Source organism: Pseudomonas sp. NBRC 111132, assembly GCF_001320565.1.
GTDB classification, from domain to species: domain Bacteria; phylum Pseudomonadota; class Gammaproteobacteria; order Pseudomonadales; family Pseudomonadaceae; genus Aquipseudomonas; species Aquipseudomonas putida_P.
The window spans coordinates 1-57,671 of the sequence record NZ_BCBI01000026.1 but is presented as its reverse complement, the minus strand read 5'-3'; the positions used below and the strand labels follow the sequence as shown (position 1 = coordinate 57,671).

Genomic DNA, 57,671 nt, shown 5'->3' with positions numbered 1-57,671 from the left:
CCTGCGGGTATTCCGGGTCCAGCGGCACGTAGGCGCCACCCGCCTTGAGGATAGCCAGCAAGCCCACGACCATCTCCAGGCTGCGCTGCATGGCAATGCCCACCAGCACATCCGGGCCGACACCCTGCTCGCGCAGCTTGTGCGCCAGTTGATTGGCCCGGCGATTGAGTTCGCCATAGCTCAGCGTCTGCTCGCCAAAAATCAGCGCTGGCGCATCTGGGGCTTTCGTCACTTGTGCTTCGAACAGCTGGTGAATACAGCTGTCATCAGGGTAGCTGGCCAGGGTCGCGTTCCAGCCTTCGACGATCTGCTGATACTCATGATCGTCCAGCAGGGCAAGGTCGGCGATGCGCTGAGCAGGCTGTTCAATGATGACCGTCAGCAGATTCTGCCAATGCCGGGCGAACGTGCGAGCAGTCGAAGCATCGAACAGGTCGGTGGCGTAGATCAGCGCCGCGCCGATACCCTTGTCATGCTCGTAGGTTTCCAGAGTCAGGTCGAACTTGGCGGTATGGTTGTCCCACGCCACGGCTTGCACTTCCAGCCCCGGCAAGCTGTGCTGCTCACCCCGGGCCTGGGTCTGATGGTTGTACATCACCTGGAACAGCGGGCTGTGGTTAAGGCTACGCTCTGGCTGCAGGGCCTCTACCAGCTGTTCGAACGGCAGGTCTTGGTGAGCCTGGGCCTCGACGACCCGCTGTTTGACCTGGCCGAGGAACTCGCTGAAAGACATCTGCACATCGAACTCGGCGCGCAGCACCTGGGTGTTGACGAACAACCCCACCAGGCGCTCGGTTTCCACACGGTTGCGGTTGGCCACCGGCACTCCGACGCGGATATCAGATTGCCCCGAATAACGGTGCAACAGGGTCTGGAAGCTGGCCAGCAGCACCATGAATGGCGTCACGCCCTGTTGCTGGGCGAACTGTTTGAGTGCATGTGCTTGCTGCTCGTGCAGGTCGATCGCCAGCCGCTCGCCCTTAAGGCTGCTGACCGTAGGTCGCGGGCGGTCCGTCGGCAATTCCAGCACGGGGTCCTCGCCCCCCAGTTGGGCGGTCCAGTAAGCCAGCTGCCGCTCCTGCTCACCGGCCTCCATCCAGCTGCGTTGCCAGATAGCATAGTCGGCGTACTGGATCGGCAGGGTAGGCAACTGCACGTCGCCCTCCTGGTTGTATGCTGCATACAGGCGCACCAACTCTTCCACCATCACTGGCATGGACCAGCCGTCAGCAATGATGTGGTGCAGCACCAGCACCAGCACATGCTCTTGAGCATTCAATTGCAGCAGTTTCACCCGCAGCAATGGGCCGTTTTCCAGGTCGAAGGTTTGACGGGCCTCACGCTCCACCTGCTCGCGCAGGGCATGTTCGCCGGCACCGTTCAAGTGCTCGTAGGCCACGGTCAATGGCAGGCTCGGGTGAACCACTTGTACCACCTTCTCGCCCTGTTGGCTGAAGGTTGTACGCAGCGCTTCATGCCGGACCAGCAACGTGTCGAAGGCACGCTGCAGAGCGGCCCGGTCCAGCTCGCCCTTGAAGCGCAAGGCCGAAGAGATGTTGTACACCGCGCTGTTCGGGTCGAGCTTCCACAGGAACCACTGTCGCTGCTGGGCGAAGGAAAGCGGCAGTTGCGCAAATTCCCCACGCACCTGCGGGATGGGCAACTGCGCCAGGCTGCTGCCCTTGGAGGCCAGCTTTTCCAGAAACAGCCTGCGCTGCTCGAGTGGCAGCCGAATGAAGCGGTGAACCAGGTCGGTGTTGCGGGTATCGGTGCTCATCTCAAACTGCCTCAAGCTCATTCATGAAGTCGTGGAACTCGTCCAGGTCAGCCGTGCGGTCAGTGCTTGCAGCGCTGACCGCGGCGGCGTAATCGCGTAGGTTGTCGGTCTGGAAAATCAGGGCCAGTGGTGTCTCGGCCCCCAGTTCCATCTGCAGGCGCGCCACCGCTTGTGTGGCCAACAGCGAATGCCCGCCGAGTTGGAAGAAGTTATCGGTCAGCCCAACCCTTTCCAGTTTCAGCACATCCGCCCAGATCGCCGCGATCTGCTGCTCCAGCTGGCTCTGCGGGGCAACGTATTCACGCTGCAGCAGGCTGGCATCCGGCTGCGGCAGGGCCTTGCGGTCCAGCTTGCCGTTCGGCGTCACCGGCAGCTTGCCGAGCAGCAGCAGGTGCGCCGGCACCATGTAGTCCGGCAGGCCAACCTTGAGGGCCTCGCGCAGGCTGTCGCGCAATGCGCTTTGGTCTTGCGTGCTGTCGACAGGCACCACGTAGCCCACCAGTTGCTTGCCGCTCGGCCCGTCCTGGGCCAGCACCACAGCTTCCTGCACGCTCGGCAGCTCCAGCAGGCGCGCTTCGATCTCGCCCAGCTCGATGCGCAGGCCACGGATCTTCACCTGATGGTCAATACGCCCGGCGTAGTCGATCACCCCGTCGGCGCGGTAGCGCGCCAGGTCACCGGTGCGGTACAGGCGACCACCGTTGTCACTGAACGGGTCCGGCACGAAGCGCTCGGCGGTCAGCGCCGGCCGCTGGTGATAACCACGGGCCAGGCCCACGCCGCCCAGGTACAGCTCGCCGGCACTGCCGCGCACGGCGGGTTGCAGGCTGCCTTCCAGGATGTGGGTTTTCAGGTTGTCGATCGGCTGGCCGATCGGCACGCTGATGCTTTCGTCTGGCTGGCAGGTCCAGTGAGTGACGTCGATGGCCGCTTCGGTCGGGCCGTAGAGGTTGTACAGGCCGGCCGCTGGCAGACGTTGCAAGGTTTGGCGCGCCAGCTCGGCCGGCAGCGCTTCACCGCTGCACACCACGCGCTTGAGGCTGACGCAGCTCTCGACCGCTTCGTGGGTCATGAACGCCTGCAGCATCGACGGCACGAAGTGCAGCGTACTGATGCCATGGTGATTGATGGTTTCCACCAACAATTGCGGGTCGCGATGAGCACCCGGCTGGGCCATGACCAGGCGGGCACCGGTCATCAGCGGCCAGAAGAACTCCCACACCGACACGTCGAAGCTGAACGGGGTCTTCTGCAGCACACTGTCGCTGGCGTCCAGGCCATAGGCCTTCTGCATCCACCACAGGCGGTTGACCAGGGCCTGATGGCTGTTGCCGGCGCCTTTCGGGCGGCCGGTGGAGCCGGAGGTGTAGATCACATAGGCCAGGTTCAGCGGCGCCACGTCGAGGTTCAGGTTGCCATCGCTGTAGCCGCTCAGGTCCTCGGTATCCAGGTCCAGGCTGCGCAGGCCGGCTGGAATCGGCAGGGCCTCGCGCAGGTGCGACTGGGTCAGCAGCAAGGCAATGCCGCTGTCGTCGAACATGTAGCTCAGGCGGTCCTGCGGGTACTCAGGGTCCAGCGGCACGTAAGCGCCGCCGGCTTTCACGATACCCAGCAGGCCAATGACCATCTCCAGGCTGCGCTGCATGGCGATGCCCACCAGCACATCGGGGCCAACGCCCTGTTCGCGCAGCTTGTGCGCCAGCTGGTTGGCACGGCCATTCAGTTCGGCATAGCTCAGGCTCTGCTCGCCAAACACCAGCGCCGGAGCATCCGGGGTGGCGAACACCTGGGCCTCGATCAGCTGATGAATGCTGCGCTCATCCGGGTACGCGGCCTGGGTATCGTTCCAGCCTTCGACCATTCGTTGTTGTTCCGCTTGGCCCAGCATTGGCAGCTCGCCGATAACGGCATCTGGACGCTCGACCAGCGCCTGCAGCAAGTTGGCAAAGTAGCCAGCCAGGCGGCCGATCGTCTCGTCGCTCCACAGCGCACGGTCGTGGCTGTAGTGCATCGACAAGGTGGCGCCCAGTTCCACCACCAGGGTCAGCGGGTAGTTGGTCTGCTCCTGCACCGCGACGTCGCCAAAGCGCAGGCCACCCGGCGCGCCCTGCTGCAACGCTTCGGCCACCGGGTAGTTTTCGAACACCAGGATGCTATCGAACAGCGCTTCGCCGCCCTGCCCCGCCCAACGCTGCACGTCGTACAGCGGCGTGTGCTCGAACTCGCGCACGGCCAGGTTGCCGGCCTGCACCTGGCCGATCCACTCGGCCACGCGCTGCTCGGCACGCGGCGCGCCGATCACCGGCAAGGTGTTGATAAACAGGCCGATCTGCTCTTCCACGCCTGGCAGGTCTGCTGGGCGCCCGGCCACGGTGGCGCCGAAACACACGCTGGCCTGGCCGGTGCAGCGCTGCAGCAACAGCAGCCACGCAGACTGCACCAAGGTGTTGACCGTGACCCGATTGGCCCGGGCGAAGGCTTCGATGCGTGCGGTCTGCACGCGGTCGAAGGCCAGGCGGTAGTCGCCGTAGCCACTACCACCGGCGCCAGCACTGCCGGCAATGGCCTGGGCCAGGCGGGTCGGCTCGTCCAGCGTGGCAAGCTGGGCCTTCCAGAACGCTTCGGCAACGGCTGCGTCCTGGCCTTGCAGCCAGGCGATGTAGTCGCGGTAATGCGTGGCCGGCGCTTGCGGCGCCACACCTGCATAGCGTTGCAGCACTTCACCCAACAGGCGCGAAGTGCTCCAGCCGTCCATGAGGATATGGTGGTTGGTGTAGATCAAGTGGTGGCTGGCATCGCCGGTGCGCACCAGTACCAGACGCAGCAGCGGCGCGGCGGCCAGGTCGAAGCCGCGCTGGCGCTCACCCTCGGCCAGCGTCTGCAGGGCTTGCTCCAGGGCAGGCTGGCCGCGCCAGTCGTGCTCGCTGAAGGGCAGGTCGACGGCTTTGCGCACCACCTGTACGGCCTGCACCAGCTCACCCTGCAGGACAAAACCGCTGCGCATGATGTCGTGGGCGTCCAGCGTGGCCTGCCAGGCTTGCTGAAAGCGTTGCACATCCAGCCCCTGCACTTCCACGCGCAGTTGGTTGATGTAATTGCCGGCCTGCTGGTCGTAAAGGGTGTGGAACAGCATGCCCTGCTGCATGGGCGACAGCGGGTAAACATCGGCGATCTGCGCTGCCGCCAGCGGCAGGCTGTCCAGTTGCGCCTGGGTCAACGCGGCCAGCGGGAAGTCCGACGGGGTCACCCCCTGGTGGCGGGTATCGCAGCAGTGCTCGACCAGCTCGACCAGGGCCAGTTCATAGGCGTTAGCCAAGCCTTCGATGGTTTCCGGGTGGTGCACGTCGGCGCTGTAGGTCCATTCCAGGAACAGCTCGCCGCCATACACCTGACCAGTGATGCTCAGCCAGTTGCCTAGCTGCGCGCCTGCACATTGAGTGCGGCCCGCACTTTCGCCGCTTGGGGTGAACAGTGCGCCAGCCTCACCTGCAAAGCTGGCATCGAACTGGCCCAGGTAGTTGAAGGTGACACGGGCCTGGGCGGCGCGTTGCAGTTGCCCACGCACTTGGGCATCGCCGAGGTAGCGCAGCAGGCCGTAGCCAATGCCTTTGTCCGGTACGGCGCGCAGTTGCTCCTTGATGGCCTTGATCGACTGGCCAAGGTCCACGCCCGGCGTGAGGCGCACCGGGAACAGGCTGGTGAACCAGCCCACGGTGCGGCTTAGGTCGAGGTCGTCGAACAGGTCTTCGCGGCCATGGCCTTCGAGCTGGACCAACACATTGTCTTGCGTGCTCCACTGGCACAGCGTGCGCGCCAGTGCGGTCAGCAGCAGGTCGTTGATCTGCGTGCGGTAGGCTGCCGGAGCCTGCTTCAGCAGCTTGGCAGTGCGCTCGGCATCCAACCGTGTAGCGGCGGTGCGAGCGTGGCTATTGTCCAGGCTGCCCTGTGGGTTATCGCGTGGCAATTCAGCATTGTTGTCGGCCAGCGCTTGCAACCAGTAGTCGCACTGGGCTTGCAGCGTAGGGCTGCCGGCGTGGGCGACCAGGCGTTCGGCCCAGGTTTGTACTGCAGCGGTCTTGGCGGGCAGGTTTACGGCCTGGCCGTTCAGCAATTGCTTGTAGGCTTCTTGCAGGTCTTCCAGCAGCACCCGCCACGACACGCCGTCGACCACAAGATGGTGAACCACCAGCAGCAAACGCTGCTGGCCATCGGCGAAATCGAACAGCTCGGCACGCAGCAATGGCCCCAGTTCCAGGTTCAGGCTGGCTTGTACCTCGTTGCCGGCAGCATCCAGCTCGCCTAGCGCAGCCAACTGGCGCTGGTGCAGCAACGGTGCGCTGCCCAACGGCTGGAAGCGTGCCCGCCACTGGCCATCGCCACGGGTGAAGCGCAAACGCAGGGCATCATGCTGCTCGACCACCGCACGCAAGGCGGCCTCCAGCTGTTGCAACTGTACCGGGCTGGCGGGTTTGAGCAGTACCGACTGGTTCCAGTGCGCCGGTTGCGCCACATCCATCTCGAAGAACCGCGCCTGGGCCGGCAGCAGGGCTACCTCGCCGCTGAGGGCCGTGTCCACGAGCGCCGCCGCTGGCTGCTTGGCCTCGATACGCTTGGCCACCTGCGCCAGTTGGGCGATGGTCTGTTGTTCGAACAACTGCTTGGGGGTGATCTTGATGCCCTGGCGTTTGGCCCGGGCAATGATCTGCAGGCTGAGGATCGAGTCGCCGCCCAGCTCGAAGAAGTTGTCGCTGCTGCCGACCCGCTCCAGCTTGAGCACATCGGCCCATACGGCGGCCAGCTTCTCTTCGATTTCACCTTGCGGCGCCACGAAGCCTCGGCTGACAGCGCCCGGTGCCGGCAGTGCGCGCTTGTCGAGCTTGCCGTTGGCGGTCAGTGGCAGGCGTTCGAGCAGCAGCATCTGTGCCGGCACCATGTACTCAGGCAAGCGTGCTTGCAACTGTGCCAGCAGTTGCTGCTCGGTGACGCCAGCCTCGGCGACCACATAAGCCACCAGTTGCAGGCGCTCGGCATCACTGTCCAGCGGCAGGGCCAGCACCACGGCCTCATGGACTGCGGGCAAGCCCGCCAGTAGGCGAGCCACTTCGCCCGGCTCCACGCGGTAGCCACGAATCTTCACCTGGTCGTCGGCGCGGCCAACGAACTCGATCAGGCCATCGGCAGTCAGCCGCGCACGGTCGCCGGTGCGGTACACGCGGGTACCGTCCTCGGTGGGCACGAAGCGTTCGGCCGTCAGCCCAGGCTGGCCGAGATAACCCTGGGCTACGCCCTGCCCGCCCAGGTACAACTCGCCGGGCACATGCGCCGCCAGCGGGTTGAGATAGCCATCCAGCACCTGCGCGCTAGCGTTGCCCAGTGGGCGGCCGACCGGCACCGTGCGGCAGCCTGGCACGGGCTGGCCGGGCTCGAAGGTGAGCACGCCAACCGTGGTTTCGGTCGGGCCATAGTGGTTGATCACCCGGCAACCAGGGCGCAACTCGCGGATCTTTTCCAACAGGCCCCAACTGCACGCTTCGCCGCCAAGGATCAGCGCTTCGCCAGGCAGCACATCGGCAGCGCGGGCTGCTTGCAGCAAGCCTTGCAGGTGGCTCGGCACCAGTTTCAGCACGCCAACCTGGTGCTGCGCCATGTAACTGGCGAAACCATCCGGGTCGAAAGCCAATTCCTGTGGCAGCAAGTGCAGCAGGCGGCCCGAGGCCAAGGCGCCGAACAGCACGGTATGGCCAAGGTCGGCCGCCGTGGTGGAGACCATTGCCATGCTTGCCTCTGCCGGCAATTGCAGGCGCTCCAGCACCGCCTGGGTATAACTGGCCAGCGCCCCATGGCTGATCACCACGCCTTTCGGCTGCCCGGTCGAGCCCGAGGTGTAGATGAGGTAAGCCGGCTGTCCGGGGGCGACTGCCACGTCGAGCGGGCTGTCGCTGCAGGTTGCCCAGGCGCTGTGGTCGCAGGCAATCACCTGCAGGCCATCCAGGCCCACGAAACGCGAATCACCTGGCTCGTGCAGCAGCACTGTGGCAGCACTGTCGGCAAGCAGTTGTTGCAGGCGCTCCTGCGGTTGCTGGGTGTCCAGTGGCAGGTAGGCCGCACCGGTCTTGAGCACCGCAAGCAAGGCGCTGACCCATTCGATGGAGCGCGGCAGGCACAAGGCAACGACGCTGCCTGCGCCAACACCGCGCTGGCGCAGGTAATTGGCCAGGCGGTTGGACCCTGCCTCCAGCCCGGCCTGGGTCATGAACCGGTCACCCGCACGCACGCCGCCGCGCGCCTGGCCTTGAACCATTGCCTGGCGCCACAGCCCCAGGAAGTCGCCCTGTGGATAGGCCTGTCCGGCCATTGGCAACACTACTGGTACTTCCGGGCAATCGACGATCGCCTGCTGCGGGTCGCGGACCAGTGCCTCCAGTACCTGTCGCAGCGAAACCGCCATGCGCTCGATGGTGGCCTGCTCGAACAGGTCGGTGGCGAAGGTGAAGTAGCCTTCGATACCGTCGGCCTTGTCGGCGAAGTCGAAGGCCAAGTCGAAGCGAGCATCGCCGCCGTCACGGGCAAAGCCTTCCACCTCCAGCGCGCCCAAGCGCTGACGCCCCGCCTCACTGGTGGCCACATGCTGGTTGATCTTGAACTGGAACAGCGGGTTGTGGGCCAGGTTGCGCTCAGGCAACAAGGCGTCGACCAGGTGCTCGAACGGCAACTCCTGGTGCGACTGGGCGCCGCCGATCACCTCTTTCACCTGTTCCAGCAGTGCGGTGAAAGTGGCGCGCTCGTCCACCTGCACGCGCAGCACCTGGGTGTTGATGAAAAAGCCGATCAGGCCTTCCAGTTCCTTGCGGTTACGCCCGGCATTCGGTGCACCGATACGAATGTCGGCCTGGCCGCTGTAGCGCGACAGCACCACCGCCATGGCCGCCAGTACCAGCACGAACAGCGTGTGGCCGCCCTTGCGTGCCAGGCTGCGCAGGGCCTCGGCCCGTTCGCCCGCAATATCCACGCGCACCACCGCACCGCGCTGGCTTGGCGTGGCCGGGCGTTCGAAGTCCAGTGGCAGGCTCAGCACCGGCTGCTCGTCACCCAACTGCGCTTGCCAGTAGGCCAGCTGGCGCTGAGCTTCACCGGCTTCAAGCCAGGCGCGCTGCCAGATGGCGTAGTCGGCGTACTGGATCGGCAAAGCCGGCAAATCGGCCTGCCGCCCCTCGGCCAGGGCGGTGTACAGCTGGATGAACTCCTGCACCAGCACATCGCTGGACCAACCGTCGGAGATGATGTGATGCATGCTCAGCGCCAGTACGTGCTCCTGGTCCGCCACACGCAGCAAGGTCACCCGCAGCAGCGGCCCGCTCAGCAGGTCGAACGGCTGCTTGAGGGCCGCGTCCACGGCCACGCTCAGCGATGCTGCGTCGGGCTCGCCGTCGAACATCACCAGCTCCAGGGGCAGCGGGCACGGGTCGAGGATTTCCTGGTGGAATTCACCCTCCACGCAGGCGAAGCGCGTGCGCAGCGATTCGTGGCGCTGCACCAGCGCGTCCAGCGCCTGTTGCAGCACCGCCTGGTCCAGTGCGCCTTTCAGGCGTACGGCAATGGGCACGTTGTAGGCCGGGCTGTCGGGCTCCAGTTGCCAGAGGAACAACAGGCGCTGCTGGGCGTACGACAGCGGGATGCGCGCCAGGCCCTGGCGTGCCGGCACGATGGGCAGCAGGCGGAAGCTCTGCCCGCTGGCCTGCATCTTGTCCAGGATCTGCTGGCGTTGCTCCACGGGGAGGCCGACGAAACGTTGGGCGATGCGTTGTGCTGCAGTGAGTTCCATGTCAGGCCTCTGTGAATGCGTTCATCATTTTTTCGATATCGCTCAGGCCATCGTCGGTCAGCGACAGGGCCTGTTCATCCAGCGCCAGGGCGAAGGCGCGCAACTCGGGGTGGGTGAAGATCAGCCGCAGTGGGATGTCCAGCCCCAGCTCGACGTTGATCCGCGACACTGCCTGGGCGGCCAGCAAGGAGTGGCCGCCCAGCTCGAAGAAGTTGTCGTTCAAGCCGACCCTGGCGACGCTCAGCAATTGCGCCCAGATATTGGCCAACTGCTGTTGCCGCTCGGTCTGCGGCGCCTCGTAGTCATGCTGCGGCTGGCTCGGGTCAGGCAGCGGCAGGGCCTTGCGGTCGAGCTTGCCGCTTGGGGTCAGCGGCATGCTCGGCAGGGTCACCAGATAAGACGGAATCATGTAGTCCGGCAGGCTGGCCTTGAGGTAGTGCTTCAAGGCCAGGCGCAGGTCGCCGTCATGGCCTTCAACCGGCACGGCATAGGCGCACAGCTGCTTGCCCGCGGGCAGGTCGATGGCCAGTACAGTGGCTTCGCGCACGTCCGGGTGCGCGCGCAGGTACTGCTCGATCTCGCCCAGTTCGATGCGAAAGCCGCGCACTTTCACCTGGTGATCGGCCCGGCCGCGATAGGCCAGCTGGCCGTTTTCGTCATAGCAACCCAGGTCACCGGTGCGGTACAGGCGGCCGCCGCCAACCGGGTCGAACGGGTCAGGGATGAAGCGCTCGGCAGTCAGCGATGGCCGCTGGTGGTAACCGCGTGCCAGGCAACCTGCCCCGCCGATGAACAGCTCGCCTGGCACCCCCACCGGGGTTGGCGCCAGGCCATCGTCAAGGGCATGCAGGCTGCGGCCTGGTATGGCACGGCCAATGGGTACGCCACCCTGGCTGATCTGCTGCGGGGTCATCTGCGAGCAGTCATAGGTGGTGGCGACCACGGTGGCTTCGGTCGGGCCATAGGTGTTCAACAGGCGCACTGCGGTTGGGCCATCGGCCAGCCAGGCACGCAGGGCGTCTTCTGGCACCGCCTCGCCACCGACGTGAATCTGCTTCAGCCGGCCATAGGCTTCCGGTGCGCGGCGCTCCAGTGCCAGTAAACGCCAGTAGGCGGCTGGCAGGTCGGCTACGGTGACATCGTGGCGGTTGATTTCATCCAGCAGAGTCGCGGTGTCCCACAGCCGCAGATCGCGCAGCACGACGCAAGCGCCTTGGGCCAGCGGCGGGAAGAACTGCTCGATGAAGCCGTCGAAACTGAAGGTGGCGAACTGCAACACGCGGTCATTCGGGCTCAGCCGCGAATAGTCACCAGCCACTTGGCAGAACACCGACAAGGCATGGTGATCGATGGCCACGCCCTTGGGCATGCCGGTGGAGCCGGAGGTATAGATCACATAGGCCAGGTTCTCCGGCGCGGCCAGGTTGGCCAGCGGCTCGGCAGGCCAGGCACTCAGCCAGTCGTTACCCGGCTCCAGCACCACGCAGGGCAGCGGTGTGCTCAACTGCAGGCGTTCACGCGAAGGCACGTCGGCCAGCAACAAACCGATGCCGCTGTCCTCGACCATGTAGGCCAGGCGCTCCTGCGGGTAGTCCGGGTCCAGCGGCACATAAGCGCCACCCGCCTTGTGGATGGCAACCAGCGCCAGGGCCATGCCCAGGCCGCGCTCGACAGCCACGCCGACCAGACGGTCCGGGCCCACGCCCAGCGCCCGCAAACGATGCGCCAGCTGGTTGCTGCAGCGGTCGAGCTCGGCGTAGGTCATTTGCTGGTCGTCGAAGATCAACGCCACAGCGTCTGGTCGCAGACTTGCCTGGCGCTCCAGCAACTGGTGTGCGCACAGGCCGCTACAGGCCTGCGGCGCCGGGTTCCAGCCATGGGTCAGTTGCTGGTGTTCGGCACTGCCTAGCAAGCCCAGCTCGCCAATGCAGCGCTGCGGCTCGGCGCAGATAGCTTCCAGCAACGCCTGCCAATGACCGGCCATGCGTTCGATGCGTGCGGCGTCGAACAGGTCGGTGGAGTAGTTGAACGAGGCCGTCACCCCATCGGAACGTTCCAGCGTGTTGAGCGAGATGTCGTACTGCGCACCGGGCTCCAACAGGTCCACTTCCTTGACCTGCAAGCCGTGCAGGGCATCGCTGGATACCTGCTCACCCAGGTCGCGCAAGTGGTTGTACAGCACCTGGAAGAACGGGTTCACACCCTGGTCGCGGTCCGGGTACAGCGCCTCGGCCACTTCAAGGAACGGCACATCTTTGTTGGCCTGAGCCTGCAAGGTGGTTTCCTTGATCGCCGCCAGCAGTTGCGGGAACGGCTGGCTGCCATCGACGCCGATGCGGGCTACCACCACGTTGATGAAGAAGCCGATCAGCCCCTCCAGCTCCAGGCGGTTGCGGTTGGTGACGGGTACCCCGATGTTCAACGTGTCCTTGCGGCTGTAACGCGACAGTACGATGGCATAGGCCGCCAGGAATACATGGAAAAGCGTGGCGTTGGACGCCACTGCCAGGGCCCGCAGGCGCTCGGTCAGGGCCAGCGGCAGGCGCACGTCGAAGCGGCTGCCCTGGTAGCTCTTGACCTGCGGGCGAATGCGGTCGGCGGGCAGTTCGAGCACTTCGAAGTCGTCTTCCAGGCGGGCCTTCCAGTAATCGATCTGCGCCTGCATCTGCCCTTCGGCCAGCCACTTGCGCTGCCACGCGGCGAAGTCGGCGTACTGCACCGGCAAGGGTTCGATGGCCTGCTGCCGGCCTGTGGCCGCCGCGTTGTAGACGGCAGCGAACTCGCGCACCAGCAGGCTCATCGACCAGCCATCGGAGACGATGTGATGCAGGGTCAGCGACAACAGGTGCTCTTGCGCATTCACCTTGAACAGACGGGCACGCAGCAGAGGCCCATGCTCCAGGTCGAACGGGACAAAGGCTTCGGCTTCCAGCTTGCGCAGCTGCGCCGCGTGGTCCTGGCCGCTGAGGTCTTCGAAGCCGATCGGCACCGTGGCGGCTGGCAGGATGCGCTGCCACGGCAAGCCGTCGGCTTCGACGAACACCGTGCGCAGTGACTCGTGGCGGGCCACCAGTGCATCCAGTGCGGCCTGCACCGCCGAACGATCGAGGTTGCCCTGCATGCGCACGGCCATCGGCGTGTTGTAGGCCAGGCTTTGTGGGTTGAGCTTCCAGAACAACCACTGGCGGTTCTGCGAACGGGACACCGGCAGCGGCTGCTGGCGGTCGAGGATTTCGATGTCCAGGCCCGTGCCCTGCTCGCCCTCCGCCACCGCCTGGGCGAAGGCCAGCAGGTCGACGGTGTCGAACAGGGTGCGCAGCGGGATATCTACGCCCAACTGCTTGCGCACGCGAGATACGGCCTGGGTTGCAAGCAGCGAATGGCCACCGAGGGCAAAGAAGTTGTCGGTCAGGCCAACCTGCGGCACTTGCAGGACTTCGGCCCAGATCGTTGCCAACTGCACTTGCAGCGGGCTCTCTGGTGCCTGGTAGGCCTGCAGGGTGGCGACCGGCTCGGGCAGCGCCTTGACGTCGACCTTGCCGTTGGCGGTGACCGGCAGGTGCTCCAGCACCATCAAGTGGGTCGGCACCATATGTTCGGGCAGCCGGCTTTTGAGGGTGGCGCGGGTCGAATCCTGCCAGGCCTGGCAGTCGGCAGGCATTTCACTGGGCACCAGCCAGGCAGCCAGTTGCAATTGCGGCGCCTGGCCCTGCACGCGGACCAGGGCATTGGCCACACCGTCCAGTGCGCGCAGCTGGTTTTCGATTTCGGCCAGCTCGACACGGTAGCCACGGATCTTCACCTGGCCATCCATACGCCCGGCAAATTGCAGGTCGTTGCCCTGGCGTACCCAGTCACCGCTGCGGTACAGGCGCTGGCCGTGGCTGCCGTGCGGGTCGGGCACGAAGCGCTCAGCAGTGAGCGACGGGCGGTTCAGGTAGCCACGGGCAAGGCCTGCACCGCCTATGTACAGCTCGCCCTTGGCCTTGGCCGGCAGTGGCTGCAGGCAGCGGTCAAGCACTGCCACGCGGGTGTTGGCCAACGGCTGGCCGAGGCTGCTTTGTTCGCTCAGTTCGGCAACCAGCACGCCGACGGTGGTTTCGGTCGGGCCGTAGTGGTTGAACACCTTGAGCGCCGGGGCCAGTTGGCGGATCTTGCCCAGCAGGCCTGGGCTGATGGCCTCGCCACCCAATACCAGGCACTGGCTCGGCAGCGCCGCGCGGCCAGCCACCAGCATGGCCTCCAGGTGTGAAGGCACGATCTTCAGGGCATCCACCTGGTGTTCGGCGAGGTACGCGGCGAAACCTTCGGCATCCAGCACCTGTTCGCGCAGCAACAGGTGCAAGGTGTGGCCGCCGCACAGTGCGCCGAACAGCATGGTGTGGCCAAGGTCGGCAGCCGGGGTCGAGACCTGGGCCATGCTGCGGATTCGCTCGACAGGCAGGCGCGCGCTCATGCCATCGACATAGTTGGCCAGGGCGCCGTGGCTGATCGCCACGCCCTTGGGCTGGCCGGTGGTGCCAGAGGTGTAGATCACATAGGCCAGGTTTGCCGCAGCCGGCGCGGTGCGTGCGACGCTGCCGTTGCCCACTTGCGCCCAGTCAAGGTGCTGCACGGCCGCGGGTAACTCGGCCTGCCAGTTACCGGGGGCCAGCACCCGACGGGTGCCGCTGTCGGTCAGCATGTAGGCGAGGCGCTCAGCCGGCTGCTCGGGCTCCAGCGGCAGGTAGGCGCCCCCCGCCTTGAGTACCCCCAGAATGCTGGCGAGCATGCCGACGCTGCGGTCGGCCAGTACGCCAACCAGTGTGTCTGGCCCTACCCCGGCTTTGACCAGGCGGCTGGCAATGGCCTCGGCGCGGGCATCGAGTTCGGCGAAGCTCGCCTGTTCGCCCGCAGCCACTACCGCGATGCGCTCGGGGTGACGACTGGCGGCTGCAGCAAAGCGTTGCTGCACACTGGGCGACTCGGCGGCCTGCGCGGGGGCGCCCAGGGTTGCGGCCAGGCCCGGCAATGCCAGCTCGCCTACAGCACCAGCCGTTTCGGCAGCCAGCGCCTGCACCAGCGCCAGCCACTGCTCGCCAAGGGCTTCGATGGTGGCCGCCTCGAATACATCCGTCGCGTAGGTGAACGCGGCATGCAACTGCCCGGCGCGTTCGTGGGTGTCCAACGCCAGGTCGAAGCGTGCGCTGTGCTTCTCCAGGGCAATGGGCGCCAGGCTCAGGCCGGAGCGAGTCTCGATGGCCTGCACATCCGCCACCTGCGCTTGGTGGTTGAACAGCACACGAAAGAGCGGGCTTTCGCTGCTGCGCGGCAGGTCCAGGGCTTCGACCAACTGCTCGAAGGGCAAGTCCTGGTGGCTTTGTGCACCCACGGCGGTTTCGCGCACGCGCTGCAGCAGGCCGGCGATATCCAGCAGCGGGTCGATCTCGGTGTGCAGCACCTGGGTGTTGATGAAGCAGCCAATCAGCCCTTGGCCTTCTGCACGGTTGCGGTTGGCGATGGGCACGCCGACGCGGATCGCGGCCTGACCGCTGTAGCGCTGCAACAGCAGCTTGAAGGCAGCCAGCAACACCATGAACAGGGTGACGTTGTGCTTGCGCGCCACACCGCGCAGGCGCTCGGCAACGTCTGCGGCGACGGGGAATTCGTGGCGCGCGCCCCGGTAGCTGGGCCGGCCTTGGCGGGCACGATCCAGTGGCAGCTCCAGCGGCGAATGGTCCTCGCCCAGGCGGGCCTGCCAGTAGGCCAGCTGGCGCTCCTGCTCGCCAGCCGCCAGCCAGCTGCGTTGCCACAGGGCGAAGTCGCGATATTGGATTGGCAGCGCGTCGAGTGTGGCCTCGGTGCCGGCCACGGCGGCCTCGTACAGGTGCAGGAATTCATCGATCAGCACGTTCATCGACCAGCCGTCGGCGACGATGTGGTGCAGGGTCAGCAGCAGTACATGCTCCTGTGCGGCCAGTTGCAGCAGGCGTACGCGCAGCAATGGGCCACTGGCCAGGTCGAACGGGGCCAGAGCTTCGGCTTCGGCGATGCGTTCGATCGCGGCCTGGCGGGCGGTTTCGTCCAAGCTGGCCAAGGCGTCCTGGCGCAGCTGCAACGGAGCAGCCACGGCGTCTACTTGCTGGCGCACGTCATCGCCGTCGGCGACAAACCGAGTGCGCAGGGTTTCGTGGCGCGCCACCAGGGCATCGAAAGCCTGCTGTAGAGCGGCCAGGTCAAGCGGACCATGCAGGCGCACGGCCATCGGCAGGTTGTACGCTGCGCCCTGCGGGTCGAGCTGCCAGAGGAACCACATGCGCCGCTGGGCATACGACAGCTGGTCGCGCTCGGCCACCTCCACCCCGGGCGCGATCGGCAGCACGGAAAAATCCATGCCCTCGCCCTGCAGCGCCTTGAGGAACAGGCGGCGCTTGTCGGGGCTGAGTTCGATGAAGCGGCGGGCGAGCTTGAGCGTTTGATCAGCATTCATGTCGAGCGGTGTCCTGGCAGTCGAGCGGTAACTGTCAGACGAAGGCATGGGGGGCTGATTTAGGGGGGGGATTGAAGCAGGGCCACCAGGGGCCCGCCGTTGGGAATTTGGCGCCTGTGAGATCGAGCGCCGCGCGGGCGGCGCTCGATCTCACAGGCGCTGCACCTCCCACGACAAACACCTATCAGCCCAACACCTCGCTGTGCCCCTCGGCCATCGCCACCACCACCTTGCGCTTACCGGTAAACGGCGAGCGGGCGTGGGCCGCGAGCATATTGTCGAGCATCAGCACATCGTTTGTCAGCCAGGGGAAGCTGATGGTGCATTCATCCAGCACCCCGCGCACTTCATCGAGCAACGAATCCTCGATGGTCGTACCGTCGCCGTAATACACGTTACGTGGCAGGTCCTCTTCCTCGACAATGTCCATCAGCGATTCACGCACCTCTGGCTGCAGGTTCGACACATGGAACAGGTGGGCCTGATTGAACCACACGTCATCCCCGGTTACCGGATGGCGCGCCACCACCTGGCAGCGCTGGCGCGTGCGCAGCTCGCCGTCGTCCTTCCATATGCACTCGATGGCATGCGCCCGGCAGTACGCCTCGACCTGGCGCGGGTCTTCGGTGTTGAACACCTGCGACCACTCCACATCCAGGCCGTTGCCATAGTTGCGCACATACATCAGCCCTTTCTCCTCCAAGCGCTGGCGAATGCGCGCCGGCATGCGTCGGTACACCTCGCGGCTATCGGCAATTGGCGTTTCGCCGCCGGTCTCGGCGGGGATGACGCTGTAGAACCAGATCTTCATCGGCCATTCCAGGGTGTAGGCCTGCTCGTTGTGCAGGGGAATGCTCTGGTGCGCCGGGTATTCGGTTGAGGTGTACACGCCCTTGGTCACGTTGCTGCGCGGGGTAGAGCCGAACTCGTAGTTGAGCAGTGGGTGACCAAAGGAGGCGGCAAACTGGCGGAAGGCTTCGGCGCCACCCACCTCGAAGCCGCGGAACAGGATGCCGCCAGCCTGCAGCAGGTGCCGATCCACCAGCGGCTGCAATTCGGTAAAAGCCTCCAGCAGGTCGATCCCCGGCTCCGGTGCGCGCACCAGCAGCGGCAGGTTGCCGCGCGCGGCGTCCAGCGGTTCGATGGCAAAGCTCAGCAGTTCACTCATGTACGGTCACCTCAAGCCAGGGCCGCGTTGGCGGCGAAATCGGGTTGTGCGCCATCACGGCGCCTGACTAGGTGAACGAGCGGGCCCGCGGGAAATTCACCAGGGCAGCACTCACAGGTAAAGCCAGCGCGTGCCGGTTCGTCTGAACGATGTGAACCCTTTTATCGCCCAGGAACCGTACATGACTCGCCAGCTTCTGCTCCTAGCCCTGCTCGCCACGGCCCCTGCCGCCTGGTCGGCGGAGCCATGCGCCATGGAAATCCACGGCACCGACCAGATGACCTTCGACAAGGCCGCCATCAGCGTGCCCAAAACCTGCACCACGTTCACCGTTACCCTCACCCACCCAGGCGACATGCCCAAGAACGTGATGGGCCACAACTGGGTATTGAGCACCCAGGCCGACATGCAGGGCGTACTGGATGACGGCCTGAAGGCCGGCGAGGCGCAGGACTACGTCAAGCCTGGCGACACACGGGTGATCGCTCATACCCGCCTGATCGGTGGTGGCGAGAAGGACAGCGTCACCCTCGATACCAAGGCGCTGAAGGCCGGTACCGACTACAGCTTCTACTGCTCGTTCCCGTTCCACAGCACCCTGATGAAGGGCACCCTGACCCTTGGTAGCTGACCCCGCCCCCCACTTTCACCAGCGAGATCACGCTTCATGAAAACCTCCTCCCCCGGGGCCATCCGCGAACTGCTGGGCCTGCTCAAACCTTACCGCCCGGCGGTCATCGTCTCGGTGCTGCTGGGCATGGTCGGCGGCCTGGCCGTCACTGCGCTGCTGGCCACCGTCAACCAGGGCCTGCACGCTGAAGGCGGCATGAGCCAGGGTGTGATCCTGGCCTTTGCCGGCCTCTGTGTATTGGCCCTGGTCAGTAGCGTGGCGGCCGACAGCGGCACCAACTACGTCGGCCAGAAGGTCATTGCCCGGTTGCGCAAGGACCTGGGCGCCAAGGTGCTGTCGGCACCGATCGAGCAGATCGAGCGCTACCGCACCCACCGCCTGATCCCTGTGCTGACCCGCGACGTCGACACCATCAGCGACTTTGCCTTCGCCTTTGCACCGCTGGCCATTTCGCTCACCACGGTAACCGGCTGCATGGCCTACCTGGCGTGGCTGTCGTGGCCGATCTTCCTCATCACCCTGGCAGCCATCGGCATCGGCAGCGGCATCCAGTACGTGGCACGGCAAAAAGGCGTGGCTGGCTTCAACGCCGCCCGCGATGCCGAAGACAACCTGCAGAAGCACTATTCGGCCATTGCCGAAGGGGCCAAGGAGCTGCGCATCGACCGCCGTCGCCGCCATGCCATGCTGACGCGCAACATCCAGGGCACCGCCGACTTCATCGCCAACACTCACATCCGCGCCATCAACATCTTCGTGGCGGCCAAGAGCCTGGGGTCGATGCTGTTCTTCGTGGTCATCGGCCTGACCCTGGCCTTGCAATCGCTGTGGCCGAGCAATGACCCGGCGGTGATGAGCGGTTTCGTGCTGGTGCTGCTGTACATGAAAGGCCCGCTGGAAACGCTGATCGGCAACCTGCCGATCCTCGGCCGCGCCCAGGTGGCGTTCCGCCGTATAGCCGACCTGTCCGAACGCTTCTCCTCGCCCGAACCGCACCTGCTGCTGGAGCCGCCGGTCAAGCGCGAAACCCCGGCTACCGCGCACCTGGAGCTGCACAACGTCGAATACGCGTACCCACCCGTGGACGGCAACGAGCCGTTTCGCGTTGGGCCTGTGAACCTGAGCATCGAACCGGGCGAAATCCTGTTCATCGTCGGGGAAAACGGCTGCGGCAAGACTTCGCTGATCAAGCTGCTACTGGGCCTGTACGCCCCACAACGCGGTGAAGTGCGCCTGAACGGCAAGGCCGTCGGCCCGGAGGCGCTGGACGACTATCGCCAGCTGTTCACCACCGTGTTCGCCGATTACTACCTGTTCGAAGACCTGCCCGAGCACGAGCACAGCCTGCCCAGCGATGCCACGCGTTACCTGGAACGGCTGGAAATTGCCCACAAGGTCAGCGTACGCGATGGCGCCTTCACCACCACCGACTTGTCGACCGGGCAACGCAAGCGCCTGGCGCTGGTCAATGCCTGGCTGGATGGGCGGCCGGTACTGGTGTTCGATGAGTGGGCGGCGGACCAGGACCCAACCTTCCGCCGGGTGTTCTACACCGAGCTGTTGCCGGACCTGAAGCGTTTGGGCAAGACCATCATCGTGATCTCGCATGATGACCGGTACTTCGATACGGCGGACAAGGTGGTGCACCTGAGCCGTGGGAAGGTGGTCGAGGCATTAGAGCCGGCTTGAGTGACCGAGGGGCGCTATGCGCCCCATCACCTTTACGCTCCCTATAATCGATCTATAGTCGACCTATAATTGCCTATAAACCACGTCTCTCATACGGCCTATAATAGCTCTATAATCACTCTATAATTGACTATAAAGCTGTATGGGAGGCCGTAATGCCGGAAACCGTCTATCACCGCCCAGCGCTAGCATCGCGGCTGTCGAAATTGATCATGCAAGTTGCCGTGGGCAGTGCAGCAAGCTCGGGGGTGTTTCTGGCGGCCCCCAGGCGTACCGGTAAATCCACCTTTGCACGCGAAGACCTTCGACCCGCTCTCGAAGCTGCGCAGGCAATCGTGCTGTACGCCGACCTCTGGAAAGACCTGACCAAAGACCCAGGCCAAGTCATCGTGGAAACCGTGCGTGAGGCGCTCGGGCGTAACGAAGGCTTCATTACGCGGCTGGCAAAGTCCACTGGCATGGAGAAGGTAACCGTAGGTGGCCTGAATTTCAGCGTGGACAAGATCGGGCTGGGGCAAGATGTCGATCTCACCAGTGCGCTGGTCGCGCTCTCCGACGAATCACGCAAGATCATCGTGCTGATCATCGACGAGGCGCAACATGCAATCACGACCGACCAGGGAATAGCAGCCTTGTTCGCCCTCAAAGCGGCCCGGGACGAACTCAACAGCTCGAAGCACCATGGGTTGCGCATCGTTTGCACGGGCTCGAACCGGGACAAACTGGCCATGCTGCGCAATAGCAAAGATCAGGCGTTCTTCGGCGCTGCGATGGTGCAGTTCCCAACGCTGGATCAGGACTTCATCGACTGGCTTTGCGCCAACATCGATCTCCCCTGCGCACTCGACCCGGTAGAGGTGTTCCAACTGTTCAAAGAAAGCGGCTACCGCCCTGAGTTACTGGGCGCGGCAGCGGATGAAATACGCTTCGACTTCAGCATCGAACCCGAAGCCGTACCGGCACGGTTCCGAGAGCTTGTTCAGGCGCAAGCCAATGACCTTAACGCGAACCTGAAAAAGGTGATCCACAGCCTCACTCCGATTCAATCCGCCGTTCTACGCGTCATGTGCGTAAAGGGTAATGAATACGCACCGTTTGAGGCCCCAACCCTGGCACTGTACGCCAAAGCGATGGAACGGGCGGGTGTGCAGGAAAGCGAAATCAAGGCCGAGGTGCCGGGGGTTCAGCAAGCGCTCATCGCCTTGCAGGACAAGCATCTGGTGTGGAGGGCATCACGGGGCGTATACGCGGTAGATGAGCAGGTAATCGTCGATCTGGTCCGCGCTGATGGCTTGCTGGAAGGGCTTGGCTGAAGGTTCCTGTACGTAGAGCGCCCCATCAATCTGGCGCTCTACGCAGGCCGCAATCAGAACAACCAGCGGTACAGTGCGTAAGCCACCACCACCGCCAGCACCGGCCGCAGCACGCGGTAGGCCTTGGGGTTGGCGCGCTTGAACTGCTTCACGTGGCTGCTGATCTTGTTGCTGAAGCGCTTGCTCCAGGCATACGCCTGGTTGATCCCACCCACGCGCTCGTCGTCGGTGTTCTGCGGCGCGGTGGCACGGCCGAGGAAGGCACTGACCTGGCGGTTGATGCGGGTCATCAGCGGGCTGCTCAGTGGGCGCTCGATGTCGCAGAACAGGATCACCCGCGTAACGTCAGTTTCGTTCTTGACCCAGTGCACGTACGTTTCGTCGAACATCACGTCTTCGCCATCACGCCAGGCGTATTCCTGGCCATCCACGTAAATGCGGCAGGCGTCGGAGTTGGGCGTGGACAGGCCCAGGTGGTAGCGCAGCGAGCCTGCGAACGGGTCGCGGTGCGGGTTCAGGTGGCTGCCGCCGGGCAGCAGGGCGAACATCGCGCCTTTGACGTTGGGGATGCTGCTGACCAGCTCGACCGTGCGCGGGCACAAAGCTTCGGCCGACGGCAGGGGTTTGTCGTACCACTTCAGGTAAAAGCGCTTCCAGCCCTTCTTGAAGAACGAGCCAAAGCCTGCGTCGTTGTCCTTTTCGGCGGCGCGGATATAGCCCTCGTCGAACAGGCGCATGGCCTCTTCGCGGATCTCCTGCCAGTTGTCTTTCAGCACGTCCAGTTCTGGGAAGCGCTGGCGGTCCAGGTAGGGTTTGGACGGCACGCCGGAAAACAGGTACATCAACGCGTTGTAGGGGGCGAACAACGCCGAATGGTTGACGAACTGGCGCAACACCGGCAGGCGGGCCTTGCCGCGCAGGTGCACGAACAGCACGCTGCCGAAAAACACCAGCAAGACACCCGCCTTGGCTGCAAAGGAAAAGGTCATGCTTTCACTCCTTGGGGAAGAGCCAGGGCTGCGCGGCCTGCTCTCCAAAAAATCATCCTGCCATCATAAACCGATCCCGCCGAGGTAAAAACAACCCGGGCGGGATCGCATTGATGAAGATTTTGCAATAAACCAGGCCGCCCAACCTTGCGCCGGATCAGCGGCAACGCCGATTATTGCTGGTTTTCCTGCTCGCTGAACAGGTCGCTGAACAGCATGCTCGACAGGTAACGCTCGCCCGAATCGGGCAGGATTACGACGATGGTCTTACCTTGCATTTCCGGCTTTTCGGCCAGGCGCACGGCCGCCGCCATGGCCGCACCGCAAGAAATGCCGCACAGGATGCCCTCTTCCTGCATCAGGCGAATGGCCATGGCCTTGGACTCTTCGTCGGTCACCGTCGCCACTTGGTCGACGATCGACAAGTCGAGGTTTTTCGGCACGAAACCGGCGCCAATGCCCTGGATTTTGTGCGGGCTGGGCTTGAGTTCTTCGCCGGCCAGGGTCTGGGTAATCAGCGGCGACGAAACGGGTTCCACGGCCACCGAGAGGATCGCCTTGCCCTGGGTGTGCTTGATGTAGCGCGATACACCGGTGATGGTGCCACCGGTACCCACGCCCGCCACCAGCACGTCAACCGCACCGTCGGTATCGTTCCAGATCTCCGGTCCTGTGGTCTTTTCGTGGATGGCCGGGTTGGCCGGGTTTTCGAACTGGCCCGGCAGGAAGTACTGGGCGGGGTCGGAGGCGACGATTTCGTTGGCCTTCTCGATGGCGCCCTTCATGCCCTTGGCCGGGTCGGTCAGCACCAGTTCGGCGCCCAGCGCCTTCAGCACCTTGCGGCGCTCCAGGCTCATCGAAGCGGGCATGGTCAGCATCAGCTTGTAGCCACGGGCAGCGGCAACGAAGGCCAGGCCGATACCGGTGTTGCCCGAGGTAGGCTCGACGATGGTCATGCCCGGCTTGAGCTTGCCGCTGCTCTCGGCGTCCCAGACCATGTTCGCGCCGATGCGGCATTTGACCGAATAACCTGGGTTGCGCCCTTCGATCTTGGCAAGGATGGTCACACCGCGAGGGGCGATGCGGTTGATCTGCACCAACGGCGTGTTGCCGATGGAATGGGCGTTGTCTGCAAAGATACGGCTCATGGCAGGGGTCCTTGGCATGAAAAAAAAGCAGGGAAAGACCTCAAGGGTAAGCCCCGGCCGATGGCCCGTAAAGCCTGTTCGAACTCAGCGGGGCGCGTCGCGGTCAACCGCACATCCTGCCTTGGAGACGCTCCGATGAGAGCCCGTTATCGCTGGCCGCTGTTGGGCCTGGGCAGCCTGATCGTGCTGCTGGTTGCCCTGCACCTGGCCCTGCCCTACCTGGTGCGCGACTACCTGAACGACAAACTGGCCGACATGGGTGACTACCGCGGCCAGGTAGCCGATGTGGACCTGGCCTGGTGGCGCGGCGCATACCAGATCAATGGCCTGAAAATCGTCAAGACCAGCGGCAAGGTGCCGGTACCGTTTCTCGACGCGCCGCTGATCGACCTTTCGGTGAGTTGGCGTTCGCTGTGGTACGACAAAGCGGTGGTGGCCGAAGTGACCTTCGTGCGCCCCGAGCTGAATTTCGTCGACGGTGGCAGCAAACAGGCATCGCAGACGGGCCAGGGCACCGACTGGCGCCAGCAGCTGGAAAAACTGCTGCCCATCACCCTCAACGAAGTGCGAATCGACAACGGCGTGCTGACCTTCCGCAACTTCAACTCCAAACCACCGGTCGACCTCAAGGCCACACAACTGAACGCCAACATCCGCAACCTGACCAATGTTCGCGACAAAAAAGGCCGTCGCGATGCGAGTTTCGAAGGTACGGCGCTCATCGCGGGCGATGCGAAGGTAGAAAGCCGTGCCACCTTCGACCCGTTCAGTGATTTCGATGACTTCAAATTCAGGCTTCGCGCTACCGGCATCGAACTGCGCAAACTGAATGATTTTGCCAGCGCCTATGGCAAGTTCGACTTCAATGCCGGGCATGGTGACGTGGTGATCGAGGCCCAGGCGGAAAACGGCCGGCTAAATGGCTATATAAAGCCGCTGCTGCGCGATGTCGACGTGTTCGACTGGCAACAGGACGTCGAAGAAAAGGACAAGGGCTTCTTCCGCTCGGTGTGGGAGGCCTTGGTGGGTGCGACCGAGACGGTCCTGAAGAACCAGCCGAAAAACCAGTTCGCCACCCGCGTGGAACTCAGTGGCAGCGTGCACAAGCAGGATATCAGCGCCTTCGAGGCGTTCTTGCAGATCCTGCGCAACGGGTTTATCCAGGCGTTCAATGCCCGGTATGAGCGGGGGGCGCCGGATGCCGACTGAGTCGGCGTGACGGGGCATTCAGGGACTGAATACCCGGTCTGCGTTTTCAGTTGCCTAACCCCGCGTTATAGTCGGTGACAAATAAATTCATGTGTTGCCTGTACCGGCTCTTCGCGGGTAAACCCGCTCCTGCACAGGACCGCGCAGCCCTCAAGCTTGCGCCGTTCTGTGTAGGAGCGGGTTTACCCGCGAAGAGGCCTGTACAGGCTTACAACAGAGGACAAACCGATGAAGTTCGAAGGCACCCGCGACTACGTCGCCACAGACGACCTGAAACTGGCGGTAAATGCGGCTATCACCCTCGAACGCCCGCTGCTGGTCAAGGGTGAACCGGGCACCGGCAAGACCATGCTCGCCGAGCAGTTGGCCGCCTCGTTCGGCGCTCGCCTCATCACCTGGCACATCAAGTCCACCACCAAGGCCCACCAAGGGCTGTACGAGTACGACGCAGTCAGCCGCCTGCGCGATTCGCAGTTGGGCGTGGACAAGGTGCACGATGTGCGCAATTACCTGAAAAAGGGCAAGCTGTGGGAGGCCTTCGAGGCCGAAGAGCGGGTGATTCTGCTGATCGACGAAATCGACAAGGCCGACATCGAGTTCCCCAACGACCTGCTGCAAGAACTCGACAAGATGGAGTTCTACGTCTACGAAATCGACGAGACCATCAAGGCCAAGCAACGCCCGATCATCATCATTACCTCGAACAACGAAAAAGAGCTGCCGGACGCTTTCCTGCGCCGCTGCTTCTTCCACTACATTGCCTTCCCCGACCGCACCACCTTGCAGCAGATCGTCGACGTGCATTACCCGAACATCAGCCAGTCGCTGGTCAGTGAGGCGCTGGATGTGTTCTTCGACGTACGCAAAGTGCCGGGCCTGAAGAAAAAGCCGTCCACCTCCGAGCTGGTCGACTGGCTCAAGTTGCTGATGGCCGACAATATCGGTGAAGCGGTGTTGCGCGAACGCGACCCGACCAAGGCCATTCCGCCGCTGGCCGGTGCGCTGGTGAAGAACGAGCAGGACGTGCAACTGCTCGAGCGCCTGGCCTTCATGAGCCGGCGCGGCAACCGCTGACAGGAGCCGGGCCATGCTGCTCAACCTGTTCAATGAAATGCGTGCGGCCAAGGTGCCGGTATCGGTACGCGAGTTGCTGGACCTGCATCAGGCCCTGCAAAAGCACGTGGTGTTCGCCGACATGGACGAATTCTACTACCTCGCCCGCGCCATCCTGGTGAAGGACGAACGCCATTTCGACAAGTTCGACCGGGCCTTTGCCGCCTACTTCAAAGGCCTGGAAAACCTCGACCGGCATATCGAGGCACTGATCCCCGAAGACTGGCTGCGCAAGGAGTTCGAGCGCTCGCTGAGCGAGGAAGAACGCGCGCAGATCCAGTCGCTGGGCGGCCTGGACAAGCTGATCGAGGCATTCAAGAAACGCCTTGAAGAGCAAAAGGAACGCCACGCTGGCGGCAACAAGTGGATCGGTACCGGCGGCACCAGCCCGTTCGGCTCGGGCGGTTTCAACCCCGAAGGCATTCGCGTTGGCGAGGCCGGTAAACGCCAAGGCAAAGCGGTAAAGGTGTGGGACCAGCGCGAGTACAAGAACCTCGACGATCAGGTGGAACTGGGCACACGCAACATCAAGCTGGCCCTGCGCCGGCTGCGCAAGTTCGCCCGTGAAGGCGCCGCCGAAGAGCTGGACATCGACGGCACCATCGACCACACCGCGCGTGACGCAGGGTTGCTGAACATCCAGATGCGCCCGGAACGGCGCAACACCGTCAAGCTGCTGTTGCTGTTCGATATCGGCGGCTCGATGGACGCCCACATCAAGGTCTGCGAAGAGCTGTTCTCAGCCTGTAAAACCGAGTTCAAGCACCTGGAGTACTACTACTTCCACAACTTCCTCTACGAGTCGGTGTGGAAGAACAACCTGCGCCGCACCTCGGAGCGGTATTCCACCTTCGACCTGCTGCACAAGTATGGCGACGACTACAAAGTGATTTTCGTCGGCGACGCGGCCATGGCGCCCTACGAAATCACCCAGCCAGGTGGCAGCGTGGAGCACTGGAACGAAGAGGCCGGGTACGTGTGGATGCAGCGGTTCATGGAGAAATTCCGGAAGATCATCTGGATCAACCCGTATCCGAAGCAAGCTTGGGATTACACGGCTTCGACCCATCTGGTGAGGGACTTGATCGAGGACAAGATGTACCCGTTGACCTTGCAGGGGTTGGAGGAAGGGATGCGGTATCTGTCCAAGTGATGCAGCCTTTATGGGCCCTTTCGCGGGTTTACCGCGAAAGGGCTGGCAGCCTCACCGCCAACGATCCAGGTAAACCTGGTGCTCCCGCCAAGCCTCGTCCTGCACCACCGCCTTGAACCGCACCACCGTCCCTGGCATGCACTGCGCCAGCTGCGCCAGCGCCAACGGCGTCAACGCCCCCAGCCGCGGATAACCGCCAATGGTCTGCCGGTCATTGAGCAACACGATCGGCTGCCCATCCGGCGGTACCTGCACCGCCCCCAGCGGTATCCCTTCGGAAATCATCGGTGCACCCTGATAGACCAGCTGCGGCCCCAACAGACGGATACCCATGCGGTCCGCCCGGCTGTCCAGTGTCCACTCCCGGTTGAAGGCCTCGAACAGGCTGGTACCGCTGAATTCACCGATCTGCGCGCCCATCACCAGGTCAAGTACAGGCTTTTGCGGGTACTGTGGACGCAGTGCGTGCGGCACCTCGCGCAGGGTTGCATCGCTGCCGGTGAACCTTAATGCCTGGCCTTTAGCCAACGCGGCACCCTGGCCATCGATGCCACCCAGTTCTTCACGGACCACCGTGGCACAACTGCCCAGTACATCCTCGCCCATGAACCCACCCGGTGCCGCCAGGTATGCCCGCACACCCTGCCTGGGCTGCTTCAGGGTCAGGCGCTGCCCCTGGCCCAGAGCAAAGCTGCGCCAAGGTGCGATCGGCTGATCATCGACGCGCGCGTCCAGGTCGGCACCGGCCAGCGCCAGCACACAATCCTGCTCCGCCACTGCACAAAAACCTCCCAGCGCCACCTCGACAACCGGCGCGTCCAACGGGTTGCCCAGCAGCCAGTTGGCCCAGTGCATCGCCACCCAGTCCAACGCGCCGCCCTGGGTCACCCCCAGGTGGCGTACGCCGAAACGCCCGGCGTCCTGCAACTGACACAACGGCGTACTGGCCTCGATCTTCAACTGCGTCATCCTTGCGCCTCCACATCACCGCCCAAGGCCAGGAACTCGCTACGCGAAACCGGCACGAAACGCACCCGATCACCCGGTTGCAACAGGCTGTAGCCCTCACGCTCTCGGTCGAACAAGCGCACCGGGGTACGCCCGATCAGGTTCCAGCCACCCGGCGATACCGCCGGATACGCCGCCGTCTGGCGCTCGGCAATGCCCACGCTACCCGCCGCCACCCGCTTGCGCGGGGTGCTCAGGCGTGGGCTGGCCAGGCGTTCGTCCACCAGGCCCATGAAACCGAAACCGGGGGCGAACCCCAAAGCAAAAACCGGGTAATCACGTTCGCTGTGCAAGTGAACAACCTCGGCTTCAGTCAACCCGCTACGGGCCGCCAGCACAGGCAGTTCAGGGCCGACACTGGCGTCGTACCACACCGGGATCTCATGTCGGCGCCCGCCGCCGCCGGCGTCGGGCTGCAAACCTTCCAGCGCCTGATCAATCAGTGCCCTCGCCTCGCCAGGCGGCAGGGCGAACTGCACCATCAGCGTGGTGTAGGACGGCACCAGGTCCAGCAGATGCTCGCCGAACGCTGCGCTCAAACGCTGGCTGGCTGCAAGCATCCACGGCATGTTGGCCTCGTCGATACGGTCGAACAAGCGCACCATCAGGCTGTCGATGGCCACCACTTCAATGCGCGCTTTCATCGCGGCTCCAAGGCATCGAGGGCCTGGCGTATCTGCCGCACCGCCGCCACCGAGCTGTCGTTATCGCCATGTACGCACAGCGTGCTTGCCTGCAGGCGCAGGGCGCTACCATCGTCCGCTACCAGTGTGTCACCACGGGCCAGGCGCACGGCTTGCTCCACCACCAGCGCCGGGTCGTGATGCACCGCACCCGGCAAGCGGCGCGATACCAAGTGGCCGCTGGCGGTGTAGGCGCGGTCAGCGAACGCTTCGAACCACAGCGGTACGCCGATTTCATCGCCCAAGGCCTGGGCGGCCCGGTTGTCGGCGGTGGCCATCAACATCAGCGGCAGGGTGCTGTCGTAGGCTGCCACGGCCTCCAGCACCGTGCGCAGTTTGAGCGGGTCGGCCATCATGTCGTTGTACAGCGCACCATGGGGCTTCACGTAGGCCACGCGGCCACCCAGCACTTTGCAGATGCCGTCCAGCGCACCGATCTGGTAGTGCAGCAGGTCGCGGATTTCCTCGGGGCTGCAGGCCATGGAGCGGCGGCCGAAGCCGACCAGGTCCGGGTAGGCCGGGTGCGCACCGATGGTCACGCCGTGCTCCAACGCCAAAGCCACGGTGCGGCGCATGATGCTGGGGTCGCCAGCGTGGTAGCCGCAGGCGATGTTGGCGCAATCGATGTAAGGCATGACCTCGGCATCCAGGCCCATGCGCCAGCTGCCGAAACTCTCGCCCATGTCGCAATTGAGTAGCAGGCGTTCCACCACGCGGTCTCCCTTGTTGTTGTTCATAGGCCTACCTTACCGCGCCAGCAGCTGTTTGCCGCGTGTTTCCGGCAGGCTCAAGGCGGCCACGATCACAATGCCGTAGGACACCGCAGAAAACACGCCGATACCCAGGCCCAGGGGCACGTTCTGGCCGAGCATGCCGATCAGCAATGGGAACAGCGCCGCAATGACTTTGCCGATGTTGTAGCAGAAACCCTGCCCCGAGCCCCGGATGCGCGTGGGGAACAGTTCGGTCAGGAATGCGCCCATGCCGCTGAAGATACCCGATGCGAAGAAGCCCAGCGGGAAGCCCAGCCACAGCATCACCCCATCGCTGACCGGCATCTGCGTGTACAGCAGCACGATGACGAACGAGCCCACGGCGAACAGGATGAAGTTCTTCTTGCGCCCCAGCAGGTCGGACAAGTACGCGCTGACCACATAACCCACGTACGAGCCGACGATCACCATGGCCAGGTAGCCACCCGTGCCCAGCACGCTCAGACCGCGCTCGTTCTTGAGGAAGGTCGGCAGCCACGAGGTGATGGCGTAGTACCCACCCAGTGCGCCAGTGGTCAGCAGGGACGCACGTACAGTGGTCCAGAGCATGCCCGGTGCGAAGATTTCGTAGAAGTGCGAAGGTGCCTCGGCGTTTTCCACCGACTTGGCCTCGCGGTATACCTCGGGGTCCTTGACCAGGCGGCGAACGAAAATCACGAAGATCGCCGGTACCAGCCCCAGCAGGAACAGTGCACGCCAGGCCTGCTCTGGCGGCAACCATGAGAACAGCAGCGCATAGAGAATCGCCGTGAGGCCCCAGCCGATGGCCCAGCCGGACTGCACCATGCCAACCGCCTTGCCTCGGTCCTGAGCACGGATCACTTCGCCGATCAACACCGCACCGGCGGTCCATTCGCCGCCGAAACCAAAGCCCATCAAGGTGCGGGCGATCAGCAGTTGCTCATAGTTCTGGGCGAAGCCGCACAGGAAGGTGAAGAAGGCGAACCACAGCACCGTCAACTGCAGGGTGCGTACCCGGCCGATGCGGTCGGAAAGAATACCGGCCACCCAGCCACCCACGGCCGAGGCGATCAGCGTGCTGGTGTGGATCAACCCGGCTTCGGTGGTGGTGATGCCCCACAGCATGATCAGCGTGGGGATGACGAAGCTGAGCATCTGCGTGTCCATGCCGTCCAGGCCATAGCCGATCTTGCAGCTCCAGAAGGTGCGCCGTTGCTGTTTGTCGATGTCGCGGTACCAGGCGAAGGGCCCGGACGAAGGGGGGGAACTGACCTGCTGCTGCACGCCGGTGGGGTTCATGGATGCCTCGGCTTGTTGGTATTGTTTTATGGGCGACATAAAGCGTCGCGGCCTGGGCACCATTGTTCAGAGGCCGCGACGCTTGAGTCCAACGATAAAAACCGCCGGTCTGGAACAAGAAAAACTGATCATGAACCTTCGCTTCCTCGAAACCTTCGTCTGGGTCGCCCGGCTCAAAAGCTTCCGCCTGACGGCGCAAAAGCTGTTCACCACCCAGGCCTCGGTGTCCAGCCGCATTGCCGCGCTGGAGGCCGACCTGGGCGTAAAACTGCTGCTGCGCGATTCCCGGGGTGTCAGCCTGACCCCGGAAGGTGGCAAGGTGCTGGAATATGCCGAGCGCATGCTGGAAACCGCCAAGGCCATGAAGCAGTCGCTGGACAGCGACCGGGCCAAGGTCGGGCGAATTCGTATTGGCGTGATGGACACGGTAATCCACACCTGGATGAGCGCGCTGGTGGCGGAACTGACCGAGCGCTACCCACAGGTGGAAATCGAGCTGGTGGCCGACACCGCGCTGAACCTGCGCGAGCAGTTGCAAAAGGGTTTTCTCGACGTGATTCTGCAGACCGACTTGCTGCGCGAGCAGTCCATCCGCAGCCTCGACCTGGCGCGCTACCCGATGGGCTGGGTAGTGGCTGCCGGCTCGCACCAGCACCGGGACTATGCCTCGCTGGCCGAGCTTGGTCGCGAGCGCATCATCACCTTCTCGAAGAACTCACGGCCGCACCAAGAGGTGCTGAGTCTTCTGCAAGCTGCGGGCGCAGAAGCGCCGCGGTTGAACTGCGTGAACTCGGTGGCGGCGATCACCCGGCTGTTGCGCGACGGTTTTGGCATTGGCGCATTGCCCCCAGCGCTGGTGGATGCCGAGCTGGGCCGGGGTGAGTTGGTGCTGCTGGAGGGGCTGCAACCGCCGCCGAGCCTGGAGCTGGTGGTGGCGTGGCAGACCGGAGTGGCGTTGGTGGATGAGGTGGTTGGGGTTTGTCGACAGGTGCTGGAAGCGTATGCGCGGGATGTGGGGGGGCAGCGGATAATGCTCTTCTGATACGACCAGCGTGGTTTTTGGACTACCGCATACGGTTCTCATCCCGTGAATGGCTGCCACCCAAGTCCTGTGGAAACGATTGAACTGGCGGTTCCAGCAGAGAAAACGCCAAACTCCGCACCTGATAATTCTGCCAGTAGTAAATTCGGGTTATGCCGCGTAGTTTACCGTTCGTGCAACTACTGCACACCAGCGTAGAGTGAACGATCATGAAAAGTGAACGGCAACTGCTTGAGGATCCATTTTACGGTGAGCCCAAATCATCCGACAGCCACCCCGGAAAGTTCAAAGGCAAGATGAAATGGCCACTCGGACGAGAAGCGCCTCTCAAACCTATCGATGTATATTTAACTATCAGTGATGCGAACTATTGGAGAGGTGTCGCCATTCTAGACAAACCGTTTGATCGCGTCGTCGTATCTATAAAAAAAGGACTTCCGGATGGAGTTTACTCGACCAGCGATTTCAACAATAATATCTTCGTCAAATGCATTTATGACGGCATGATTGCCGGCAGCATGGTTGGAACAGTAAAGTTTGATACAAAAATGGGAAACCTCAAGATTACCGATGTTTCTGGCAGTTTCGAGGCTGAGCACAGCAGGACGCCAGACATGCCCGCCCCCCTGAAAAATGCCCCTCCCAAAACAAACAAGGAAACATCCAAGTTCAAACTATCCTGCAATTTTGAGTTCTTGGATATTGCTAAATCATCCACGGACAAAACGTGATGAAATGCAGTTTCCTTCTCCAATTACAACATGGCTTTCATGCGACCGCCTTGTCCTGACGACTGCGTTCGCATGAGAGGCCCGGCCACGGCCTGCAGGTCATGGAGCCAGAGAGTGTCGCCGGCCCGACAATCTAGGCATCATTGCTAAAGCCCAGGGGGCGCTGCGCGCAGCTTAGCGCCAGCTTTCTTTCACCGCCCTGCGCCGCCCACCCAGGATCACCCAGCCAATCCCCAGCAACAGGCTTTCGACCACAAAGGCCAGCACAAACCCTGCGCCAACGCCCCAGCCAATCGCCTCGGGCACCAGCAAAATCTGGTAGCTGTAACCATTGAGGGTTTCTTCGCGCAACTGCGGGTCGGCCTGCACCAGCACATGCCAGGTACGCTCGGCCCACGGCCCTTGCAGCGCCTGCCATTCGTTTTCCAGCAGTTCGTTGCGGATCATCAGGCTTTCGATGCTGTTGGCATCACTGTTGAACACCGGGTCGTCACTGCTGCGGTAATGCTGCAGCAACGCCTGCAGGTCGCCTTTGAAAAAGCGCTCAGCCGTTTGCCGAAACCCGTCGAGCGCCTCGCGCGACTCGAACAGGTGCGCCTCGACCCGCTGGCTATAGTCCTTGACCAGCCCCGGGACCTGAATGCCGGCCAGCAGGCCGAAGGTGAACAGCAGCAACCGCAGGTAACTTCTGAACATGCAGCGTCCTTAGCTTTGGCCGTGCGCCACGCATTCGCCGTGGCGCCACAGCGCCCACTGACCCGGCTCGTAGCGGTGCCAGGTCTCGTTTTCGGTCAGGGCCTCGGTGGCGATCACCGTGACCACGTCGTTGGGGGTGGTTTCGGTATGGAAATCAACGATCAGGTCGACATCTTTCAAGCGTGCAGCGCCAAACGGCGCTCGCCGGGTGATGTGCACCAGCTTGGTCGAGCAGAAGCAGAACAGCCAGTCGCCGTCACTGAGCATGCAGTTGAACACGCCCTGCCCACGGTAACCCGCACAGGCTTCGACCAGCACCGGCAGCAGCTGTTCCACCGGCACCGGCTCTGGAAAGGCACTGCGAATGCGGTTGAGCAGGTCGCAGAAAGCCGCCTCGCTGTCGGTATCACCGACCGGCCGGTAGAAGCTGGCCTGGCCCTTGAAGTCGCCCAACTGGCCGTTGTGCGCGAAGCACCAGTTGCGCCCCCACATTTCCCGCACGAACGGGTGGGTGTTGGACAGGCACACCTTGCCGACGTTGGCCTGGCGGATATGACCGATCACCACTTCGCTCTTGATCGGGTAGCGCTGCACCAGGTTGGCCACTTCCGATTCGCTGCTCGCGGCTGGGTCCTGGAACAGGCGCAGGCCACGGCCTTCGTAAAAGCCGATACCCCAGCCATCACGGTGAGGGCCGGTGCGCCCGCCGCGCTGCATCAGGCCTGTGAAGCTGAAAACGATGTCGGTAGGGACGTTGGCACTCATGCCCAGCAGTTCACACATAGGCGTGTCTCCGTTTACAGACGGGGCTCGACCCGGCCACCGCCACGCGGGGCGGCTGGGGGCGGGGCGTCACGGTAACGGTCGCCGCGCTCAGCGGCCAGCGGCGCATGGGCAACGACTGCATCATCTTCAACCGCTTGGCGCTTGGCGGCGGCTTCGGCCTGCGCGCGGCGCTCACGGGCGCGTTTTTCAAGCGGCCAGCGCAGCAGCACGAAGAGGAAATACAGGCCAAAGGCGATCAAGCCATACATGGCGAAGTCGGACACTGCTCGCCAGGCGTTGTTACCGACCTTGAAGGCGACGTCCAACGCGGTGATTGCAATGGCCGGGGCGAAGCTGTCCTTTACCGGGTCGACGATGGTCGGCGTCAGCAGCAGCACCGCCAGCACCACCCGCAGCGGTTCGCGCAGCCAGCGCCACATCCAGCCGGTGAGCTTGAAGCCCACCAGCAGGCAGCCCAGCGCGGCCACAGCGTACAGGCCCCAGGCGAAGGTGTAGTCGTTCTCGGTCATGGTGTTCGTGCAAGCCAGGCAAAGAGATGCCTATGATAAACACTTTTCCGGGCGCAGACAGTGTTTGCCTGTCCCCAGCCAAGAGATCACCCATGCCCAACAAGCCTCAGCCGCCCATCGCCCACGCCGATAACGCCGCCGACCCGTACGCCTGGCTGCAACAGCGCGACACCCCCGAGGTACTCGCCTACCTGCAAGCCGAAAACGCCTACCAGGAAGCCTGCCTGGCCGACCAGGCAGCGTTGCGTGAGCAGTTGTTCGAAGAGATCAAGGGTCGCATCCTGGAAACCGACCTGTCGCTGCCGTCGCCCTGGGGCCCCTACCTGTACTACACCCGCACCACCGCCGGCGACGAGTACCCACGTCACTACCGCTGCCCACGCCCTGCCGACGATTCGAACACCGTCGATGAAAGCCAGGAGCAACTGCTGCTCGACCCCAACGCCCTGGCCAATGGCGGCTTCCTGTCGCTGGGGGCGTTCAACGTCAGCCCCGACCACCGCCTGCTGGCCTACAGCCTCGACACCAGCGGCGACGAAATCTACACCCTGTACGTCAAGGACTTGGCCAGTGGCAGCGTCACGCCCCTGCCCTTCGACGACTGCGACGGCAGCCTGACCTGGGCCAACGACAGCCAAACGCTGTTCTTCGCCGAACTGGACGACACCCATCGGCCATGGCGCCTGCATCGCCACACCCTGGGAACTGACGCCGTGCAGACCGTGTTCGAAGAGCCCGACGGGCGCTTCTTCCTGCACTGCTATCGCACCAGCTCCGAGCGCCAACTGGTGCTGCTGCTGAACAGCAAGACCACCAGCGAAGCCTGGGTACTGGACGCCGAAACCCCGCAGGCGCCGTTCACCTGCCTGGCGCCGCGTGTCGAAGGCCATGAGTATTTCCCCGACCATGGCCAGCTCGACGGCGAGTGGCGCTGGTTCATCCGTACCAACCAGGACGGCATCAACTTCGCTCTTTACCATGCCCCTGTCGCGCCAGTGCCAGGCCGTGAGCAATGGCAGGTGCTGGTGGCGCACCGCGACGCAATCATGCTCGAAGGCCTCAGCCTCAATGCCAGCGCCCTCACCCTGAGCCTGCGTGAAGGCGGCCTGCCAATCATCGAAGTACGCCCGCAGGGGCTGTCGGCCTATCGCGTCGAGCTACCCGACGCCGCCTACAGCCTGTACGTACAGGACAGCCTGGAGTTCGTCAGCACACGCGTGCGCCTGCGCTACGAAGCCCTCAATCGCCCGGCCCAGGTGCGCCAGCTGGAGCTGGCCACGGGCGCGCAGGTTGTGCTCAAGCAAACCCCGGTGCTGGGTGCGTTCGATGCCGATGACTATGTCAGCGAGCGCCTGTGGGCGACTGCGGCGGACGGCACCCAGGTGCCGATCAGCCTGGTACGCCGTCGCCGCGACCAGGGCAAGACCGTGCCGCTGTACCTGTACGGTTACGGCGCCTATGGGGAAAGCCTCGACCCGTGGTTCTCCCATGCGCGCCTGAGCCTGCTGGAGCGTGGCGTGGCCTTTGCCATCGCCCACGTGCGCGGCGGCGGTGAACTGGGTGAAGCCTGGTACCGCGCGGGCAAGCAGGAGTACAAGCACAACACCTTCAGCGACTTCATCGCCTGCGCCGAACACCTGATCGCCAAAGGCGTGACGGCTGCCGATCGCTTGGCCATCAGCGGCGGCAGCGCTGGCGGCCTGCTGATCGGCACGGTGCTCAACCTGCGCCCCGAGCTGTTCCGCTGCGCGATTGCCGAAGTGCCGTTCGTCGACGTGCTCAACACCATGCTCGACCCCGAGCTACCGCTGACCGTGACCGAATACGACGAATGGGGCAACCCAGAGGAACCGCAGGTTTACGAGCGCATCAAGGCGTATGCCCCTTATGAGAACGTAAAGGCCCAGGACTATCCAGCGATGCTGGTGGTGGCGGGTTACAACGACAGCCGCGTGCAGTACTGGGAAGCGGCCAAATGGGTGGCGCGGTTGCGTACGCGCAAGACCGACGACCACCTGCTGCTGCTCAAGACCGAAATGGGCGCAGGGCATGGCGGGATGAGCGGGCGATACCAAGGGCTGAAGGATGTGGCGCTGGAATATGCGTTCGTATTCGGCGAGCTGGGTATCGTTTGAGATAGCTAGGGGCGCTTTGCGCCCCTTTCGCGACACAAGGCCGCTCCCACATGAGTCCTGCGCGGTATCTGTGGAAGCGGCCTAGTGTCGCGATGGGCTGCAAAGCAGCCCCAAAAACCACCGCCACACACGTCTGCTATATCAATCATCATCCACCGCCGGTTTCGGCGGTTCTGGCCGCAACCCCGGCAATGGCTGGTCCTTCGGCGGCCCGGGCACCGGCATCGGTGGCAACAGCGGCGCCCCCGGCTGGCTGTCATAAGCCTTGGGCGGCGTACTCGGGGTTATCTGCGGGTATGGCGTAGGCGTCGGCGTACCGGGTGCGCCGGGTACCGGGGTAGTGAGCCGGGGTGGCGTGCTGGCGGCTTCGGCCAGGGGCCAGCCTGCCAGCAACAGCGCGGTGAGGATCGCGTGAAACATCAGCAACCTCCTGTCGGGAACCTTCCAACAGCCTACGCCTAAATCAAAGCTTTCGCCTGTCCGCCTGCCCTGCAAGCGCGCTAGACTCAATGACATAACCGTCATCTGCCTGATCAGAACAAAGGAAACACCATGAGCTCCACCTCTTCCGCCGCCGCCACCGCGCGCCTCGACCGCATTCTGGCCGACGCCAAGCGCGACAAGGAAATGGGCTACCGCGACAAGGCCCTGAGAATGTACCCGCACGTTTGTGGCCGCTGCGCCCGCGAGTTCGCCGGCAAGCGCCTGAGCGAGCTGACCGTGCACCACCGCGACCACAACCACGACAACAACCCGCAGGACGGCTCCAACTGGGAGCTGCTGTGCCTTTACTGCCACGACAACGAGCACTCGCGCTACACCGACCAGCAGTACTTCAGCGAAGGCTCCACCAGCACCCCGAGCATCGCCAAGGCCACTCACAACCCGTTCGCTGGTCTTGCGGGCATGCTGAAGAAAGACTGACCATCGATTTGCCCCCCGCAGCTACCGGGCAGCCCGTATAATCGCGCTTTTTTCGCGAAGGGCCCCGGTACGTGGCAAACAAACGATACAGCTGCATCGGCCTGTTCAACCCAAAGTCGGCAGAAAACGTCGGCTCGGTGATGCGCGCCGCGGGCTGCTATGGCGTCAATTCGGTGTTTTACACCGGCAAACGGTATGAGCGCGCGCGTGACTTCGTCACCGACACCAAGCGCGTGCACTACGACATCCCGCTGATCGGCATCGACGATCTGCAGCGCATCATCCCGCTGGGCTGCACGCCAGTGGCGGTGGAGCTGGTGGAAGGTGCACGGCCCTTGCCGGAATATACCCACCCGGATCGGGCCATCTACATCTTCGGGCCGGAGGATGGTTCGTTGAGCGAGGAAGTGCGGGGGTGGTGTGAAGAGACTATCTACATTCCGACCGAGGGTTGCATGAACCTGGCAGCGACGGTGAACGTGGTGCTGTATGACCGTTTGGCCAAAGGGCTTAATACCCGCTCGGGGCCCAAGTTCAAGTAATGAAAAAGCCGCCACTGCAACAGCAGGGGCGGCCAGGTGCTGAGCTCCGTCAGAACAGCACCGGTCTTGCTCGAATCACGAAGCGTTGATCCAGATGGTCTTCAGCTCCGTGTACTGGTCGTGGGCCCAGATGGACTTGTCGCGCCCACCAAAGCCAGACTCTTTGTAGCCACCGAACGGCGTGGTCACGTCACCTTCGCCGAAGCAGTTGACGGTGACCACACCCGCGCGGATTTCACGCGACAGGCGCAGCGCATTGCGCAGGCTGCCGGTGTAGGCCGAAGCCGCCAGGCCGTATACGGTGTCGTTGGCCAGCTCGATCGCCTCGTCGATGGTCTCGAAGCTGGTCACGCTCAGCACCGGGCCGAAGATTTCCTCGACGAACAGTTTGTTGTCACGGCCAACGTTGTCGACGATGGTCGGCTGCACGAACACGCCGTCCTCGGTTTCGCCCCCCTGAACGATGCTGAGTTTCTGCTCGGCAGCGTATTCCAGGTACGACTTGACCTTCTCGAAATGCGACTTGCTGACCATGGCGCCCAGGCGGTTGTCCGGGTCCAGCGGGTCGCCCAGCTTCCAGCCCTTCAGGTGCTTGGCGATGAGGCTCAGCAGCTCGTCCTTCACGTCCTTGTGCACGATCAGGCGCGACGAGGCCGAGCAGTTCTCCCCCATGTTCCAGAACGCACCTGCGGTGACGAACTGGGCCACTTCGTCCAGGTCCTCGACGTCGTTCATGACCACGGCCGGGTTCTTGCCACCCAGCTCCAGGACGATGCGCTTGAGGTTGGACTCGGCAGCGTATTTCAGGAACAGGCGGCCAGTGTCGGTCGAGCCGGTGAAGCTGACCATCGGGATATCCATGTGCCGGCCGATGGCCTCACCCACTTCGCGGCCACCGCCAGGCACCAGGTTGAACACACCGGCCGGGATGCCGGCCTCGTGGGCCAGCTCGGCCACGCGCAGGGCGCTGAGGGTGGTTTCTTTGGCCGGTTTGACCACAATCGAGCAACCGGCAGCCAGCGATGGGGCAATCTTCCAGGCCAGCATCAGCAGCGGGAAGTTCCACGGCAGCACCAGGCCGACTACGCCAATGGCTTCACGCACCACCATGGTGACGGCTGCGTTGCCGGTCGGCGCGGTGGCGTCGTAGATCTTGTCGATCAGCTCGGCGTGCCAGCGGAGCGTGTGGATGGTTTCCGGTACATCGACTGTCTGGCACTCGCTGACCGGCTTGCCACTGTCCAACGCTTCCAGCACGGCCAGCTCGTGGGCATTGTCCTCCAGCAACTGGGCGAACTTCTGCAGCACGTGCTTGCGGTCGCTGGGCTGCATCTTCGACCAAGTGCCTGCTTCGAACACACGCTTGGCAGCGGCCACGGCGACGTTGACATCGTTGACGTCGCAGGCGGCGACCTCGGCCAGTTGCTTGCCGGTGGCCGGGTTGGTGGTGACGAAGGTCTTGCCCGAGATGGCATCGCGGAATTCGCCGTCAATGAAGGCCTTGGTCCGCAGTTGCAGTTCGGCGGCGATGGCCGCGTATTGTTCCTTGCTCAGCAATTCAGCCATTTTTCCGGCCTCCTTATTTGATCTGGGCGATGGTGGCTTTCAGCTCGGTGACCACGCGCTTGAGTGCTTGCTTCTCGGCGTCATCCAGGTCGTACAGCGGCTTGCGCACGCCGCCGGTTTTCAAGCCATTCAGGGCCACGCCGTTCTTGATGGCCTGGACGAACTTGCCACCTTCCAGGAAGTCCATCAGCGGCATCATGGCGGCCATGATCTTGCGGCCTTTGGCGAAGTCCTTCTCGATCACGCAGGCCTCGTAGAGGGCCACGTGCTCGCGCGGGATGAAGTTGGAACCGGCGCAGACCCAGCTCTGGGCGCCCCAGGCAAAGAACTCCAGGGCCTGGTCGTCCCAGCCGCACGACAGCTGGATGTTCGGGCGATGGATGGCCAGGCGGTGCAGCTGGGCCATGTCACCGGAGCTTTCCTTGATGGCGACGATGTTCTTCACGTCGGCCACGGCGTCGAAGAATGCTTCACCCATGCTCACGCTCATGCGGCCTGGGTAGTTGTAGAGCATGATCGGCAGACCGGCGGCAGCGTCGACAGCCTTCACGTGCAGGGCGATTTCCTGCTGGGTCGGCAGCGCGTACGGTGGGGTGCCGACCAGCAGCGCGTCAGCCTTGATTTCCTTGGCGTGCTGGGCGAAGGCAACGGCATCTTCGGTACGGATGCCACCGGTGCCGACGATCAGCGGCAGGCGGCCGTTGAGCACGTCCTTGGCCTGGGCAGCCAGGTCGATGCGCTCCTGGGTGGTGTGGGCGTAGTACTCGCCGGTGGAGCCGCCAATGATGACGCCGTGGATTTTCGACTCGACCAGGTATTCGAGGACCTCGGCGAACGCCGCCTTGTCGATCGAGCCGTCCGCAGCCAGCGGAGTGATTGCCGGGGTGTAGATGCCTTCGAATTTCACGGTAGGTTCTCCAGTGCGTTGCTCAGTGTTGTGAAGGCCGCAACGCAAAGACGCTGCGGCGGGTTGTAGGGTTTCAGCTCAGCGAAGCCGCTTGTTGCAGGTTCAGCGAGCGGGTTTCCGGGGCCAGGGCAACCGAGAAAGCCAGGCCGACGAAGGTCACGGCTGCGGCGGCGTACATGGTGGCGCCGATGCCGTAGCTATCGAGGGCGATGGGCACCAGCCAGGTGCCGACGGCGGCACCGACCCGCGACATGGAGGTGCCCACGCCCACGGCGCCGGCACGGATTTCGGTGGGGAACAATTCGTTGGGGTACACCAGCTGCAGCACCTGGGCGCCACCGATGAACAAGGCATAGGCACCAAACAGCACCAGGATGAGCATCTCGTTGCCGTTGCTGAAGGCACCCAGGCCCAGCAGCGCCAACCCCGACCAGAAGAAGCTGTGCAACAGCGTGGTGCGCCGGCCGATGGTGTTGAGCAGGCGGGTGCCCACAATACAGCCGACCACGAAGAGGAAGGTGATTGCAATGGAGCCGATCGATGCCCAGTCACCTTTGAGGTTCAGCGCGCCCAGCACTTTCGGGGCGAATGCGTACACCGCAAACACAGGGATCACCGAGCAGGTCCAGAACATGGTGACGAACAACATGCGCTTGCCATAGCCGGAGTGCAGCAGGCTGAGGAACGACAGTTTGCGGGTCTTGGGCTCTTCCGGCAGGTTGCTCAGCGAAAACCCCTGGCCGTAGACGCGCTTGATCACCTCATCGGCCTCGGCCGAGCGGCCCTTGCTGATCAGCCAGCGTGGCGATTCGGGAGTACCCAGGCGGATGGCGAACAGCAGCGCACCGATCACTGCGGCGCTGGCCAGCACCAGGCGCCAGGCATCGTCGCCGCCGTGGCGAAGGATGGCCTCACCCGCCAGATAGGCAGTGGCGGCGCCGGCAAACCACAACACCGTCAGGGTAGCCAGGCGCGGGCCACGGTTCTTCCTGGGCAGAAACTCCACCAGCAGCGACGTGGCGACCGGATATTCGATACCCACGGCAATACCGATGGCGAACCGCAGCAGGAACAATACCAGCGCCGACTCGACCCAGAACTGCGCGACCGAAGCCAGGATGAACAAGGTCGGGCCAACGAAGAACACGCGCTTGCGGCCGAAGCGGTCGGTCAGCCAACCGCCGAAGAAACCACCGAAGAAAATGCCGATCAACGCCGAGGCGGCGATCATGCCCTGCCAGAAACTGGTCAGGTTGAGCCCTGCGGACATCTGCACCATGGCCACGCCGATGATGCTCAGTACATAGCCGTCGACGAACGAGCCGCCACCGGAGCGCAGGGTCAGCCACTGGTGGAAGTTGTTGATCGGTACATCTTCAATCGAAACATTCGGACTTGTCATTATTGTTCCTACCATTTCTGCTACATGCACATTTGCAAGGCGAGCGCGTCCGCGAAACTGAAAACCGCCTTCAGCCCCGGGTGATCGAACTGCGCATCTCGATCATCAAATTCGGGCAAGCCGCGCCCGTGCCGGCCAACCAATGCTGACGTAAATGTTCTATTGGCCTAACTCAGCTGACGATCAGCTTTCTTTGCCAGCGCGGAACTGCCCCCACATGAGGTTGGCGTTCAGCCCCAGGGAAACCAGAGGTTGCGGCGGGTTTGCAGAGGGCCCGGGGGCATTGAGCAAAAACTCGATCAGCTCGTGCTTGTCGCCAGCCAGCCAGTCGGCCAGCAATTTGCCGGTAACGGTGCCACGTGTAACCCCCAGGCCGTTGCAGCACAGTGCACCTACAACATTGGGCCCCAACTTGCCAAAGAAGCCCATGTGGTTGCGCGATAATGCCAGTGCACCGCCCCAGGTATATTCGAAGTTCACATCGGGCAACATCGGGAAGCGCCGGGCGAACGATTCGCGGTGGCGCTGGACGAAGCGCTCCAGGTATTTGCCGTTACTGCGCCCGTCGGGGTTGTAGCTGAAGCTGTTGCGGATCAACAGGCGGTTGTCGACGGTGCGGCGCATGGTGGTGCCGAACGGGTCGGCCGGGATCACGCCCCAGTAGGGCTTGCCGCCAAGACGTGCCTGTTCGTCCTCGGTCAGCGGCCGGGTGATGCTGCCGTAGGTGAACACCGGCAGCATGCGGCCCTTGAGGAAGCCGAAGCTCATGCCGAAGGCGTTGGTGGTGAGCACCAGCTTGTCGGCGGTGATCGAACCGTGGGCGTGGCGCAGCACCACCTTGTCGCCGTACTCGACGTCGGTGATCGGGGTGTGCTCGTACAACGAGACGTTGGACGGCAGGCTGTCGGCGAGGCCTTTGACCAACGACGATGGTTGCAGCAAGGCAGTGCCGGGCGTAAACAGGCCCTTGCGGTAGAAATCCGTGCCGATGTGCTCAGGCAGGTCGCGCCCCTCGATCACTTCGTAGGGTTGCCCCAGTTTGTCCAGGCCCCGGCGGTAGGCATCCAGCACGGCAATGCCGCGGCCTTCGATGGCCGCCTGGTACTTGCCGCAGTGGCGGAACTGGCACTCGATGGCGTAACGCTCGATCAGGTCCTTGAGGTACTGCTGGCCACCCAGGTTGAGCTTGAGCACGGTCTTGGCGATAGCGATGTCGCCAATGTAGTCCTCGGCGCCGATATCGTGCGGCAGGTCGATGGCAAAGCCGGCATTGCGCCCGGAGGTGCCATAACCGACCTCCTGAGCCTCGACCAGTATGATCTCGTCATGCGGAAAGTTCGTTGCCAGCTGCCGCGCGGCAGCCAGGCCGGTGAAACCGGCGCCGACCACCACCCAGCGCGTCTGGCTGTGGCCCTTGTGGGCCGGCCTTGGCGTGCGGGGCTTGCTCAGGTGATACCAGCCACAGGTGGCATCATCGGCGGGTAACGAACTTATTCTTGTCATGTCACAAACCTGGTTCTTGTAGTCGTCGAATGGTCAGCACCGGCGGGGCTTACCTGTGTAACTCAAATCTGAATCGGCACATCCAGCCCTTGCGGCGCGGCGTACTCCGCCATGCGCCGGCGCGACAGCTCGAAGTGCTCACGCACCAGCTGGCCTGCGGCTTGCGGGTCGCGGCGCTCGATGGCCTGGATCATTTGTTCGTGCTGTTCACACGCCAGCTCGAGGTCGCGCTGCATGTCGTCGGTGGTCGGGTGGCGATAGAAGATCTTGCCCAAGCGGGTGTGGTCGATCAGCAGGCGGCGCAGGCTTGGCATCAGGTAATCGTTGTGCGCCATCTTGCCGATTTCCAGGTGGAAGGCGTCGTTGTAAAGCACGCGGTTTTCCACGTCGCGCTCTTCGATGGCCTGGCGGAATTGGGCCTGGATAGCCTTGAGCACTGCGATTTCTTCAGCGCTGGCATAGGTGGCGGCCAGCTGGGTAGTGGCCACGTAGATAAGCGGGGCGGCAACGTAAAAGCTGTGCAGCGACTCGTGGTTCATGGCGGCGACGCGTGGCGCGCGGTTGGCTTCCAGTTCGATGTAGCCTTCGGCGGCAATCTGGCGCAGCAACTCGCGCACAGGGGGGCGCGACAGGCCAAATTCGTCGCACAGGGCCAATTCATCCACCACGGCGCCCGGGGCCAGTTCCATGCTCAGGATCCGGCGACGCAGCGCTTCGGCGAGGACGGCTTTGCGGTCCTGCGGCACTTCTGCAGCGAGTGGTTGGACGGTGGCTTTCATGGCGGCCTTCTTTGTTGTCATAGCGCTGTGTCTACTATTTGTATAACGACTATAGGGTACTGTTAGACAATGTGTCTACAGCATTTTCGATGAACGGCGAAATCTGTCTGAGCCTTTGTTTATAAGGGTTCCAGCGGGTTTCCGGGGGAGATTAAACACCCTTGAGGCTGCATTGCCAAACCGGACAAAAAACTCTCCAGACAAGACAAGTGCGCACAATGTGCCGGCCTCTTCGCCGCTACAAACAAAAAAGCCACCTGCAAGCAGGTGGCTCCCTTCCAGTCACATTTCCCGTTACGCGGTTGCCAAGGCCTCCCGCCGCGCATGCCGTTTGCTGGTAACCACCCCCAGCACCAGAATCACCAGCGCCAGTGCCAGAGTCAGCGACACCTCCATGCGGTGCTTGGCATGACAAACATGGTGCCCAGGGCAAAGATGATGAAGCCGATGACTGCATAGGTCAGCCACGGGTACAGCCACATACGGAAAGCGATCTCGACATTCTGCCGCTGCAGGATCGCGCGCATGCGCAGTTGCGAGCACGCAATCGCCAGATACACCAGCAAGGCAATCGAACCGGAGCTGGCCAGCAGGAAGGCGAACACCTCAGCCGGGGCAAAGTAGTTGACGATGGTCGCCAACATGCCGATCAGCGTACTGCCAATCACCGCCGCACGCGGTACGCCAACCTTCGAGGTGCGCTGGATGAAGCCCGGTGCATCGCCACGCTTGCTCAGCGAGTAGAGCATCCGCGACGAGATGTAGATCGACGAGTTCAGGCAGCTGGCCACCGCCACCAGCACGACGATGTCCACCAACTGCTTGGCGTAGGGGATGCTCATGATTTCCAGCGCTCGCTGGTAGGAGCCCTGCACGGGCAGCAGCGGGTCGTTCCATGGCACCACCGAGATGATCACGAAGATCGAAAGCAGGTAGAACACGCTGATGCGCCAGATGACCGAACGGGTAGCCTTGGCGATGTTGCGTGCCGGGTCTTTCGATTCGGAGGCGGCAATGGTCACCGCCTCGGTACCCAGGTAACTGAACATGGTGGTCAGCAAGGCGCCGATAATCGCCGTCCAGCCATTGGGCATAAACCCGCCCTGCTGCTCCAGCAACCGTGGCAGCCCACTGACTTCACGCCCTGGCAACACACCGGCCAGCGCCGCTGCCCCCAGGGCGATGAACGCGACGATGGCAATGACCTTGAGCATGGCGAACCAGAATTCGAATTCGCCGTACTTGGCCACACTGAACAGGTTGGTCGCGGTCAGCAGCACGGTCATGCTCAGGGCAAAGAACCAGGCATCGATGTGCGGGAACCAGTTGTTGAGCACCACGCCAGCGGCGATGGCTTCGATGGGAATCACCAGCACCCAGAACCACCAGTACAGCCAGCCGATGGTAAAGCCGGCCCAGCGGCCGATGGCGCGGTCGGCGTAGGTGGAGAACGAGCCGGTATCGGGGCTGGCGACTGCCATTTCCCCGAGCATGCGCATCACCAGTACCACCAATGCACCTGCCAAGGCGTAGGCGACGATGGCCGAGGGGCCGGCCGCGGCGATGGCGTGCCCGGAGCCGATGAACAACCCGGCACCGATCACCCCGGCGATGGAGAGCATGGTCACATGGCGTTGCTTGAAGCCTTGCGCCAGCTGATTGCCGGCGCCACTCGCGCTTGTCATTGTCATCCTGATCCCTGCTTTTGTTTTCTTTGTGGGGGGACGTGAAGCTCCTGGATCGAAACCCAGCGTGGATGAGCTTCGCGCCCGGTCACGGTACGCCAGCAAGGGGGCGGTCAAGTTGCCTGGATCCGCCACGGAGTTGACCATAGATGACATTGCCACCGCCGGGCGCCCCGATTGAACGCCGGCGACTTCCTGCAGGTCACCTGCAGACATTTCACACGGAGGTCTTGCCATGCTCGATATCCACTCTGCTGCGACGTCGCAGCACAATGTTCATGGCCTGGAACGGGTCAGCTCACTGGCCGGCGGAGCGCTGATGTTCAGCAAGGGGCTGCGCCATGGTGGCCTGGTCGGCTTGCTGCAAATGGTGGTGGGCGGCATTGCGGTAGCACGCGGCGTCAGCGGGCACTGCTCAACCAAGGCCTGGTGGCAGCGGCATCGGCAGGAATACCACCGGTTGCGTTCGGATATAGCGCGCAGCGCGGCAGAGCTGGAGGTGTTGAAGGCCAGTGCCAGGGCGGCGACCAGAGGGGTGACGGTAACCGGGAAGGATCCGTTGGCCGACAGCTGAATCTGCTTTACCTGTACCGACCTCTTCGCGGGCAGGCCCGTGAAGAGCTCGGTACAGGTAACAAAAGTGCCTAGCGCAACGCCTTGCTCTGCAACACCTCGGAACGCCGGCCCAGCACATTCTCGCTGATCTGCACGAAGTCCTCGGTACTGACGCTGGGCAGGCGCATCAACCCGCGCACCACATCGTCCAGCGAGCGCTTGGCCTGGGTGTGAATGCGGATTTCCTTGTCCAGTGCCTGAAGCAAGATCACCCCACGGGCCACCTGGGCCGGGCTTGCGCGCTCGCCCTTGAGCCGGGTGACCTTGGCGCCTTGCTTGCTCAGGCGGGCCTGCCAGGCCTGGTAACGGTCATCGCTTACACCACCGGAACGGCGCAGCAACTCGCTGGCGTAGTAATCGGTCAGGCTCTCTACCAACCAGTCATTGCCGTCGCGCCCATGAATCTGCGCAAACAGCTGCACCACTTCGCGCAGCAACGGGCTGCTGCCATTCTCGCTGACCATCGGCCGAGCACTGTGCAGGTACAGCGAACCCTGGGCCGCCATCGCCCCACGCCACATGCCGTCACGCGCCCCCACCAGCAGCAGCTTTGGCGGATTGCGCGGGAACACTGCCTGCAATTGCGGCCAGACGAATGTGAGCAAGGTCAGGCTGTCCATACGCCGCATGCCCTGCCCCACCGGCGCGGCAACGGTCACTTCGGTATCGCCCAGGCGGGCACGGCGGCTGCCCAGGTCACCGGCCAGCATCCAGCCGGTCGGGCGATCGAACAGGCGCGAAACGTTGTCGATGCGGAATTTGTCCTTGCCAATACGCGGCCATGAGGTTTCGATGCTTTTCCACCCTTCGGGCAGGTCGAAAGCCAGGCGCGCCACAAGCTCCGTGCCATCCTGCTGATCGAGACGCGCAGGCGGTATCAGCTGATCGCCGAGAAACAGCGCCCAATGCGGGGTAATGCGCGATGAATAAGCGCCACTGGTCAGTTTCTGGTCCAACTGCACGCGGTAGCTGAGGCTGGTCTTGCCCGCCGCCGGCTGCCACACACCACGCTGGCCCTTGAGTTGCCATTGGCCATCTGCCTGGAAGCCGCTGTAGGCGCCAGCCTTGCCCAGGTCGAAGTCCAGGCTGCGCACGGCGCTGCCTTCGGCCAGTGTCACGCGGACTTGCGCCTGACCACTGGCAGGCAGCAGGCGCACCTGGTAGTCGAGGTCGACTTTTTTCGCCCAGGCTGGCGAACTGGCCATCAGGCCCAACAGCAAGAACAGCTGGCAACGCATACAGAAACTCCTTGTTTCCCCGTGGCAGCGGGCCGCGCCGGTCAGCTGGCGCGGAAGATCAGGTGGTCTTCCCAGTCGTCTTCGTGCACATCCTGCTCCCTGAGCATACGCCCCGACTGGGAAATGCGCTGTTCATGAACCTGTTGACGATCGCCGCAAACCAGGTGATGCCAGGCTGGCAGGTCCTTGCCCTCACTGACCAGGCGGTAGCCGCAGGTACTCGGCAGCCACTTGAACTGGTCGGCCTTGCCTGGGGTGAGCTGGATGCAGTCCGGCACCTGGGCGAAGCGGTTGGGGTAGTCGCTGCACTGGCAGGAATCAAGGTCCAGCAGCTTGCAGGCGATGCGCGTGTAATAGACGCTGTTGTCGTCTTCGTCCTCGAGCTTTTGCAGGCAGCACAGGCCGCAGCCGTCACACAGCGCCTCCCACTCTTGCGGGCTGAGTTGTTCGAGGGTCTTGCGCCGCCAGAACGGCGCGTTTTCAGCGATCATCACACGGGGTTCCTGCATTCATCTTGGGGCCACGGCGCGCGGCGGCGCCAGTCTAGAGCCTGGCCTTCGGCAAAGCCAGACCGCTTGTCAGTCGCGACGGGACGCAGTAGCGTGCGCTTTTCCCGTCCGTTTGCAGGAGCCGCCATGAGCGCCAACCCCCGCATTGCCGATTACGCCATCAACGAGCAGTTCATCAACCGCTGGTCGCCACGCGCCTTTACCGCCGAGCCGATCAGCGAAGAAACCCTGCTGAGCTTCCTTGAAGCCGCCCGTTGGGCACCGTCGGCGTACAACTCGCAGCCTTGGCGCTTCCTTTATGCCCGCCGTGACACGCCGAGCTGGGAGCGCTACCTGAGCCTGCTGGTGCCGTTCAACCGTAGCTGGGCGCAACAGGCGTCGGCACTGGTGCTGGTCATTTCCAAGACCACGTTCGCGGCCCCAGGCGCTACGGAAGAAAAACCGGCGCTGTGGCACACCTTCGACACCGGCTCCGCCTGGGGGCACCTGGCGCTGCAAGCCAGCATCAGCGGCTGGCATACCCATGGCATGGCCGGCTTCGACCAGGACCTGGCGCGTCAGGAACTGAAGATTCCTGAAGGCTATGTGCTGCATGCCATGGTGGCGATCGGCAAGCTGGGTGACAAGGCCAGCCTGGACGAGGCGCTGCAGGCGCGTGAAGTACCGAGCCCACGCAAGCCGTTGAGCGAGCTGGCGGCCGAGGGCGATTTCAGCCTGTAAGCTAGGTGTTGGCTGTACCGGCCGTGTGCTGCGAAAAGGACGGTACAGACAACAGAATTCAGTAGCCTCGAGCGAAGTCCACTTCGCCACGCAGCCCCTGCCCCGCTTCATAAGCCCGTGCATTCTCGACAAACAACCGCACCATCGCCGCAGGCGAGGTGGGTGCCGAGCTGTGCCCGGTGAGCAGCAAGCCCCATGCGGTCCAGAACGGGTGCTGCTTGGGCAACGGCTCCTGCCGGCAGACATCGATCACCGCACCGGCGAGATGGCCTTCCTTCAACGCCTCTACCAGGTCGGCATCGACCACCGCCACCCCGCGCCCGGCATTGATGAACAAGGCCGAGGGCTGGAAGCACTTGAACAGCGCCGCGTCGTACAGGTCATGAGTGGCCGGCGTGTCCGGCAGCAGGTTGAGCACGTAGTCGACCTGGGCAACCATGCGCGGCAGGTCGGCCAGCGCCGCCACCTCGACGAACGGCGCCTGTTCACGGGCGCTGCTGGCAACCCCGTACAGCACCACGCCAAACGGCTGCAGAAACTCGGCCACACGCTGGCCAATGTCGCCTGTGCCGACAACCAGCACCTTGCGCCCTTCCAGGCTGCGCCCCGGGCGGTCATCCCAACGCCGCTCGACCTGGCTGACCAGGCGCGACAGCACCTCGCGCTCGTGGCCAAGCATGTAGGTGAGCATGTATTCGGCCATCACTTGGCCGAAGATGCCCACTGCACGGGTCAGGCGGTAATCACGCGGCAGGCCATCGGCCAGCAACGGCGTGATACCGGCCCAGGTCGACTGCATCCAGCCCGGTTTGTGGCCCTGGCGCAGCAGGCTTGCCAGCAGGTCCGGCTGGCCCAGCCACACCGGGCACTGAGGCGCCAGGCGGGCCAGTTCGGCAGAGTCGCCGCTGGTCAAGACTTCCACTTCAGGTGCGGCTGCGCGCAACAGCTCGGCGTATCGAGCATGATCATGCTCGGCAATCAGTACACGCATGATCAGACCGGGTCGTTACGGCGCAGCAGCTCTTCGGGCAGGTGCTCGATATACTCGTCTTCCGCCGGCGGCATCTGCAGGTGGTAGCCCTGGTTGTCGAGGTTTTCCAGCACCTTGGTGATGTCCTCGCGGGCCAGCTTGCGCTCAGGGCTGAGCACCAGGTCGAACGCGTGCATCGGGGTGCCGAAGAACGGCAGCAGGCCTTCGGGCACGCGCTCCAGGCCGTCAGCCTTGAGCACGTACAGGTACATTTCGTTCTTGCGTGGGCTCTTGTAGATCGAGCAAATGCGTTTCATCGAATCTCTCCGGCACCTGCAAGGTTGTCCAGCAGGGCCTGGCCCATACGCTCACGGCGCCAGCCGCGCAGCGAATCGGGCAGTTGATAAGGACCATGGGGGTAACCGCTCTTGAGCAGCGCCTCCAGGGTTTTCTTGCGCAGCATCAGCTCAGGGGCAATCCCCAGGCGCTCGCCTTCGGCCTGGCCGATGGCACGCAGCTGTTTGAGGATGCCAGCGGCTTCGATCGGCAGCGGCTCGGGCAACACCTGCGGCCATTGTTCGGCGGGCAGGCTGGCGGCGCGCTTGATCAGCTGGATGAGAAACTCTCCGTCCTGACGAATGGTGCGCGGGTGCATCTCGTCGATCTTGGCCAACGCCGACAGGTTGTTTGGCTGGCTCTTGGCCATGGGCCACAGCGAGTGCTCTTTGAGGATGCGGTTACGCGGCACGTCGCGGTGGCGTGCTTCGCGCTCGCGCCAGGCGCACAGCTCACGCAGCACGGCCAGTTGCTGAGGCGCCAGCTTCCAGGCCAGTTTCACGTCGCGATACAGGGTTTCGGGCTCGACTTCACGGCGCAACGCGGCCACCAGCTCGGCGCCGTCTTCCAGCACCCAGGTGTACTTGTCGTCGCTCAAACGCGGGCGCAGCTCGGTGAACAATTCGGCAAGGTGCACGGCATCTTCGGCAGCGTAGCTGACCTGGGTTTCCGAGAGCGGGCGTTGCAGCCAGTCGGAGCGGGTTTCACCCTTGGGCAGTTCGATGCCCAGCACGTCCTGCACCAGGCGCGAATAGCCCATGGAGAAGCCCAGGTTCAGGTAACCGGCGGCCAACTGCGTGTCGAACAGTGGTTGGGGCAGCTTGCCGGTCAGGCGCAACAGCACTTCGAGGTCTTCGCTGCAGGCGTGCAGCACCTTGACCACACCGCTGTCTTCCAGCAAGTCGGCCAAAGGTTGCCAGTCACCGATCAGCAATGGATCGATCAAAAAGGCCCGCTGGCCGTCGCCGATCTGGATCAGCCCGGCTTTAGGGTAGAAGGTGTCGACCCGCATGAATTCGGTATCGACGGCGACGAAGGGCAGTTGGTGCCAGTCGCGGCAGTGTTCGGCCAGGCTCTGGTCGTCACGGATCCAGTGAATTTCGATGGCCACAAGGCTCTCCCACTAACATTGGCGCGCAGTATATACGGCGCGGGCACTGCTGGTGAAACCCGGGCCATCCTTGATATCGATCAGTGGTGCAGTTATGTGGGGGCGGGCACGCCCGCGCCCACGGAAAGCGCGCTTCGTTTCAGCGCTTGGCCGCCAGCCAAGGCCGGCAACTGGCGAACATGTCCAGCGACTGCCGGTAGACCTCGGTGCGCACCTGCAACAGGCCGAGCATCGAATGGAACAGGTTGTCCTGCGACAGCGGGGCATCGCTGAGCTTGGCCAGGCAGTCGGTATCGATGCCAAAGTCTTCCTTGTAGCTGTCGGAGAACCAGGTCAGCAGCGGTACGTGCTTCTGCTGCTCAGGGGCAATGGCGTACGGCGTGCCGTGCAGGAACAGGTTGTACTCACCCAGCGACTCGCCATGGTCGGACAGGTAGATCATCGCCGTGTCGACCTTGTCCTGCTTGCTGCGCAGGGTGTCGATCAGTGAGGCCAGCACCTTGTCGGTATAGGCCAGGGTGTTGTCGTAGCCATTGATGATTTCCTGCTCGCTGCACTGGTTCAGCGCGTTGCTCTGGCACACCGGGGTGAAGCGTTCTTCGCCACTGGGGTAGCGCTTGAAATACTCGGGGCCGTGGCTGCCCATCTGGTGCAGCACCAGCACGGTGTCCTTGTCGAGGTTGTCGATCAGCTCGTCCAGGCCCTGCAGCAGGATTTGGTCATGGCATTCGCCATTGGCACACAGTTGCGGGTCCTTGAGGTTGCTGACATCGATGAACTGCACCCGGTCGCAGGTACCCTTGCAACCCGACTGGTTGTCACGCCACTGCACGGCCAGGCCGGCACGCTGGAGGATATCCAGCAGCCCTTCGCGGTTCTTGGCCACGCGGGCATCGTAGTCCTTGCGCGTCATGCCAGAGAACATGCACGGCACCGAGACCGCCGTTTCCGTACCGCACGAGTGCACGTCGGAAAACGCCAGCAGGCCCTGTTGCTTGGCGAGGTTCGGCGTGGTGTCGCGGTCGTAGCCCAGCACACCGAAATGGTCTGCCCGGGCACTTTCCCCAACCACCAGCACGGTCAGCGACTTGCGCTCATGTTTTTGCCAGGCTGCATCACGCTTGGCATCTTCGCCATAATTCTGGAACGGGCGCGAGGCGGTACCGACACGCTCGCTGACATAACCAATGGAGGCCCCGACGATATTGCTTGGGGTCAGCATCAGGCGCAGTTCATGGTGATTGCGAAACAGCGACGACAACCCTTGATAATTGACCAACGCTACCGAGCCGAGGGCCACCACACAGGCACCGCTGACCACCAGCTTGCCCAGCAGCTCGCGGTGCCAGGCACGGTAGGCGATCGGCGCTTTCCACAACAGAACCGAAGGCAGTACGCCCAGCAGCAGAATATAGGCGGCAAACTTGAACGACATCAGGTCGCGCACTTCCGCAACATTGGTCTCGGCCATATTACGGAACATGCCAGAGTCAATAAGTACGCCGTACTGATTCATGAAGTAAGCCACACCCGCGCCACTCATGAACAACACGATAAGTACCGGCTTCAATACATAGCGGAAGGCAAACAACGTGAGGATTAGATTGAAAGCGAACAGCATCAGCACGGCAAACGCCAGGCTCAGCCAGAGCCCCGACAGGCCGGCGGGCACAATCTCTTGCAGATGCCCCCAAAGGAACATGTTGAAGCCGATCAGCAGGTAAAGGCTGGCCAGCAGCGTGACCCATTCAGTCCGCAGGGATTTGAAGTTGAGCATCAGTGTTCGCAATCAAGAGTGATTATCAACCCCCAGGCCAATTGGCACCGTGGGAAAGTTGGGCGAACTCTAGAAAGCGCGTCATCAATTTTTCGTGAAAAAGTCGGTAACAATTTCGTGAAGGCGCGTCTTTTATCAATTACCTGAAAGCCATTCAGCTGCCATTCAGGCTGGGCGGCCGCTACAAGCCTGCGCAAAGGCAGCTATCCTCAGTGGTCAGGACCTTACCGACAACCCTGACAGAGGTGAAGAAATGCCAGTTCCGCATGATCTGCTCGCTGACCTGCACGTTACCGCTGATGCATTCCAGGCGCTCATAGACAAGGACCACGACCTACACAAACTGCACAAGGAGTACAACGCCAAGGACAAGGAGGTGGTCGCCGCCGAAGGCAACGGCACCAACGACGAGGCCGTCAACCGCCTGCGCAAGGAAAGGTTACTGATCAAGGACAAGATCGAACGGATCATTCATCCGCCCAAATCCTGATGGGCATTCATTGAACCTGCCGGCCTCTTCGCGGGCTCGCCCGCTCCCACAGAGTCACCACGGCCCTCAAGACCTGTGGAGTACCTGTGGAAGCGGGCAAGCCCGCGAAGAAGCCAGTTGCCCTTACACAGCAACCAGCGCTTTCAGCGCCCCATCCAGGTCCTCGACCAGGTCGCGGTAGTCCTCGATCCCCACCGACAGCCGCAGCAGGTTCTCGCTGATCCCCATCACCCCTTTCTGCTCAGGGCTCAACGAGCAGTGCGACATGCTCCAGGAGTGGTTGATCATGCTCTCCACCCCACCCAGCGAGTCGGCCAGCACAAAAATCTGCAGTGCCTCCACCAGGCGGTTGAGCGCAGCGCGGTCGCCCTTCACCTTCATCGCCACCACCGCACCGCCACTGCGCATTTGACGCTTGCACAGCGCATGCTGTGGGTGGCTTTCCAACCCTGGGTAATACACCTGCTCGACCTGCGCGTGGCTTTCGAGGAAGCGGGCCACTTGCAAGGCATTGGCGCATTGGCGTTCCATGCGTACATCCAGGGTCTTCAGACCGCGCAGGGCCAGGTAGCAGTCGAACGGCCCCTGCACCGCACCAATCGCCATGCTGATACGGCGCAGGCGCGCCAGCAGCGCATCATTGGCTGCCACCACCACACCACCCGTTAGGTCGGAGTGGCCGCCGATGTATTTGCTGGCCGAGTGCATCACCAGGTCCACGCCCAGGGTGATCGGGCGCTGGTTCCACGGTGAGCAGAAGGTGTTGTCGATACAGGTCAGAATACCCCGCGCCTTGGCCAGGTCGCATACCGCCTTGATGTCGACCAGGTGCAGCAACGGGTTGGTCGGCGATTCGATCCAGATCAGTTGGGTTTGCGGCTTGATCGCAGCCGCCACGGCCTCGAGGTCGTTGAGGTCGACGTAGGTGGTGGTCAGGCCCGAAGTGCGGCTGCGGTAGTCTTCCATGATGCGGAAGGTGCCACCGTACACACCGTTCATCACCACCACATGAGCATCTTTGGGCAGCAGCTCCAGCACGGTCGCGGTGGCATTCACCCCTGAGGCGCAGGCCACTGCGCCCACACCTTCTTCCAGGGCGGCAACGCAGGTTTCGTAGGCATGCCGGGTCGGGTTGCCGACGCGGCTGTAGGAATATTCCGGCTTGTCGTCCAGGCTGCGCTTGGTGAACGAGCTGGCGGTGACGATGGCCGGGAAAATGGCGTTATCGGCGACGCTGAACTGCTCGCCGGCGTGAATGGTGCGGGTGGCGAAATTGCGCGGCTTTTCGGACATGGTCAGGCCCATTGGCAGAGTGAAAGTCGCCACTATCGCATAACCCAAATCGTCTGGGCTTGGGGTAATCTGTGAAATATTTTTCTGCACGGCCAGCGCGCGATATGGACAGTTTCGACCAGCACATTCTCACCCTGCTTCAGCGCGACGCTTCGATCTCGCTGAAGGACCTGGCCGAGGCCGTCAACCTGTCCACCACGCCGTGCTGGAAGCGAGTCAAGCGCCTGGAGGAAGACGGCTACATCCTCGGCCGTGTCGCCCTGCTCGACCCCGAACGGCTCGGGCTGGGGCTTACCGTGTTCGTCCAGCTCAAGACCCAGCGCCACGACAGCGCCTGGCTGGAGCAGTTCGCCGCGACCGTGACGGGGTTCGAAGAAGTGATGGAGTTCTACCGCATGTCAGGGGATTGGGACTACATGCTGCGGGTGGTGGTGGGGGATATCGCGGCGTATGACCGGTTCTACAAAAAGCTGATTACCCGTACCGATGGGTTGTCGAACATCACCTCCAGCTTTGCCATGGAGCAGATGAAATACACCACGGCTTACCCCGTGCATCGCGCCTGAATCGGCGTTGGATTCTTCGCGGGCGAGCCCGCGAATACGCCGGTACAGGCAACCCATCAATCCGCTGCCAACACCGCCGCAATCCGGTTCCCCGCCTTGGCTTTCTCAACCTTGATCGCCACAAATTTCGAGGTCGGGGTGTAGGTCCCTTCGCCATAACTTTCCAACGGCACCAGCGGGTTGGTCTCCGGGTAGTACGCAGCTGCCTGCCCCTCGGGCACGTCATACGCCACCAGGCGAAAGCCCGACACCCGTCGCTCAACGCCATCCTCCCACAGCGACACCAGGTCCACCTGCTCGCCCGGCTCGAAGCCTAGGCGGCGGATGTCGGCCTCGTTGACGAACACCACTTCACGCAGGCCGAACACCCCGCGGTAGCGGTCGTCCAGGCCATAGAGGGTGGTGTTGTACTGGTCATGCGAACGCAGGGTCTGCAGGATCAGGTCGGGTTTGTCACCACGGGCCAGTACCTTGGCGTTGACCAACTCTTCGGGCAGCGCGTGGGGCATGAAGCGGGCCTTGCCCGTGGCCGTGCGGAAGTTGCGATCGGCGGCAGTGTTGCCCAGGTGGAAACCGCCTGGGCTATGGAGGCGTTCGTTGAAACCGGTGAAACCAGGGATCACATCGGCAATCATGTCACGAATGCGGTTGTAGTCGGCCACCGCATACTCCCAGTCGATCGGCTGGTTGCCCAGCGTGGCCTTGGCCATGCCGGCAATGATCCACGGCTCCGAGCGCATGTGCGGCGAGCGTGGACGCAATTGGCCGTTGGAAATGTGCACCATGCTGAAGGTGTCTTCCACGGTCACGCCTTGCGGCCCTTCGGCCTGCAGGTCGATTTCGGTACGGCCCAGGCACGGCAAAATCAGCGCATCGCGGCCGGTGACCAGGTGCGAGCGGTTGAGCTTGGTGGAAATCTGCACGGTCAGCGCACAGTTCTGCAGTGCCGCGTGGGTGCGCGGAGTGTCGGGGGTGGCTTGGGCAAAGTTGCCACCCAGGGCGACGAACACCTTGGCCCGCCCCTCTTCCATGGCCTTGATCGCCAACACCGCGTTGTGCCCGTGGGCACGCGGCACACGGAACTGGAAGCGTTTTTCGATGGCATCGAGCAGCGCCGCCTTGGGTTTCTCGTCAATACCCATGGTGCGGTCGCCCTGCACGTTGCTGTGGCCACGCACCGGCGACAGGCCGGCACCGGGCTTGCCGACGTTGCCGCGCAGCAACTGCAGGTTGACGATTTCCTGCACGGTCGGCACCGAATGGCGGTGCTGGGTGACGCCCATGGCCCAGCACATGATGACCCGCTCGGCCTTGCGGTACATGCGCGCGGCCAGCTCGATCTCGGCCAGGGTCAGGCCGGATTGCTTGACGATATGCTCCCAGGTGGTGGCGTCGACCGCTGCCAGGTAGTCATCGACGCCGCTGGTGTGCTCGGCGATGAAGGCGTGGTCGAACACCGCCGGTTCACCCTTGGCCTGGGCGTCGCGCTCCCACTGCAACAAGAACTTGGCGATGCCGCGCATGGCCGCCATGTCTCCACCCAAGGCTGGGCGGAAGTAGGCGCTGGAAGTCGGCTCAGAGCCGTTGCTGAGCATTTCGAACGGGTGCTGCGGGTGCTGGAAGCGCTCCAGGCCACGCTCTTTCAACGGGTTGAAGCAGACTACCTGGGCCCCGCGCTTGACCGCTTCGCGCAACGGTTCGAGCATGCGCGGGTGGTTGGTGCCGGGGTTCTGGCCGATGACGAAGATCGCGTCGGCCAGCTCCAGATCGTGGAACACCACGGTGCCCTTGCCCACGCCAAGGGTTTCCGACATGCCCGCGCCGCTGGCTTCGTGGCACATGTTCGAGCAGTCGGGGAAGTTGTTGGTGCCGTAGGCGCGCACGAACAGCTGATAGAGGAACGCCGCCTCGTTGCTGGCCCGGCCCGAGGTGTAGAACTCGGCCTCATCCGGCGACTGCAACGCACGCAAGTGCCGAGCGACCAGCTCGAAGGCCTCTTGCCAGGTGGTTTCGACATAGTGATCGGTGGCGGCGTCGTAGCGCATTGGGTGCGTGAGACGGCCTTGGTATTCGAGCCAGTAGTCGGTCTGTTCCTTCAGCGCGCTGACGCTGTACCTGGCAAAGAACGCCGGGTCTACCGAGCGGCCAGTGGCCTCCCAGTTGACTGCCTTGGCGCCGTTCTCGCAGAACTTGACCATGTCGCTTTCCGGTGACTCGCCCCAGGCGCAGCCGGGGCAATCGAAGCCGCCGTTCTGGTTGGTCTTGAGCATGGCCCGCAGGTTCTTGAAGGCATTTTCGCTGCCCAGCCAGCTCTTGGTCACGCTTTTGAGCGCACCCCAGCCGGCGGCGGCGCCTTTGTAGTCCCTGATGTGTTCGTCCTGGCTCATGCGATGAATCCTCACGCTTCGATGCTTTTTTCCAGCCTATTGAGCGTGGGGCGGGGGCGTCCAATCGAAAGATCTTACGGCGTGATAAGCGGTTTCGATCACCGGCTGAAACCCGCGTGTGGCCGTCATAGAGGCCATTGATCAATCAGTCGGGCAAAGCAATTTGACGGCCCTGCGGCCAGGTTATAGCTTGGAGTTGTGTCCCAACCCATTCGAGCGCGCACGTGGAACAGAACAGCCGGGCCCT

The 57,671-nt window shown here is 63.2% G+C and carries 42 protein-coding genes and 1 pseudogene (1 of these 43 running past the window's edge); 15 read left to right on the top strand and 28 right to left on the bottom strand.

The window, feature by feature from the left end:
• From APH35_RS14435 to APH35_RS14420, 4 genes are all read right to left on the bottom strand, one after another.
• Window positions 1-1,777, bottom strand: the 5' portion of a protein-coding gene (locus APH35_RS14435; RefSeq protein ID WP_060515016.1) for a non-ribosomal peptide synthetase. 1,568 nt of this gene lie to the left of the window's left edge; 1,777 of the gene's 3,345 nt are visible here — the first part of the coding sequence; its start codon is at window positions 1,775-1,777; its stop codon lies beyond the left edge, outside the window.
• A gap of 1 nt (window position 1,778) precedes the next feature.
• The gene (locus APH35_RS14430; RefSeq protein WP_060515015.1) at window positions 1,779-9,599 is read right to left on the bottom strand and encodes a non-ribosomal peptide synthetase; all 7,821 of its coding nucleotides are present in this window, start codon (window positions 9,597-9,599) and stop codon (window positions 1,779-1,781) included.
• Window position 9,600: 1 nt separating this feature from the next.
• Complete coding sequence (locus tag APH35_RS14425; protein ID WP_060515014.1) at window positions 9,601-16,068, bottom strand: non-ribosomal peptide synthetase; 6,468 nt, start codon at window positions 16,066-16,068, stop codon at window positions 9,601-9,603.
• Between the two features lie 184 nt (window positions 16,069-16,252).
• The gene (locus tag APH35_RS14420; RefSeq protein ID WP_060493679.1) at window positions 16,253-17,236 is read right to left on the bottom strand and encodes a TauD/TfdA family dioxygenase; all 984 of its coding nucleotides are present in this window, start codon (window positions 17,234-17,236) and stop codon (window positions 16,253-16,255) included.
• Window positions 17,237-17,417: 181 nt separating this feature from the next.
• Between APH35_RS14420 and azu the strand changes: the two genes are divergently transcribed.
• The 3 genes from azu (at window position 17,418) to APH35_RS14405 (ending at window position 20,869) form a co-directional block, all read left to right on the top strand.
• The gene (gene azu, locus APH35_RS14415) at window positions 17,418-17,867 is read left to right on the top strand and encodes an azurin (RefSeq protein ID WP_012273661.1); all 450 of its coding nucleotides are present in this window, start codon (window positions 17,418-17,420) and stop codon (window positions 17,865-17,867) included.
• A 36-nt stretch (window positions 17,868-17,903) separates the two neighbouring features.
• Window positions 17,904-19,556 (top strand): cyclic peptide export ABC transporter, encoded by a 1,653-nt coding sequence (locus tag APH35_RS14410; protein WP_012273662.1) that lies wholly within the window; start codon window positions 17,904-17,906, stop codon window positions 19,554-19,556.
• A 155-nt stretch (window positions 19,557-19,711) separates the two neighbouring features.
• A complete protein-coding gene (locus tag APH35_RS14405; RefSeq protein ID WP_060515013.1) occupies window positions 19,712-20,869 on the top strand; it encodes an ATPase in 1,158 nt (385 codons plus the stop codon).
• Between the two features lie 53 nt (window positions 20,870-20,922).
• Here APH35_RS14405 and APH35_RS14400 read toward each other — a convergent pair whose 3' ends face one another.
• Both APH35_RS14400 and cysK read right to left on the bottom strand, forming a co-directional pair.
• Window positions 20,923-21,858: an aspartyl/asparaginyl beta-hydroxylase domain-containing protein gene (locus APH35_RS14400; RefSeq protein ID WP_012273664.1), complete on the bottom strand. Its 936-nt coding sequence runs from the start codon at window positions 21,856-21,858 to the stop codon at window positions 20,923-20,925.
• A gap of 173 nt (window positions 21,859-22,031) precedes the next feature.
• On the bottom strand, window positions 22,032-23,006 hold the full coding sequence (gene cysK, locus APH35_RS14395) for a cysteine synthase A (protein WP_012273665.1): 975 nt from the start codon (window positions 23,004-23,006) through the stop codon (window positions 22,032-22,034).
• A gap of 135 nt (window positions 23,007-23,141) precedes the next feature.
• Between cysK and APH35_RS14390 the strand changes: the two genes are divergently transcribed.
• From APH35_RS14390 to APH35_RS14380, 3 genes are all read left to right on the top strand, one after another.
• Window positions 23,142-24,215, top strand: coding sequence for a DUF748 domain-containing protein (locus APH35_RS14390; protein WP_012273666.1), 1,074 nt, complete (start codon window positions 23,142-23,144; stop codon window positions 24,213-24,215).
• Window positions 24,216-24,443: 228 nt separating this feature from the next.
• Window positions 24,444-25,289 (top strand): AAA family ATPase, encoded by an 846-nt coding sequence (locus tag APH35_RS14385; protein WP_012273667.1) that lies wholly within the window; start codon window positions 24,444-24,446, stop codon window positions 25,287-25,289.
• A 13-nt stretch (window positions 25,290-25,302) separates the two neighbouring features.
• A complete protein-coding gene (locus APH35_RS14380; RefSeq protein WP_012273668.1) occupies window positions 25,303-26,481 on the top strand; it encodes a vWA domain-containing protein in 1,179 nt (392 codons plus the stop codon).
• A gap of 51 nt (window positions 26,482-26,532) precedes the next feature.
• Here APH35_RS14380 and APH35_RS14375 read toward each other — a convergent pair whose 3' ends face one another.
• Genes APH35_RS14375 through APH35_RS14360 form a run of 4 tightly spaced genes read right to left on the bottom strand, consistent with a single transcriptional unit; the run spans window position 26,533 to window position 30,205 of the window.
• On the bottom strand, window positions 26,533-27,450 hold the full coding sequence (locus APH35_RS14375) for a biotin-dependent carboxyltransferase family protein (RefSeq protein ID WP_060515012.1): 918 nt from the start codon (window positions 27,448-27,450) through the stop codon (window positions 26,533-26,535).
• Complete coding sequence (gene pxpB / locus APH35_RS14370; RefSeq protein WP_012273670.1) at window positions 27,447-28,133, bottom strand: 5-oxoprolinase subunit PxpB; 687 nt, start codon at window positions 28,131-28,133, stop codon at window positions 27,447-27,449. Before pxpB ends, APH35_RS14375 begins: the two co-directional genes overlap by 4 nt.
• Window positions 28,130-28,909 (bottom strand): 5-oxoprolinase subunit PxpA, encoded by a 780-nt coding sequence (locus APH35_RS14365; protein WP_012273671.1) that lies wholly within the window; start codon window positions 28,907-28,909, stop codon window positions 28,130-28,132. Before APH35_RS14365 ends, pxpB begins: the two co-directional genes overlap by 4 nt.
• Before the next feature lie 9 nt (window positions 28,910-28,918).
• A complete protein-coding gene (locus APH35_RS14360; protein ID WP_012273672.1) occupies window positions 28,919-30,205 on the bottom strand; it encodes an MFS transporter in 1,287 nt (428 codons plus the stop codon).
• 130 nt (window positions 30,206-30,335) lie between these two features.
• Between APH35_RS14360 and APH35_RS14355 the strand changes: the two genes are divergently transcribed.
• On the top strand, window positions 30,336-31,247 hold the full coding sequence (locus APH35_RS14355) for a LysR family transcriptional regulator (protein WP_012273673.1): 912 nt from the start codon (window positions 30,336-30,338) through the stop codon (window positions 31,245-31,247).
• A 209-nt stretch (window positions 31,248-31,456) separates the two neighbouring features.
• Complete coding sequence (locus APH35_RS14350) at window positions 31,457-31,978, top strand: hypothetical protein (protein WP_060515011.1); 522 nt, start codon at window positions 31,457-31,459, stop codon at window positions 31,976-31,978.
• Between the two features lie 174 nt (window positions 31,979-32,152).
• On the opposite strand, the gene APH35_RS14345 is transcribed toward APH35_RS14350, so the two are convergent.
• From APH35_RS14345 to APH35_RS14335, 3 genes are read right to left on the bottom strand one after another with little or no spacing between them, the layout of a single operon-like run.
• Window positions 32,153-32,674, bottom strand: a complete 522-nt coding sequence (locus APH35_RS14345; RefSeq protein ID WP_012273675.1) for a DUF2937 family protein — start codon at window positions 32,672-32,674, stop codon at window positions 32,153-32,155.
• Window positions 32,675-32,683: 9 nt separating this feature from the next.
• Window positions 32,684-33,457, bottom strand: coding sequence for a class II glutamine amidotransferase (locus APH35_RS14340; protein WP_012273676.1), 774 nt, complete (start codon window positions 33,455-33,457; stop codon window positions 32,684-32,686).
• 14 nt (window positions 33,458-33,471) lie between these two features.
• A complete protein-coding gene (locus APH35_RS14335) occupies window positions 33,472-33,969 on the bottom strand; it encodes a hypothetical protein (protein ID WP_060494510.1) in 498 nt (165 codons plus the stop codon).
• A gap of 92 nt (window positions 33,970-34,061) precedes the next feature.
• Between APH35_RS14335 and APH35_RS14330 the strand changes: the two genes are divergently transcribed.
• Window positions 34,062-36,104, top strand: a complete 2,043-nt coding sequence (locus tag APH35_RS14330) for a S9 family peptidase (protein WP_012273678.1) — start codon at window positions 34,062-34,064, stop codon at window positions 36,102-36,104.
• Between the two features lie 141 nt (window positions 36,105-36,245).
• Here the strand turns inward: APH35_RS14330 and APH35_RS14325 are convergent, their stop codons facing one another.
• On the bottom strand, window positions 36,246-36,524 hold the full coding sequence (locus APH35_RS14325) for a hypothetical protein (protein WP_012273679.1): 279 nt from the start codon (window positions 36,522-36,524) through the stop codon (window positions 36,246-36,248).
• A gap of 132 nt (window positions 36,525-36,656) precedes the next feature.
• Here APH35_RS14325 and APH35_RS14320 point away from each other — a divergent pair, with 132 nt between their 5' ends.
• Together APH35_RS14320 and APH35_RS14315 are read left to right on the top strand one after the other, a co-directional pair.
• Window positions 36,657-37,028, top strand: a complete 372-nt coding sequence (locus APH35_RS14320; protein ID WP_003254676.1) for a YajD family HNH nuclease — start codon at window positions 36,657-36,659, stop codon at window positions 37,026-37,028.
• 71 nt (window positions 37,029-37,099) lie between these two features.
• Complete coding sequence (locus APH35_RS14315; RefSeq protein WP_012273680.1) at window positions 37,100-37,570, top strand: RNA methyltransferase; 471 nt, start codon at window positions 37,100-37,102, stop codon at window positions 37,568-37,570.
• Between the two features lie 75 nt (window positions 37,571-37,645).
• Here APH35_RS14315 and APH35_RS14310 read toward each other — a convergent pair whose 3' ends face one another.
• The 6 genes and pseudogenes from APH35_RS14310 to gabP all read right to left on the bottom strand — a co-directional run bounded on the left by APH35_RS14310 (window position 37,646) and on the right by gabP (window position 45,418).
• Entirely contained in the window at window positions 37,646-39,136 is a 1,491-nt protein-coding gene (locus tag APH35_RS14310; protein WP_012273681.1) for an aldehyde dehydrogenase, read from the bottom strand.
• Between the two features lie 13 nt (window positions 39,137-39,149).
• Window positions 39,150-40,043: a dihydrodipicolinate synthase family protein gene (locus tag APH35_RS14305; RefSeq protein ID WP_060515010.1), complete on the bottom strand. Its 894-nt coding sequence runs from the start codon at window positions 40,041-40,043 to the stop codon at window positions 39,150-39,152.
• A gap of 73 nt (window positions 40,044-40,116) precedes the next feature.
• Window positions 40,117-41,445, bottom strand: a complete 1,329-nt coding sequence (locus tag APH35_RS14300) for an MFS transporter (protein WP_060494512.1) — start codon at window positions 41,443-41,445, stop codon at window positions 40,117-40,119.
• A gap of 183 nt (window positions 41,446-41,628) precedes the next feature.
• The gene (locus APH35_RS14295) at window positions 41,629-42,948 is read right to left on the bottom strand and encodes an NAD(P)/FAD-dependent oxidoreductase (protein ID WP_060515009.1); all 1,320 of its coding nucleotides are present in this window, start codon (window positions 42,946-42,948) and stop codon (window positions 41,629-41,631) included.
• 62 nt (window positions 42,949-43,010) lie between these two features.
• Entirely contained in the window at window positions 43,011-43,727 is a 717-nt protein-coding gene (locus APH35_RS14290; RefSeq protein ID WP_012273685.1) for a GntR family transcriptional regulator, read from the bottom strand.
• A gap of 294 nt (window positions 43,728-44,021) precedes the next feature.
• Window positions 44,022-45,418 (bottom strand): annotated as a pseudogene (gene gabP, locus APH35_RS14285) (GABA permease).
• A 229-nt stretch (window positions 45,419-45,647) separates the two neighbouring features.
• On the opposite strand from gabP, the gene APH35_RS14280 reads away from it, so the two are divergent.
• Window positions 45,648-45,986: a YgaP-like transmembrane domain gene (locus APH35_RS14280; RefSeq protein ID WP_060494329.1), complete on the top strand. Its 339-nt coding sequence runs from the start codon at window positions 45,648-45,650 to the stop codon at window positions 45,984-45,986.
• 70 nt (window positions 45,987-46,056) lie between these two features.
• On the opposite strand, the gene APH35_RS14275 is transcribed toward APH35_RS14280, so the two are convergent.
• Both APH35_RS14275 and APH35_RS14270 read right to left on the bottom strand, forming a co-directional pair.
• Window positions 46,057-47,265 (bottom strand): hypothetical protein, encoded by a 1,209-nt coding sequence (locus APH35_RS14275; RefSeq protein ID WP_060515008.1) that lies wholly within the window; start codon window positions 47,263-47,265, stop codon window positions 46,057-46,059.
• A 41-nt stretch (window positions 47,266-47,306) separates the two neighbouring features.
• Window positions 47,307-47,756, bottom strand: coding sequence for a YcgN family cysteine cluster protein (locus APH35_RS14270; RefSeq protein ID WP_041166560.1), 450 nt, complete (start codon window positions 47,754-47,756; stop codon window positions 47,307-47,309).
• 144 nt (window positions 47,757-47,900) lie between these two features.
• Between APH35_RS14270 and APH35_RS14265 the strand changes: the two genes are divergently transcribed.
• The gene (locus APH35_RS14265) at window positions 47,901-48,494 is read left to right on the top strand and encodes a nitroreductase family protein (RefSeq protein ID WP_012273690.1); all 594 of its coding nucleotides are present in this window, start codon (window positions 47,901-47,903) and stop codon (window positions 48,492-48,494) included.
• A gap of 58 nt (window positions 48,495-48,552) precedes the next feature.
• On the opposite strand, the gene APH35_RS14260 is transcribed toward APH35_RS14265, so the two are convergent.
• From APH35_RS14260 to APH35_RS14245, 4 genes are all read right to left on the bottom strand, one after another.
• Entirely contained in the window at window positions 48,553-49,485 is a 933-nt protein-coding gene (locus tag APH35_RS14260; RefSeq protein ID WP_012273691.1) for a D-2-hydroxyacid dehydrogenase, read from the bottom strand.
• A gap of 2 nt (window positions 49,486-49,487) precedes the next feature.
• Window positions 49,488-49,781, bottom strand: a complete 294-nt coding sequence (locus APH35_RS14255; protein WP_012273692.1) for a YcgL domain-containing protein — start codon at window positions 49,779-49,781, stop codon at window positions 49,488-49,490.
• Complete coding sequence (gene rnd, locus APH35_RS14250) at window positions 49,778-50,911, bottom strand: ribonuclease D (RefSeq protein WP_012273693.1); 1,134 nt, start codon at window positions 50,909-50,911, stop codon at window positions 49,778-49,780. The genes APH35_RS14255 and rnd overlap by 4 nt, the downstream gene beginning before the upstream one ends.
• A 139-nt stretch (window positions 50,912-51,050) precedes the next feature.
• Window positions 51,051-52,688 (bottom strand): phosphoethanolamine transferase, encoded by a 1,638-nt coding sequence (locus APH35_RS14245; RefSeq protein ID WP_012273694.1) that lies wholly within the window; start codon window positions 52,686-52,688, stop codon window positions 51,051-51,053.
• A 253-nt stretch (window positions 52,689-52,941) separates the two neighbouring features.
• On the opposite strand from APH35_RS14245, the gene APH35_RS14240 reads away from it, so the two are divergent.
• Window positions 52,942-53,178 (top strand): YdcH family protein, encoded by a 237-nt coding sequence (locus APH35_RS14240; RefSeq protein ID WP_012273695.1) that lies wholly within the window; start codon window positions 52,942-52,944, stop codon window positions 53,176-53,178.
• A gap of 123 nt (window positions 53,179-53,301) precedes the next feature.
• Here APH35_RS14240 and APH35_RS14235 read toward each other — a convergent pair whose 3' ends face one another.
• Window positions 53,302-54,483: a trans-sulfuration enzyme family protein gene (locus APH35_RS14235; protein WP_012273696.1), complete on the bottom strand. Its 1,182-nt coding sequence runs from the start codon at window positions 54,481-54,483 to the stop codon at window positions 53,302-53,304.
• Between the two features lie 92 nt (window positions 54,484-54,575).
• On the opposite strand from APH35_RS14235, the gene APH35_RS14230 reads away from it, so the two are divergent.
• A complete protein-coding gene (locus APH35_RS14230; RefSeq protein WP_060515007.1) occupies window positions 54,576-55,037 on the top strand; it encodes an Lrp/AsnC family transcriptional regulator in 462 nt (153 codons plus the stop codon).
• Window positions 55,038-55,093: 56 nt separating this feature from the next.
• Here APH35_RS14230 and APH35_RS14225 read toward each other — a convergent pair whose 3' ends face one another.
• A complete protein-coding gene (locus tag APH35_RS14225) occupies window positions 55,094-57,424 on the bottom strand; it encodes an FdhF/YdeP family oxidoreductase (RefSeq protein WP_060494333.1) in 2,331 nt (776 codons plus the stop codon).
• Between the last annotated feature and the right edge of the window lie 247 nt (window positions 57,425-57,671).

Excerpts from the sequence above, each read along its gene's own strand:
- APH35_RS14430 (WP_060515015.1), bottom strand. The coding sequence starts at position 9,599 with ATGGAACTCACTGCAGCACAACGCATCGCCCAACGTTTCGTCGGCCTC.
- APH35_RS14425 (WP_060515014.1), bottom strand. The coding sequence starts at position 16,068 with ATGAATGCTGATCAAACGCTCAAGCTCGCCCGCCGCTTCATCGAACTC.
- APH35_RS14420 (WP_060493679.1), bottom strand. The coding sequence starts at position 17,236 with ATGAGTGAACTGCTGAGCTTTGCCATCGAACCGCTGGACGCCGCGCGC.
- azu (WP_012273661.1), top strand. The coding sequence starts at position 17,418 with ATGACTCGCCAGCTTCTGCTCCTAGCCCTGCTCGCCACGGCCCCTGCC.
- APH35_RS14410 (WP_012273662.1), top strand. The coding sequence starts at position 17,904 with ATGAAAACCTCCTCCCCCGGGGCCATCCGCGAACTGCTGGGCCTGCTC.
- APH35_RS14405 (WP_060515013.1), top strand. The coding sequence starts at position 19,712 with ATGCCGGAAACCGTCTATCACCGCCCAGCGCTAGCATCGCGGCTGTCG.
- APH35_RS14400 (WP_012273664.1), bottom strand. The coding sequence starts at position 21,858 with ATGACCTTTTCCTTTGCAGCCAAGGCGGGTGTCTTGCTGGTGTTTTTC.
- cysK (WP_012273665.1), bottom strand. The coding sequence starts at position 23,006 with ATGAGCCGTATCTTTGCAGACAACGCCCATTCCATCGGCAACACGCCG.
- APH35_RS14390 (WP_012273666.1), top strand. The coding sequence starts at position 23,142 with ATGAGAGCCCGTTATCGCTGGCCGCTGTTGGGCCTGGGCAGCCTGATC.
- APH35_RS14385 (WP_012273667.1), top strand. The coding sequence starts at position 24,444 with ATGAAGTTCGAAGGCACCCGCGACTACGTCGCCACAGACGACCTGAAA.
- APH35_RS14380 (WP_012273668.1), top strand. The coding sequence starts at position 25,303 with ATGCTGCTCAACCTGTTCAATGAAATGCGTGCGGCCAAGGTGCCGGTA.
- APH35_RS14375 (WP_060515012.1), bottom strand. The coding sequence starts at position 27,450 with ATGACGCAGTTGAAGATCGAGGCCAGTACGCCGTTGTGTCAGTTGCAG.
- pxpB (WP_012273670.1), bottom strand. The coding sequence starts at position 28,133 with ATGAAAGCGCGCATTGAAGTGGTGGCCATCGACAGCCTGATGGTGCGC.
- APH35_RS14365 (WP_012273671.1), bottom strand. The coding sequence starts at position 28,909 with ATGAACAACAACAAGGGAGACCGCGTGGTGGAACGCCTGCTACTCAAT.
- APH35_RS14360 (WP_012273672.1), bottom strand. The coding sequence starts at position 30,205 with ATGAACCCCACCGGCGTGCAGCAGCAGGTCAGTTCCCCCCCTTCGTCC.
- APH35_RS14355 (WP_012273673.1), top strand. The coding sequence starts at position 30,336 with ATGAACCTTCGCTTCCTCGAAACCTTCGTCTGGGTCGCCCGGCTCAAA.
- APH35_RS14350 (WP_060515011.1), top strand. The coding sequence starts at position 31,457 with ATGAAAAGTGAACGGCAACTGCTTGAGGATCCATTTTACGGTGAGCCC.
- APH35_RS14345 (WP_012273675.1), bottom strand. The coding sequence starts at position 32,674 with ATGTTCAGAAGTTACCTGCGGTTGCTGCTGTTCACCTTCGGCCTGCTG.
- APH35_RS14340 (WP_012273676.1), bottom strand. The coding sequence starts at position 33,457 with ATGTGTGAACTGCTGGGCATGAGTGCCAACGTCCCTACCGACATCGTT.
- APH35_RS14335 (WP_060494510.1), bottom strand. The coding sequence starts at position 33,969 with ATGACCGAGAACGACTACACCTTCGCCTGGGGCCTGTACGCTGTGGCC.
- APH35_RS14330 (WP_012273678.1), top strand. The coding sequence starts at position 34,062 with ATGCCCAACAAGCCTCAGCCGCCCATCGCCCACGCCGATAACGCCGCC.
- APH35_RS14325 (WP_012273679.1), bottom strand. The coding sequence starts at position 36,524 with ATGTTTCACGCGATCCTCACCGCGCTGTTGCTGGCAGGCTGGCCCCTG.
- APH35_RS14320 (WP_003254676.1), top strand. The coding sequence starts at position 36,657 with ATGAGCTCCACCTCTTCCGCCGCCGCCACCGCGCGCCTCGACCGCATT.
- APH35_RS14310 (WP_012273681.1), bottom strand. The coding sequence starts at position 39,136 with ATGGCTGAATTGCTGAGCAAGGAACAATACGCGGCCATCGCCGCCGAA.
- APH35_RS14300 (WP_060494512.1), bottom strand. The coding sequence starts at position 41,445 with ATGACAAGTCCGAATGTTTCGATTGAAGATGTACCGATCAACAACTTC.
- APH35_RS14295 (WP_060515009.1), bottom strand. The coding sequence starts at position 42,948 with ATGACAAGAATAAGTTCGTTACCCGCCGATGATGCCACCTGTGGCTGG.
- APH35_RS14290 (WP_012273685.1), bottom strand. The coding sequence starts at position 43,727 with ATGAAAGCCACCGTCCAACCACTCGCTGCAGAAGTGCCGCAGGACCGC.
- APH35_RS14280 (WP_060494329.1), top strand. The coding sequence starts at position 45,648 with ATGCTCGATATCCACTCTGCTGCGACGTCGCAGCACAATGTTCATGGC.
- APH35_RS14275 (WP_060515008.1), bottom strand. The coding sequence starts at position 47,265 with ATGCGTTGCCAGCTGTTCTTGCTGTTGGGCCTGATGGCCAGTTCGCCA.
- APH35_RS14270 (WP_041166560.1), bottom strand. The coding sequence starts at position 47,756 with ATGATCGCTGAAAACGCGCCGTTCTGGCGGCGCAAGACCCTCGAACAA.
- APH35_RS14265 (WP_012273690.1), top strand. The coding sequence starts at position 47,901 with ATGAGCGCCAACCCCCGCATTGCCGATTACGCCATCAACGAGCAGTTC.
- APH35_RS14260 (WP_012273691.1), bottom strand. The coding sequence starts at position 49,485 with ATGCGTGTACTGATTGCCGAGCATGATCATGCTCGATACGCCGAGCTG.
- APH35_RS14255 (WP_012273692.1), bottom strand. The coding sequence starts at position 49,781 with ATGAAACGCATTTGCTCGATCTACAAGAGCCCACGCAAGAACGAAATG.
- APH35_RS14245 (WP_012273694.1), bottom strand. The coding sequence starts at position 52,688 with ATGCTCAACTTCAAATCCCTGCGGACTGAATGGGTCACGCTGCTGGCC.
- APH35_RS14240 (WP_012273695.1), top strand. The coding sequence starts at position 52,942 with ATGCCAGTTCCGCATGATCTGCTCGCTGACCTGCACGTTACCGCTGAT.
- APH35_RS14235 (WP_012273696.1), bottom strand. The coding sequence starts at position 54,483 with ATGGGCCTGACCATGTCCGAAAAGCCGCGCAATTTCGCCACCCGCACC.
- APH35_RS14230 (WP_060515007.1), top strand. The coding sequence starts at position 54,576 with ATGGACAGTTTCGACCAGCACATTCTCACCCTGCTTCAGCGCGACGCT.
- APH35_RS14225 (WP_060494333.1), bottom strand. The coding sequence starts at position 57,424 with ATGAGCCAGGACGAACACATCAGGGACTACAAAGGCGCCGCCGCCGGC.